Source organism: Vagococcus elongatus (assembly GCF_003987645.1).
Lineage (GTDB): Bacteria > Bacillota > Bacilli > Lactobacillales > Vagococcaceae > Vagococcus_A > Vagococcus_A elongatus.
In genome coordinates, this window is sequence record NZ_NGKA01000020.1 from 1 (window position 1) to 49,199 (window position 49,199).

Consider the following 49,199-nt stretch of genomic DNA (forward strand, 5'->3'; position numbering starts at 1 on the left):
TAGTCCTCAGCTTGAATGTATTCCGTTCGTTGGTTTTCCATTAACTGGTTGAATACTGTGGTCAAAATATTTTTAGACACATCATCTTTTACCGAATGTTCTATAATTCTTTGAACCTCTTCGCTTTCCAGTGTAAAATGTACTTGGGTCATGTAAAGTCCTCCTTGGTATGTTTTAGTGGTTTAAAACATTGTACCGTGAATGGGCTGTTACATGGCCTTTTATCTTTTACACAATTATATGGAATTTATCGATTATATTTATTTACTTGTAAGCACTTCGCCTAAATCAAGGGTCTCAAACTTTATTAGTTATCTTAAAGGAAACTATTCAGTAGGCTTTCAGGTTTAGTATGGTAAAAAAAGGCCTAATCTATAAGTCCTGATTCAATACAAAAAAGTGTGAAATCTTTTTATGGTTTTATTACTTTTTTAGCGATAAAAATAGCGCTTCTTTGTATGATTAAAGTACTAAATATAATCAAACAGGAGTGCTATCTATATACAAAATTATAACATGAATCAAATCACCTTATCGTTGGCTTTAGAAATTTATTTATTAAAAGACGATATCGCTTTTGCAATCAATGAGCCTGTGGAAAATATTCCAGAAACAGTCTTCTTGATTTTCGAACATTTGAATGGGTGCTACTTCTTACTCCCAAAAATGATGTTGAAATTGCTATTGTGTGGTTACAGGCAGTCTGTCTTTTCTGACAGAAAGATTGAAGCTTTTTGGAAAGGCAGGATTTGCTCTAGATAGCTGACACAAGCATATTAACCCATTTTCAGGCTGGTTAATCATTTTCGTGTTTATCCACACATACAAGTTTTATTAGAAGAATGTTTTATTCAGTTTCGAAACCAATTTTTTTGCAAAACCTCATAGAAACGGGAACCATTTTTATTGATGGACCTAAGTTAGAAGCCAATGTCAATAAATGTACGTTTTTCTGGAAAAAACTCCAAAATTATGAAGCAAAACTGGCTAAAAAAATCAAAAGACATTTATCAGCAACTCGTGAAGTAAAAAAACATACCTTCTATTTGTTACGAAAAATTTTCTTCCAGGTACTCAGAGAATTTCGTGAGTTAGAATTTGAAAGTATCGAACTTTTCTTTGAATGCTTGATTTCTACATGATAACAATATAATTGAAGGTCATAGCTTTGAGCATAGAAGTAAATAACTCCTCTAAAAAAATTTAGAAAAAGTCATTCTTTGCACCAACATTCGACTTTTTAACAAATTAGATTAGATAGAGTTGTAGGAATACTAAAAATTAATGAAACATTGGTGAATAAAATTTATTTGAAAGACATCTAACATTCAGTTTGGTAAGAAAATTCAAAGTTAATTTGTCCAAAGAACGTGATTGCAAACAATATAAGCTGCGCGGTAACAATATTCTGTATGATAAAAATTTTATTTTTTTATTCCTTTTACGTGATTTTAACTCTGTGAAGTGATATACTAAGTGTTAAAAAGAAATGAGGAGGAGCAAGATGTTCGAGTTTAGTAATGTAAAGAAGATGACGTATTCTGCTGTATTAGTAGCCTTAGGGGTTATTATCCCAATGGTTATGCCAATTAAAATCATGGTTCCGCCTGTATCCTTCACCCTTGCCAGTCATGTGCCTATCTTTTTGTCAATGTTTATTTCCCCGGGAGCAGCGGTGGCTGTTGCCATAGGTACAGGGGTTGGATTTATGATGACCGCTCCTTTTACGATTGCTTTACGTGCTTTTTCTCACATCATCTTCGCTATTGTTGGTGCTTATTTATTACAACAACGTCCAGAAATTTTATCAAGTAAGAAGAAAAATACAATGTTTAATTTGGGTATCGGTGCGTTGCACTCCATCGTAGAGATGGCGGTAGTTTTTGCTTTATTTATGACAAAAAGCATTCCAGATGCTGAGTATTCAAGCGCTTATCTGATCAACATGATGTTGATCCTAGGTGTCGGCGGACTGATTCACAGTATGGTAGATTATTATATTGCCTTTTATGTGGCGCAGCGAACAGTCAATATTTTTTCTTTCCCTGCTTTTTTAAGAGTGACAAAAGCAAAATAGTTGCCAAGACTCCTGAAATGATTTCAGGAGTCTTTTTCAATTTTGAAAGAGGGAATTTTTTCAGGATACGACTTATGATTGAAGTTTTAATTAAACCCCTTAACTTAAATTGCTGGAATACTCTATGTCCCCATCTTTAATGGCTTGGTAATATTTTTGTTTATTTTCAATATATTCCATAGATGCTTGTATCTTTTTCAAATTCTCTTTTAAGTTATTTTCAGTTTTTTCCAGCATCTTTTGACGCTGAGGAATTGTATCCATCCCTTCAATGCATAGTTGCATATATTTTTTCATGTCTTTAATGGTCATCCCACATTCTTTCAAACATATGAGTCCATGTATCCAATTTATATCTTTATCATCAAATTTTCTATGATTGTTATGATCTCTTTTATGATTCGGGACTAGCCCTTCCTTACAATAATATTTAAGAGTATCATATGTCAGACCAGTCTGCTCGCAAACTTGCTTCATTGTTTTCAAACTATTCATGTTTTTTCCTCTCTGAAGTGATATTTTTTCTTTTTCTCCTTGACCGGTAGTTACCCCCGTGTTGTATAGTTTTCATTATAGATGAAATTTCAAAATCATCAAGGAGGGGATATGATATGAAAAAAATAGGAATAGCGGTATTGAGATGCCTTCTGTAGGATTTGGTGAAGTGCTTCCTGCGGTGAATCAAATTGAAATCAACCCTTTTTATCAGCAGGACAATGCGCTTGCCATTAATGAAAACCATGGTGTTCAAGTACAAGGGTGGACACCGTTTGCAGAAGGACAACACGGTATTTTCAACAGCGAAGCCCTACATGAAATAGGTCATAAATATAATAAGACCGCAGCTCAAGTCATTCTTCGGTGGTTAGTACAAAGAAACATTGTACCGCTTGCAAAAACCATTAATAAAGAACGAATGATTGAAAATATTAATATATTTGATTTCTCATTATCCAGTGATAATATGGCAAAAATCAAATTGCTGGATACAAATAGAAGTTAATTTTTCAATCATCAACCCCGGAAGCTGTAGAGATGATAGCTTCACTGGTAAGAAATGTTTAGGAGGTATTTTATGAAAACAATCTATTTAATTCGGCATGGTCAGACGCTTTTCAACCAGCAAAAAAAAATACAAGGATTTTGTGATTCACCTCTGACTGAATTGGGAAGAGAACAAGCAATAATAGCCAAAAAACATATAGAAGAATTAGGTATGGTTTTTGATGATGCGTATTGCTCAACTTCGGAAAGAGCTGTCGACACTTTGGAGTTGATAACTGACACTCCTTACACTCGTGTGAAGGACCTTCGAGAATGGAATTTTGGCAGACTTGAGGCAGAGGGTGAACATTTGAATCCGCCTTTGCCTTACCGGGATTTTTTTGTACAATTTGGAGGGGAGGATGAATTTGACTTTCGTGGCCGAATCAGCAAAGCAATCATGAACATAGTCACAAACTCTAATGGGGAAAATATTATCATTGTTTCTCATGGGGCAGCTATTGCACAGTTTTATAGAGTTTGGGAAGATTACAGTGAGGTCAAGCGTCAAAGAAAAATCCAAAATTGTTCGATTTTTAAGTATCATTTCGCAGACAATGAATTTGTTTTGCAGGAAATTATCAATCATGATTTTAGTGAAATAGAATAAGTTAAATGACTAGAAGCTCTGGTAACAAATTGGCAAATTGGAAGCTTCTAGTTATTTGTCTTGTTTAACGGTCATAAATTTATGCTCTGATTGTTTAATAAACAGATGGCAGACACAGTTTTTTTGTTTCTATTTCTTTTTAAACGGTCTGAATTCAGCACTCAAAAAGGGCAGCTGCATATTTATTATCTCCAGACTTTATTTACCAAATATTATGTACAAGAATTGATTTCTTCGCAGTAAACTGCTACACTATCTTCGAATAGTATCAAATCAAATTATAGTAAATGAGGGAATTTTGTGAGTGTTCTAAGTATCTAGTTTTTATGGCAAGTAAAATGACAGCTTAGTCTGGGTTTATTTAGCTTGCCTGCCAATAGATACTTTCTCACAGAATGTTTATTTGCAAACAAGTTCTGATGATTCAGATTGTTTACAAGACGGCAGTGGGAAACTGCCGTCTTTTTTTGATACTGTTCAATTGAGAGAAAGTATCTTGATTTGAAATGTAAAGGAGAAAAAAATGAATCAAGATACAATAGAAAAAACAGAATTTATAAAAATAATAGAAGAACTAAAAACCCTGACAATGAGTCCTTTCGGTAAAAAGAAGGTAGAAGAACTTAAACCGAGCACCAATTTAAGAGTGGTTCAGATGAGATTGGCAGAAACGGAAGAAGCTAGACGTTTGCTGGATGGAAATCTACATGTGCCGTTTATGGGGTTGACTAACATAGATTATCTTACGGAACAAGTTTCCAAAGGTTTTGTGCTTAATCCCGAGGAATTGGTTCAATATGCCGATTTTTTAAGAAGCTGCCGCCTTATAAAAGATTTTTTTAAGAAACATCAGGCTTACGTCTCTAATCTCAGTGCTTATAGCACAACATTGGGGACATTTCCTGAAGTTGAGGATGAAATCAATAAAATGATTCAGCGTTCCCAAGTATCTGCTGACTATCATCGCGAGTTAAGAAGAATCCGGAAAAAAATTCAGGAGACAGAGTCGGAGATAGAAAAGACGTTACAAAAATTTTTAAGGAATCCTAATCATAGTAAGAAAATCCAGGAATTTATAGTTGTAAAAAAACAAGAGAGGTTTACTATACCTATAAAAGCCAGTTATAAAAATCAGCTGAATGGTTCTATTGTCGAAGAATCCAAACGAGGGACCACAGCGTTTATCGAACCGTCCATGGTAGCTAAACTAAATGACAAGCTTTTTGATTTAAAGGTGGCAGAAAGTGCTGAAGTTTATCAAATTTTAGCAGGATTAACGGGGATGATTGCGGAGCACCTGTCAGCCATCAAAGAAAATATCGAAATCATTGGAGAGTTTGATGTGATTTTTGCAAGGGCAAAATATAGTCGTCAAATACAAGGTATTACACCCAAACTCAATCAAGAGAGCAAGATTGTTCTATGTGAGGCAGAACATCCTTTACTGACCGATCCGGTGCCGCTGACTCTTGCTGTGGGGAAAGATTTCCGCGGATTAACAATCACAGGGCCTAACGCAGGGGGGAAGACAATTGTACTAAAAACTGTGGCTTTACTCACGCTCCAAACGATGACAGGACTACAAATCAAAGCTAAATCGGGAACAGAAATCGCCATTTTTGATCAGATTTTTGTCGATATCGGAGATCATCAGAGTATCGAAAATGCTTTAAGTACTTTTTCTGGTCATATGAAAAAATTGGCAATGATTGCACATGAAACCAAGGGAAATAGCTTGCTTTTACTTGATGAAATCGGCAGCGGGACGGACCCGAAAGAGGGTGCTGCTTTGGCAATTGCGATGATGGAGGACTTTTATTCTAAAGGAAGCATTTTAATTGCCACGACCCACTATGGTGAAATCAAACGGTTTTCAGAACTTCATCCCGATTTTGAGACTGCTGCTATGTCTTTTGACTCAGAGACATTGGCTCCAAAATATCAGTTGCAGATGGGGGAAGTGGGGACGAGTAATGCCTTTTGGATTGCAGAGAAAATGCATCTTCCCTCGAAAGTAATTAAAAAAGCCCAAAAATACGAACAGTCAGGGGCATATGATTTAGAGAAAAAAATATTTTCCAGAAAAAATAAGTCAAATGAGACTTTACAAAATACCAAAAAAAGTTTCTTTCATAAAGGAGATAAAATTTACTCTTCCCAACATAAGACTCACGGACTGGTTTTCGAAGATGACCAAATAAGTGAGACGATTATTGTTAGTATTAATAAGGAGTTGCTGACGGTCAGTCGACAGCGGGTTACCTTAACGATGGTGCGTGAAGCTCTCTATCCGGCAGGGTACGATTATGATAGTTTGTTTGATGATTATCAGGAACGAAAACTAATGAAGGATTTGCTGCGGGGGGCTAAAAAAGCCCATAATATTTTAGACAAACAGGCTCAGGAAAGAAAAAACAAACGTTCTTAAGAATAAAGCGACATTCCCTCTAAGAGAGATTTCCTAGAGGGAATAATTATTGATTGACTAACGAATAACAAGGACATTGCAAGGGCATTGATTGATCACATGTGACGTCGTTGACCCGATGATAACACGTTTGATACCATGTTTGCTGGTAGCTCCCATAACCACTAAGTCAACTTTTTTCTTCTCTGCTAATTCAACAAGTTTGTCCTTTGGATTGCCTCTCATGACGACTATTTCAATTTTTTCTTCTGGCAATCCTTTGATTTTTTGCTGAATAATGCTGTAGGCTTCCTGTTCTTCCTCAATAATTTTAGGGTCATCCGGATAATACTCAATGAGCGGGTCTAAAACCTGAGCGATAGTTACCTTGCCATCTGCTAATTCCGCTAAAAAAAGACTGTGTTCGAGTGCTTTTTCAGACTGTACTGAACCATCAAATGCAATTAGAATATGTTGATAGGCTTCCTTCATGTGTTATCGCCTCCTATTGTAACTTAATTTTAGCATTCGTATCCTTAACTGTAAAGAAACGTAGATTTGCTATAGGATATTTTCAACAAAACCAGTATACTAAAGATAGCAAATTAATTTCAATAAAATAGATGATCCGTATGTTATTGAAAAAACAAGTGCAATTTTTGAACAAATGATAAAAATTGAGACAGGAATAAGGAGGCAAAATAAATGTTTGGTGCAATTGAGGCAGGGGGAACAAAGTTTGTTTGTGCAGTCAGCGATGAAAAACTAGAAATCATCGAAAAGGTGAGTATCCCGACGGAAACACCCGATGTGACCATGGCAGCAGTGTTTGGTTTTTTTGATCAGTACGAGCTGAAAAGTATGGGGGTAGGTTCTTTTGGTCCAATCGATGTCAATGAGAAGTCAGACACGTATGGTTATATTACTTCTACACCTAAAATCAAATGGCAAAATTATAACTTTTTAGGTGCGCTCAAGACACGCTACGGGGTGCCTATCGCTTGGACGACAGATGTCAATGCCGCCGCTTACGGTGAATTGACCTACGGGGCAGGAAAAGGAAAGCAAAGTTGTATTTATTTAACAATCGGGACTGGAGTCGGCGGAGGTGGTGTGGTCAATGGTCAACTGCTGCAAGGCTTTGGTCATCCAGAGATGGGACATATCCGAGTGACTCGTTTAGAAGGGGATACTTTTTCAGGAGTTTGTCCTTACCATGGAGATTGTGTGGAAGGCTTGGTGTCTGGTCCGGCATTGGAAAAGCGAACAGGCCAAAAGGGGCAGACATTGGCAGAAGATGATCCCGTATGGAAAATCCAAGCTAATTATATCGCTCAGGCATTGATGAACTACACTCTTGTTTTATCACCGGAAGCAATAATTTTAGGCGGCGGTGTTATGCAGCAGGCACATCTGTTTTCTTTAATTCATGAAGAATTCGAGAAAGTGATCAATGGCTATGTGAGCTATCCTGAATTGGATAAGTATATTCTGCCTACTGGTTTAGGAAGTAACAGCGGTATTATCGGCTGCCTTCAGTTAGCTAAAGAAAAATTAGAGTCTCTTTCAAATTAATAATAGGCTGCAAAGTCAAAAAAAAAACGGGTTAATCCCCGTTTTTTTCTTTGGCTTTTTTCTCTAACTGGATGAATTTTTCTGCTTCTTCTTCAGCGATTTTACTTCTGCGATCGATTTCATCTTGATCGATATCAATATCTAAGATAAATTCAGAAAGCTTCTTTTCTAATTCATCCGTTTTTGTATATTTGATTGCCATGGAATATCCTCCTAATGCTTTGCTTGACTCTACTATATCATTTTATTAGGAGACTTGTATTGTTTTAAACATTACAAATCGGTTTAAGATGACTAAATTTTTGTTTGTGGGATATCACTGGTAAAAAAAGGATTATTTTTTCTTAGAGCCTTCATTTTCAGCATTTTTTGCAAGTTTAATAAAAATAAAGGGAATAATTAAAACAACGACAGCTGCTGCAAGTGCAATTTTATTAACAAGTGGCATAGTGGGAACCTCCAGTTTTTTATTTTATTATATCATTGCTGACCGAGTGATCAAGTGACAAAATTGAAAGAGCGGCTCTACTTAAAACATTTGCAGAAAAGTTTAGAGTGAGCCCTAAGTCTCTGTCATAGTTTGTAGGCTGATAAGTAGAAAACGTGGTCATGCTAATTCAAAAAGACAGTAAAACCAAACAATATTATCTGCTGTCGTTGAAAAAAACTTCCTAACATTGGAAGTAAGATGTCTAGTGAACAATGATTGTGTCAATCAGACGTTTGACAGACTCTGGATCGCCTGTCGGGACAGGTATTATTTCCGCCCTGTCGATGACATCTTGTGACAAAGCTCTTAAAGCTTCCGGATCATTAGCGACATCTGCGTTGTAGTGCCAATGTGAAGGAGTATCGTAACGTGTGACTGTACCATTGTAATTACTGGCATAGACAACGGAACCTTGAAAGGAAGCATTTCCTGAAAGATGTATGGTATCCACCGGATAAGTCGCACTATTTTCGTCAAATCTATTGATAGGCGATCCTGCGGGCATAAAATCAACATTTAGATTAAATCGGAATTCCGGATCATCTAAATACTTGATATAATCCGCTCCCATAACGGCAAGCCAAACTCTTGCATACTCGATATATTCCTGTGAATAGCCACTCAAAATATCATTTTTTGCGGGAGGAGCCTCGGGAGAAGCTTGGGAATTATTGTTGACAGCACTGGCTTGTTTGGAAGAATTATTAACAGGAGTGCTATTTTTATCAGACTGTTCACTTTTTTTGTCAGTGTTGGAGTCCTTTGACTTTGTCTCACTGCCCTTTTTAGAAGTGGTTATCGTCTGTTCACTTTTTTTAGGAGCTGCTTTTTTCTTGGAAGAACATCCTGCAATAAAGCATAAACTAATGATGCATAGAGAAACTAAGAGAAAATTCTTTTTCAACCTAATCACAACCTTTCTTTCTGTAATGAAATTGTAACATTATTGTAACGAACGAGACACTTACAGTTTTGTAAGGAAAGAGTTGAATGATAGTATATTTACGGTTAGAAATCGTGAATACTGGCAACGAACATTTAAGGCTTCTTCTTTGATGGCAGTTAGATTTGTGACTAAAGGTCATAAGTAATGGGAAATTGCCTAACCCTGTCATAATTTATTCGGATGATGGTACCCCAAAAAGGATAACCTATCTCTCTGTTAGTGTGTATTAGTGTTAGGGCAATAAAAAAACCAGCCTACGCTGGTGAATAACTTTTATGTTCATCTTTTGGTACTAGTTTTGCTACTAAAATTTCTACGCCAGCTCCTATTGGCCCCTAACAACCGCTTTGTCATTTTACATCTCAAGTGGCTCCTTTGTGGCAAATCTAGCAAGAGACAACGACATTGATTTGAAATGGTTGTATGTCTACAAAAAAACTTAAAAAGTTCAACTCAGATGGATTGCTAAGTCTTCATAGGCGGAGATTTTTTGAACAGATACAACAAATTTACTAAAAATAGACCTGCTAAGGCAATTAACAAAATATATATCCATGGCAAAGAAGTCATAAAATAATCTGTATTACTTATGACCAATGACTTCAGTATAAATTTTGGCAAAAAGAAAAAACAGACAAATAATTTTGATTTATCCTTCTGTTGATGACAGAATTGATGAATCTAAAAATGATTTGTCTGCTTGGTATTTCAATGGTATACACGTAGACAGTTAAAACTGTTTTTCTAGGCGCTTCAAGAACTGTCCATAATGAAGGTAGAGTGCAGTAAATCTGCTGTCGCTTTTTGGGTCCCAAGGTTTGGGCTGTCCGCAAAAATGAAGAATGACTGTATTGTCCATCACCCACTGCAGATCATGTTTTCCTAAACTGCGGGCATAGTAGCTGACAGCCTTCCGGGTATCATAGTTCCAAATTTCTTCGGGGACTTCCTTGATATGCTTTCCATAGAGAAGATTCAACACATCTTGGTCAGGCAAAAGCAATTCCGCACCGTGCTTTTCAATGACAGCGATGATATCTTCTAATTTGATTTTTGTGCGAGCAATTGTTAAGTCCATTACCATCACACCTGAGTTGAAGTATTCATGGTCGGTACCGAGACGGAGCTTATTTATTTCAGAGGTTAAATTTGTTGTTCCGGTGTGTGTTGAGGCAGCAATCATGTGACCTCCCAAATCCGTATCCCATAACTTTCTTATAGAGTTGATAATCAAAATATCCGGGTCGAGATAAATCACTTTGTTTACTTCTTCCGGAAGAATTTCACCACATAATAATCTGAAATACATTTCTTTAGGGTAGCGTTTAATGGTCGGAGCTTCATCTAGCCAACGATGTTCTATTTGCTTATTGTGTAATTCCCATCCAAAGTAATGGGTAAGATTTTCCAGTTCCGCCATTTTTTCTTGTCCGATGGATTCGTGGACAACCCAGATTCTAAACTCTTCCTCAAGGTTATTATGATGCAGAGAAGTTAACATTACTTTTAAAGGGTCCATATAGTTTTCATTCAGTGTCACTAGAATATCAATAAAATGATTGCTTTTCTCCATTGTCTATGACCTCCCAAAATCTTAGTTTAAAGTTAGTAGAAAAAATTAATAACACCCAAATTCCAAAAATGTCAAAGTCGAATTCTTATTATAAACCTTCTTTTTTTATAGTATATCATGTTTGAATAACGAGTGAGTCAGTCTAGTGATACATCCCAATTATTTGTTTGTCTCTATAGATAAAAAAGAAAATCGTTTAAAAATTAAATATAAAAATTCAAACATGGGAAGTGCCGTAGACATTTGAGATACATATTACTGTCAAACATGTTTTATTAGGTTATAATAAAGGCAGGAGGGATGAAAATGACAGAAAATGTGAAGAAAATTTATCTAGTGTTTCAATCTAATGTTGTCGATTCTTCCGAAAAATTGACTGATCTGGTCAAAGATTGGTATATTTTGTCAAAAATCATGGCCTCCTCAAGTGACTCAGCAAGGACTATTTATAAAGTTTCTGAAGATGAATCCACTGAAATCAATGAAGACGACTTTAATCATTTGTTGGGAAGTTCAGTTCAAGAAAAAGAAACTCAACAGTTGTTTAAAATCACTCATGAGCAATTTTCAATGGAAATTCTAATTAGAAAAGGTCGCGTCCTTGAAACCCTGCTAGTAGATTCTCCTTTGTATCATCATTTGGAAAATATCCTGCTTGATTACCTTGAGCAGCGGATGATCAGCTGTGGGACTTATGCTTACGTTCGTGATTATGAGGAGTATTTGGCACACAATGTGGAAGATATTCAAGAAAGATTAGAACTCAAATTGCAATACCCTGAAAGTATTCGCTATATGAAAGATGATAAAGGCAACAAACTGGTGGACTGCAGTCAATATTCCGGTTATGATTTGATGTTCCGCGGACTGGCGCTAACTTCGTGTTGGAAAATGTGGTTCTCAGAAAATTATTTCTATGTGGTTCCAAAGCAAGCATTTTTGGACGTGCAGCAAGTAGATGAAGTTAAGGAACTGGCAAGAGAAGTGATTCGTGTGACATTATATAATTCTCCTCTTGATTGGCGTGAAGAAGCCAACCTCCACTTTCAAAAGTTATTTAAAAAACAGTTAGGCTTTGAACAAATCGAGTGGACGAATGGTGTGGGAGTTTTGGCAGAACCTTATGTTGATTTTCTGCAATCGGGAGATCGGATGCAGATGATCCAGTATCAAAACGAGTATTTGCAGCCGGTTGAAAAAACAAAAGCTAAACACTTTACCACAAGGATTTTTAACTATGCACAAAATTTTTATGTGGAGAGTCGCCGTTTTGGCTATCTGAATTCTCAAGCTTACTTTCCTTTTGAATTGGGAATGAACAATGATTGCTTGGCGTATTGGATATTGAATACTGACTATAGTTTGGACAAAGGTATCGAATCTTTTCTATATTATATTTCCTATTATCTCAAGGCTAAAAAGATGCTCTTTCAGCCGATGAGGCAAAAGACAATCTTGCGTTTTTACTTGCCTAAGACGTCACTTGGGACAGTGCCTATGAGAGGCTTGGAAGATGCTTTGCTGGAATCTGGATTTTCGGTTAAAGATTCTACCCCGGGCAAAGAATTGATTGTTGCCTCAAATAGAGAAACCTTGGCCGTTGAATTTCGTGATGTGGATCATTTGAAGAAAGATGTCCTTGAATGGCGGCTGCCGGGAAATACTCCTGACGAACATACGGATAATATGGAAGAAAAAATAACAAAATTCCTAGAAAAGATGGGCGCACCGAAAAAGTAAAGCATTTTAATAATAAAAAAACGGTTCAAACTCAACAGGTTTGGACCGTTTTTATGTTTTTTCAAACTCATGAGAACTTACTTTGGGATATTGGCTTGAGCCGGTTCTACATGGACATCCACATCAAATACATGGAATTTCTTAGATAACATCTGTTCAATCTGTTCGGTGATATTGTGACTTTCTTGTACTGTCATAGAAGGGGACATCAAGACGGTAATATCCAAAAATATATTTGCTCCGTAGCTTCGTGCCCGCAAGCTTTTTACACTAACCACTCCCTCGATTTTAGCCACTTCTTCTTTATATTTTGTCAGCGCCTCTGTGGAAAAACCATCGGATAAACTAAAACTGCTTTCTTTGAAAATATCTAAACCAGTTTTGATAATAATGAGGCCAATGATAATCGCAGTTATTTTATCAAGCCAGATCAAGTCGAAGGATGCGGCAAAAACAGCGATGGCTGTCCCGATACTCGTAAGAGCATCTGAAAAATTATCTTTTGCTGCAGCTTCCAGTGCATGACTATTTACTTGTTTAGCTAATTTGTGATTGTACCAATAAACAGCAAACATGATGATAGCAGATGCCAGTCCTGTGTAGGCGGCAAGTGGTCCAGGTGAGACGGTATGACTTTTAAACAAGTTTTTGATTGCTGAAATAAAAACTTGTCCTCCGACCAAGAGCATAATCATGGATGTCAGCAAGCTGGCTAAGGATTCTGCTTTCCAATGACCATAACGATGGTCATCGTCTGCGGGTTGTCGTGCAAGTCTCAGGCCTATATAAACGGCGGATGAGGCAACGATATCCGTAGTATTATTTAATCCATCTGCGAGCAATGCACTGGAATTAGCGATATACCCCACCGCTAATTTGCATACGGCAATCACAAGATAGGCACCGATACTAACCAGAGCTCCTTTTTCAGCCGTTTTCAGCTGTTCCATTCGATTCTGAGTCATAGTCAATCGTCAATCCTTTCATTTACAGATAAATAGGATTATAACAAAGACAATGGGAAGATACTAGTTTTCAAGGACACCAAAATAATAAGATTTTTAAAATTTAACAAGGTGATTAGGTTGGGATTGACATATTTTTCAAGGAATGGTATTATTTTTTCATTCATTTACATAATGGTCTAAAAGTGTTTTATGACAAATGGTATATGTGGTATTTTGAAATGCTTTCAGCCAAAATGAAAATCAGTATCTAAAGAGGGCGACGGTATGAACGATGCAAAAACAAAGATTGCAGTAATTAAGAAACTGGCAGAAGAAGAAAATGTGCATTTTTTACGCTTAATGTTCACCGATATTCTTGGGGTGATTAAGAATGTTGAAGTGCCCATTAGTCAGCTGGATAAAGTGTTAGACAATAAAATGATGTTTGACGGGTCATCCATTGAAGGGTTTGTCCGAATCGAAGAAAGTGATATGTATTTATATCCTGATTTGGATACTTGGCTGATTTTTCCTTGGGAAACTGGTCACGGAAAAGTTGCGCGTCTGATTTGTGATGTTTATATGCCAGACGGTCGTCCATTTGCTGGAGATCCCCGGGGGAATTTAAAACGGGTTCTTAAAAACATGGACTCTTTAGGTTTTACAGCCTTTAATTTAGGAGCAGAGCCAGAATTTTTCTTGTTTAAGTTGGATGAAGACAACAAGCCGACTTTGGATTTGAATGATAGCGGTGGTTATTTTGATTTATCCCCAACAGATTTAGGTGAAAATTGTCGCAGGGAAATCGTATTAGAATTAGAAAAATTGGGGTTTGAAATTGAAGCCTCTCATCATGAGACAGCAGAAGGACAGCATGAAATTGATTTTAAGTATGAAGAAGCTGTGAAGGCGTGTGATGAAATCCAAACGTTCAAACTAGTCGTTAAGACAATCGCCCGCAAACATGGACTGCATGCGACGTTTATGCCAAAGCCGATTTTTGGCATCAGCGGTTCAGGTATGCATTGCAATATGTCTTTATTTAGAGATGAGGAGAATGTCTTTTTCGATGAGACAGGGGAAAGACAGCTGAGTGAAACTGCCTATCAATTTTTAGCAGGGCTTCTTTATCATGCCAGAGGCTATACAGCGGTGTGCAATCCGTTGGTAAATTCTTACAAACGTTTAGTTCCCGGTTATGAAGCTCCTGTTTACGTTGCATGGAGCGGTCGGAACCGGTCGCCGTTGATTCGGATACCAGCCTCTCGCGGACTTTCAACAAGATTGGAATTGCGTTCAGTTGATCCCTCTGCAAATCCCTACTTAGCGATGGCGGTTTTGCTGGAAGCTGGTCTTGATGGTATTCGCCGAAAGCTGACTCCGCCCGAGGAAGTTAATCAAAATATTTATTGTATGACTGATGAAGAACGAAAAGCGGCATGTATATCTGATCTGCCCTCCACTCTGCACAATGCAGTAAAAGCACTGAAAAAAGATGATGTGATCCAGTCCGCTTTAGGGGAACATATCTATGTTAATTTTGTGGAGAGTAAGGAACAAGAATGGTCGGTATATCGGGAGAAAGTGACCCAATGGGAAATTGATACTTATATGGAAAGGTATTGATGTTGTAAAGAACTGTCAAAATGATTTTATTTCAATAAATTAAATTGAATCAATAATGAAACCTCGGAGAAAAGTTTTTCTCCGAGGTTTTTGTGTGAGGTAAGTTGAATGGGTGAAATAGAAAATGTGTGACTTATATTTTTGAAGTTAGAGAGGTGGAAAATGTTTTTTTATTACCAATGAAAAAGGACCGATACATCATGTTTTAATGTATCAGTCCTGTAAGTATAGAGTTGTTTCTCTCCAGTAGTTACATCCTTTCAGACACTATCCCATGAGAGAGGAAAATTCATTTGCAACTTTCGGGTTGGAAAATTTTCTGGTAATGAAACTTTTTGTCAAAATAGTATAATTAGAGGAAGTTTCTTGGTAGCTTTTTCGGGTTTGCTGAAGATTTTCCGAATTTTCTTGTACCTTCTCCAATAGTTGAATGATTCTTTCTGTTCTAGGATAGGTTTCCAATAATTTATCGATATCTTCATAGGATTCAATTTTTTCTACGATGACAGTATTTACCTCATCACGCATAAATCCGATAGTTTTTTCTTTTTTTTGAAAAGTTTCATTATATGCCTCTGTCAGCGTAGTGAAAAGCTGTTCCCTTTCGCTTAGATAGTAACTCCATGATTGGACGGTTTGATTCATTTTAGCTTCCAGTATACGCAATCTCTTGACTTTTTTTATGATAGATAGGGTGATACAAACGCCAAAAGCTAGTAACAAAGAGACTAAAAAGTTTAAATCACTTATTTCCACATCGCTATAATTGGGGCTGTATTTTTGTTCAAATATCTCAATTATCACGGAAATAATTGAGAATGAAAAAAGATATAACAAAAAATATTTCACGACGGTGATAATTTTTTTCATCGTAGTTTTCATGGCAGATGTCCCCCCAGTAACTAATGCCTTGATTATATCATATAAGTAATTGAACTAAAATGACTATTGAAAAAATCAAAATAAGAGAGGTAAGCAGGAAAAAAATAAACAATAAACAAGATTTTCACGTATAAATGATTTTTTCGATATACTGTTATTTTCAGCTTTCAAGAATTCAAGCAGCAAAAGAACCATCTCATTAAACACTTTTTAGTCATTGGATGATATCGGATTATCAAGGAAAATGTGATATAATAAATTGTGATATATTGAACATGATAAACAGAAAAGAGATTGACATTTTTTTTGCGAGATGGACTTACAGAGTTGGACGGAACTTAACAAGTGAAGTTTTATTTAGTTCAGAGTCCGCAAAAAAAATTATTGCTTGTTCATGAGTAGAAGTTGTTAATCTGATATAAAGGAGTTAAGATCATGAGTGAAAATTGCAATGACAACTGCAGTAGTTGTGCAGAAGAATGTGGTGAAAGAAGAGAGCCGAGAATCGATTTTTCGGAAAGTCCCCATGAAATGAGCAGTATTAAAAAGGTGATCGGTATCGTAAGCGGTAAGGGTGGCGTTGGGAAATCCCTTGTGACTTCTATGCTTGCGGTAACGATGAGGCGGATGGGGTATGACATAGGTATTCTAGATGCAGATATCACCGGTCCTTCTATTCCTAAAGCTTTTGGAATCACTGAGAGAGCTAAAGGCAGTGAATTTGGCTTATTTCCTGTCAGAACGAAAACAGGAATTGATACGATGTCAGTGAATTTGCTTTTAGAGGATCCTTCTGATCCAGTCGTGTGGCGAGGGCCAATTATCGCTGGAAGGGTGAAACAATTCTGGACCGATGTTATATGGAGCGGCGTGGATTTTTTGTTTATTGATATGCCACCGGGGACAGGTGATGTGCCTTTGACGGTATTTCAATCCATACCTGTTGACGGGATTATTGTTGTAACTTCCCCACAGGAGTTAGTCTCTATGATTGTGTCTAAAGCGGTTAAAATGGCTGAGATGATGGACGTTCCTATTCTCGGGTTAGTTGAAAACATGTCTTATTTCACATGTCCGGATAACGGCAAAGATTACCAAATTTTTGGTGAAAGCCATATCGAAGAAATTGCTGAGAAGCATCAATTGGACGTTCTTGCGAAATTACCCATTGACCCGAAAATTTCAGCCGCATGCGACCAAGGGATGATAGAACTTTTTGAAGGGGACTGGCTCGAATCGGTCGGGGAAATTTTAAAAGAAATGATTGAAGAAATGGAAGAGTGAAATTCGTATAATCAAGTGCAGTTCAAATCAATGGAATACGAGCGTTTAAAGGATTATTTTCACCATGAACTTAATCTGAATTGATTATATTTCAATCTATTCGTACTTGAAAACTATGAGCGTGCTTTAGCAATATGTCAGACCAGTTGATAAAAAATAATATAATAAATTCATGACCATGAAAGAGCTACACCTTTCATGGTCTTTTTGTTTTGGATCTTCGTCAAATGATGTGGATAGCTAGAATTTAGTTGATTTTAAATAACAAACTAGACAACTTTGCTTAGACAAGCGGGGGTGTCTTTTTGGTTTATCAGTTTAAAACTGACAAGAATGCGATGCTTGAAGTGCCAAAAACTACGATAACCATGAGCAGTTCGTTTAATGACTTTGATTTTATTATTAAGCCCTTCCAGAGTGCCATTAGAAAAAGGATAGTTGAAGGCATTTTCAATTCTGTTCAAATGTTTCTTAAGCGTTTTGATCGAGGTTTTCATATAGAGTGTCACCTCTAATTTCATTGTCTCTAGACTATGTTTGAATCCGTTAAAATCATTTTTTGAGCGTAATAAGAGGCTGACCCATAAGTCCTCATTTATCATGGGATACTTTTATTTCAGAATCTAAAGGAAACATAGCTTTGTTTTTATATTGCTTGCTGATAGGGGAAAAGAGCAAGTTACTGTTTCACCATAGAGTAATCATAAACATCATTCAATCTTCGAAATAAGTTTCGGCTAATTTTTGATAGGCGATACTTTGTTTTACATTTGGCCGGGTAATTTTTTCCGTATTGTGCTGCGGCTTTGGAGTGGCTGCAACCAATGCATACAAACCATAGATTGGTTCGTTTTTATCTGTTAAAAGACATTCTACATCCAAAATGTCTGCGGTTAACTGCTTTAAAAAGATATTTTGGAAAAAGCCGCCGTTGATGGTTACTATTTGGACCGGATTGAGCATGCATTTTAACAATCGAAGATTCATTATTATTCCCTCGGCAATGCCACGTATGATATCTTCTTTGCGATGTGTTGCCGTCAAGTTTTTAAATGATGCCTGCATAGTCATATCCCAGAATGGGGCACGCTCCCCGAAGACGTATGGGAAGAAACGAATACCATTTGCTCCAAGCGGTGATCGTTTACCGATAGTTTCAAGCTGTTCAAAGAAGTCCTCTGGTTTATCTGAGAATAGTTGAGCAGCCCATTCGAGCACATTACCGCCATTGTTTGATGGGGCACCAACTACGTACATATCTTCCTGTAAATAATAGCAAAAATTTTGTTGCTTAAAATCAAGGACAGGCTTATGACTAATTTTTCTCAAGGCCGCACTTGTGCCGACTGTCAAACTATGAGGAATCCCCGTTGTTTTATATCCGGCATACGTGGCCAAACACCCGTCGCTGGCTCCAGCTAGTATTTTGACATCTTCAGATAAGCCAAGCTCCACAGCTGTTTTTCTTTGGATATTGAAAGTGGCAGTTGTATCTACAAGCTTCCCTAGTTGTGTTTCATTTATGCCGAGATAGTTTAAAATTTCTTGATCCCAGCACCTCTCTAGTAAATTAAACAAGCCAGTGGCAGAAGCGGTAGAAAAATCAATCAAGTGGCGTCCTGTAAACATATGCAGAAGAAGTTCTTTTAGACCATACCATTTTGTTTCGGGAGAGAATTCTTGTGTCTTCTGAAAATGCATGATTTTAGCAAAAGGTGTCATTGGATGAATAGGAGTGCCTGTTTTCAGATAAAATGCAGTTGCTTTTTCTGTTTGCTTGAATGCTTCAATAGCTTCACTTGCCTGAGCGTCGGACCAAAGGAAGACACGTTCTTGATGATCCTTATCAAATGGGAAGCAACTATGCATTGCAACGCTGAAACCAATCATTTTGATCTTTTTCCGCAGTGCTGATGGGATTTCACGAATACCGCGAAAAACCACCTCAAGAATTTCACTTCTCAATTGAAAGCGTGCAGCGTTTTCCTCTGTATAAGTTGCCAGTTGAATAGCTTTTTCCCAAATGATTTCATGAGTCTGTATCACCCCAAATTTTACTGAAGTTGTGCCCACATCAATGCTTAAAAAAACATCATGATTATCCATATTACTCATCCTTAACCCAACTGTGTCCGCCGAACTGATTTCTTAGCAGCGAAATCACTTTTTCATTGTATTTTTCCTCATCCTCGGAAGCATAACGTGTCATCAATGATTGGGCAATGACAGGGATGGCTACTTTTTTACGCAAGGCTTCTTCCACTGTCCATTGTCCTTCTCCGGATGATGGCACAATGCCGGCTACTTCACTGAAATCCAAAGTTTCTCGAAACAGGTTCTCTGTGAGTTCCATTAGCCATGAGCGAATGACTGAACCGTGATTAAAGACACGTGCGACTTCCGGCATATTAAAATCAAAATCACTATGATGAAGCAGATTAAAGCCTTCGCCGATGGATTGCATCATCCCGTATTCAATGCCATTATGTACCATTTTTAAATAGTGTCCACTTCCCGGTTCTCCAGCAAATAGATAGCCGTCGGGCACACATAAGTCCAAGAATAGTTGTTCTACTTCGTTGAAAATTGAGCGGTCACCGCCAATCATCATACAGGCCCCATGACGAGCCCCAGACATCCCACCTGAAGTTCCCACATCTAAGAAATGAATATTCTTTTCTAGAGAAAGCTCATGCTGTTTGATACTATCTGTAAATTTAGAATTTCCAGCATCAATCAATATATCACCCGGGTTTAAGTGCTGACGACAATCAGCTAATACTTTTTCAGTGATATCACCCGCTGGTACCATTACCCAAACAATACGTCGCTGAGTAGAAGGTCGGAACAATTCTGTCAAAGATGTATAGCTGGTGAATCCTTTTTTTCGTGCTTGCTGAGTGATTGCTTTCTCTTTATCATAGGTATAGATGGCATAGCCTTCATGTGTGCGCAAGTTTTCAGCTATCCCCATACCCATTTTCCCTAAGCCAATAAAATACACATCCATATCCATATCTTGTTATCTCCTTATAAAAAGGCTGAAACAATAACCATATGGAAATTGTTCAGCCTCCGAATAGTTATTCGTTTTCTGTTTTTTATTTGTACTCTGAAACATCATCAATGGTTAGTACACGATCATCAATCAGTGACTGATACCAGTGTGCTGATTTTTTTAAAGAACGGGTACGTTCCTCATCTAACTCGATGCGGACTAATCCATAGCGATTTTTAAAGGCATTCATTGGTGATACGCAGTCTGTAAATGCCCACAACATATATCCTTCACATGGTGCGCCTTGTTCTACAGCCTTTAACAACCAGCGCAGGTGCTGTCCGATGAAGTCTATACGATAGGTATCGTTCACTATACCGTTCTCATCCATAAATTGTTCCTCATTTTCACGGCCCATCCCATTTTCGGTAATTAGCCAGTGAATATCACCATAGTTATTTTTCAAGTACATCGCCATATCGTACATGACTTTCGGATAGATTTCCCAGCCTCGTGAGTTGTTCATTTGCTTACCTGGTAAATCAAATGATTCAAAAAATATTTCTGGATGAAACGGTGTGTTTTTGTTCCATTCATATCGAGGCGCACGAACACGCTTTGGATAATATTGGTTTACTCCCAAAAAATCAAGTGTATTTTCCTTAATAGTGGTTAAGTCTTCCTCTGAAGGGTCAAAATACACATCATATTTTTGACAAAGTGCTGTCAACTCTTTTGGATAGGCTCCTTTTAACATCGGATCGAAGAACACACGATTGTAAAATAAATCATACATTGCGGCGGCTTTTTGATCTGCATCAGAACTGGAGCGAGCATAGACCATTTCTGGATTCAGTACACAGCCGATGCGTCCATCCAAGTTCAGTGAATGATAAATTTCAACAGCTTTTGCACTTGCTAGTACTTTATGATAGTTCCACAGCATCCATTTTTTGGTATTTTGCTCATGAGGCCACCGTACGGCATCCAAATAAATACGTGTCTGAGGGACAATTGGTTCATTGAAAGTAAACCATTGCTTCACTCTGTCACCATAACGTTCAAAGGCAATTCGTGCATATTCTGCATATAAGTCAACCACTTTTCTGGAAGACCATCCATCATATTTTTCAGAAAGATATTGCGGCAGCTCGTAATGTTCCAGACAAAGCATTGGCTCCACATCGGCAGCAATTAAAGAATCAATGACGTCATCGATGTGTTGTGCATAGTCTTCATCGACAATCATTTGTTCATAATCTAAAAAGAAACGTGACCAGTTAATTGATGTGCGGTAATGAGTCAGGTGAATCTGCTGCATTAAGTCTATATCATCTTGGTACTGTTCCATAAAATTTGTAGCGACTGCAGGTCCGTAGCCATTGTGCCAGACAAACTGTTCATTTTTGTACCAGCTGTCAAGATAGGAGTCCTGAGTTTCTTTTTTTCCTTTCCATCCTTCTGTTTGCCAAGCAGACGATGCGGCACCGAGGATGAAATTTTTAGGGATACTGATTTTCATAAAAAGCTCCTTTCTATGCGACGTTGTCTTGCGTTCTGTTTGATACTTGTACGAATGGCAGATAAATCAAAATCGACACAATGATACAGATGACTTGCGTGATGACGGCACCGATGTCTCCTGCAGTTGCGAGATAAGCATTCACAATAGGAGGCATTGGCCACGGTACCATCACGACGGCTTTGGCAGCAAAGCCCATTGCAGTTGCAAAGTAGCCAATAGTTCCGGTAATAAGTGGCGTCAAAATAAAAGGGATTGCTAAAATAGGATTCAACATAATTGGCATCCCGAAAATAACAGGCTCATTGATGTTAAAAATTCCAGGTGCAAGAGAAAGTTTTGTGATTTCACGCATATCGTCACGTTTACCCACAAGTAAAATTGCAATTAACAAACCAATCGTCACACCTGATCCGCCCATACTCATGTACATATCCCAAAAAGGCATCGTAATAATATTAGGGACTTCTTTTCCTGCTTCAAAAGCTTCAGTATTCACAGCGATTGCAGCAAGCAATAGTGGTTCGCGAATCGGTTTTATCATTTGATTGCCGTGGATTCCAATGACCCAGAATATTTGAGCAAGCAGCATTAGAAGTAAAATACCAGGAAGTCCTTGAACAATACCCTCTAATGGTCGTTGGACAACATTATAAATAATATCATAGGCATACATACCTGTAGCAGATTTTACGACAAAACCTGCTGTGGCAACTGTTGCAACAGTAATGATCGTTGGAAATAATGCAGAGAAACTTGCTGAAACTGTCGGTGGTACTGTATCCGGCATTTTCAGTTTTAGCCGGTCTTGGCGACCAAGCCAACTATATAATTCGATAGAGACAATAGCAACGAACATCCCTAGGAACAATCCTTTTGTGTCCGTATATTGTTTCGCAAGAACATTTTCTGCGATGACATTGTTTTCTTCAAATATAAATTCAAACGTTGTCGGATTCACAGACAGATAGGACATCACTGCAACAATTCCTGGAAAAATTCCGGGGATATTATTTAACTTTGCCAGTTCAATCCCAATCAAAAAGACTGCATAGATGGTTAAAAAACTCAAAGTGACGTAGCTGATGGCAGATGAAATCGGCTTTAAATTGTCTAAGAAGCGCAATGCATTAATTCTTGCTAGTCCATTTTCTGAATCGAAGACCATTGCAGAGAATAGTGTACCAAATGCCCCCGTGATAATAACCGGAATCAGTGCTGCGAAGGCATTTTTGATTACCATGATGTAGCGGAGATTGTTAATTTTGTTAGCCACATTCCCTAGAACATCGGCTAATTTGTCCATAAAACTTTTTTCCATGATTTTCCCTCCTATTTATTCAATGTTTCCCATATTCCATATATATAACTCGCACCTAATGCGCGATCATATAACCCATACCCGGGCCGTCCTGTTTCGCCAAAAATCATACGGCCATGATCTGGTCGGATGCAGCCTGTAAATTGATGCTTTTTTAATAATTCTATGACACGCACCATATCGATTGAGCCATAATTGGATGCGTGCGCTGTTTCTTCAAAATCACCATTCTCGTGGAGCTGGATATTTCGTGCATGCATGAAATGAACTTTTCCCAACTTTAAATAGGAATCTAGCATTTTATATATGTCATTTTTACTATTAGCGGCAAGTGAACCAGTACAAAAAGTAATGCCGTTTTCAACACTTGAATCGATGTCAAACAGTCGCTTATATGCTTTATCATCTGTAATGATTCGTGGCAGACCGAAGATGCTAAATGGTGGATCGTCTGGATGAATCGCCATTTTGATACCTGCCTCTTTAGCCGCTGGAATAATTTTTTTTAGAAAATAGGAAAGATTTTCCCACAATTTTTCCTCATCTACTTCTTGATACCTTCTGAATAATTCATGCAGCTCTTCCTGTTGATAAGATAAATCCCAGCCGGGTAATGAAGGTAAAGAATCAAGTGAATTGACCTCCGGCAGCTGTTCCCAAGAAAAAGATAATGAGTTAGAACCGTCTTGATGTTGAAAAGATAAATTTGTTCTTGTCCAATCAAAAACAGGCATAAAATTATAGCATACGGTTTTGATTCCACATTTACCTAAATTTTTGAGAGTCTCTTGAAAATTACTAATCCAATAATCTTTTTTTTGACCGCCAAGTTTAATTTCTTCATGCACGGGTACGCTTTCAATTACTTCAAATGCTAAGCTCTTTTTTTTGACTGCTGTTTCTAACCGTTGTATTTCTTCCAATGGCCAAATTTCGCCAACAGGTACATTGTAGATTGCGCTGACTATTTGTTTCAAATTTGGAATTTGCCGAATATGATTTAAAGTAATCGAATCCTCTGTTCCATACCAACGAAAACCAAGCTCCAAATTAATTCCCTCCAATCGAAAATCATCTGATGTATTTAATATAAAATACATCAGATGATTTGTCAATTAGATTTTATGTGATTTTTTACTTTTCTTCCATGATTCTCTTAAATTCTTTGCGATTATTCGCCATATGGATAGTCATTGCATCTAAAGCACCTGTTTCGTCATGGTTTTCAATAGCTTTAGTGATATCTTTATGCAACTCTATTGTCTCGATTTTTAAATGTAGGATATTGTAATTTTTGTTAAACAAGGCAATTGACTCGTTGATAATGGGGATAATATGCAACAACGCTACGTTACCGCTGGCTTCAGCAATGACCGTATGAAATTTAATATCCAGTTCAACGTGTTCCTCAGTGTTATTCTTAAAGGAATTTTCAATTTCGTCACGCAGTATATTTAATTTTTTGATTTGTTCCCCTGTGGCGTGTTTGGCGGCTAGGGCAGCCATGGTGGGTTCTAAAATATAGCGTAGTTCAAATAGGTCGTAAATCATTTTATCCTGGTCCTTGATTAATGAAAAACCCAAAGGATCGGTTGCAATTCCGCGTTTATCACTCACAAAAGTTCCGGCCCCTTGTCTGACTTCTAAAATATTACGGGACGCTAAATCACGGACAGCTTCCCTTAAAGTGCTTCGTCCAACAGACAACTTGTCTGACAACTCGTACTCATTTGGCAGTCTATCTCCAATCTCTAAATCATTCTCTGTAATAAAATGGATAATCTGGTCTGATGTTTGTTCGACCAGCGACTTTGTTTCTTCCAATATAATACACCTTCCTCTAAATCATCTGATGTGTTCAGTATACACTTTTTTTAAGATCAATGTTTTATTTTTGTGAATACTAGAAATAGTGCAAATATCTAAATTTACGTGTTGGGTGCTGTCAGGATTATCAATGATATGGGAAAAGGCATCACTGATATTCAATCTGAGATTTGCTTAGCAGCGAGCTTATCTTAAAAAAATTGTTTTTTTACAATTCTCCAAAAGTTTGAAAGGTTAACTATTTTTGAGAAATGTTAAAAACAGCAATACGATTTTTTATAAAAAATCTATTCAAAATAAATTCAGGGTGAATTTGTAGTTTTAACTGACCATCTGAATTTTCAGAAAAATAAAAATTTAAATTAATATTTGACGAGTGGTTTTGTGTTCATATTACGACTGCTCGAAAGTATATAATAAACCAGATACAACTTATTATGGGTTTAGAAAGACGTAATGTAAGAAAATAACGAAGGGGGGAAATGAACCTACAATTGTAGAAACATAGGATAAACAGGACAAAATTAATTTTTGGACTGATTATTTAATAAAAACATTATAAAAATTGTTAGGAGTGGTTTTTTGGAAAAAAGGATTGATTTTTCGTTGTCATTGTTATTTTTTTGGGTTAAAGGTTTTATTTCTGTAGACTCGCGTTTTGTAAAGGTCTCAAAAGGTAATACAATTATGGGGTTTATTCCTGCGGGTAAAGACAATCAGAATATTCCTTTGAAGAATATTAGTTCCACTATGATTTCTTCTCAATACAAAATTAAGGCAATTATTTTAGGTGTTATTATTACCTTTATATCTATTAGTATGCTGTCTAATAGTTTTTTTGGGGCTTTAATTATGCTCCTGATAGGTGTTGGGATATTAGGAAGTGGCTTACAAAATGTTTTAATTATCCAAAGAGCTGGAGCAGATTATTCTGTAGCTGTTCCTTTTTTTGAGAAAGCGAAATTATTAGCAATACAAGATGGTATTACGGAGGCTTTAGCACAGGATACAGATAAAACTGATTTGAATATGTTTTTTGATAAAAAAGAGCAAGCATAGAAGTATCAAATGAATAAAAAAAGGGCTGGAATACAGTCCTTTTTTTATTTTATTCTGATGGATTAAACTAAAATTTTCATATTTTTTGAAAGTCTGCTATTTATTTAGGGGAAAAGAACTTATTTAGAGCTCATCGTAGTGCCTGGGTACCTGAGTACGTAGTTTTAACTTAATATGATGTAATTTTATTTTGTGTGAAGAGACTCGGTGCTGTTATTCCTTGTAAGATTGAAAGTTTTTATATTCTAAAAAGTGGATGAAGGGGTGATGAAAACAATATGGAAATAACCCTCATATTTTTAGATCAAGATAAAATAGCGCTTTGTCTAAAAGTTGTTGAAAACGTGCATTAGAAATTTCTAAAAAATTAATGCTCGTGTATTCATAATAAGACTGCTCTAAAGTATATAATAATGCAGATATAAATATTATGATTTTAGGAGGCTATGATGAATGAAACTAAACAAATTTGATTCAATCATTATATCTGGGGAAAAAAATTTCGAGCTAAAATGGTAAAAAGTGGGAAATCATGGGTTATTAAAGGGCTAGTATTTATGAGCCTATTAGTTGGAGGGTTATTAGCAGTTGGTGAGACTGTTCAAGCCTCAGCTTGGATAGCTAATTCGCCAACATCTATTGCTCAGCGAATCGAGGCAGAGGACAATCAAATTATTATGATTGAAGGGGACACGGTCTATAATATTGGTGTAGCCATCAATATCAAGAATCCTATGTCGCTATTATTTGATAATGGTTATAAGCTTGGTGAACAATACACACTACCTATAGGAACTATAATTTCTTGGAACGGTGATGATGCAACTATCAAAGATGGCTCAGGTAAAATTATCGGACAAGGAACTGTGGGTCTAGGAGAAAAACATGATGATTCTAAACCGTTGGGTGTGCAAACGCAAGCGTCTGGGACTAATCAGTCTCACATGGAAGAGGCTATCAAAGATAATAGCGTTTCAGCAAATGGGCAAGTATCAATTCATAATCAGGAAAAGTCTAAGGATAAAGAGAGTCCAATCCCTTCTAGTACAGGTGAAAAAAATGGAGAAAATGGTGGAGATGTTAAACCAGAAACAGAAACACCTATTACACCTGAACAACCAGTTGAACCTGAACAACCAGTTGAACCTGAACAGCCAGTTGAACCTGAACAACCAGTTGAATCTGAGACACCTGTAATTCCAGAAAATATCACTGCTTTAAAACAAAGGTTAACAGAATTAGAAATAGATTTAGAGATTGAAAGGATAAACCTGGTAGAAACACAAAAAAAATTAAAAAAATCACAAGATGCTAATAAGTCAATTGAACAAAAAATAATCGATGCTCAGACTGCTTTTAATGATACTTTAGCAGATGAACAGGCTGTTCAAAGCCAGTTTGACGTTGCAAAATTAGCATTAAATCGAGCAATCATGGATGAAGCAGTTGCAAACCAAGCATTAATAATTGCACAAACAAATCTCGAGGACGCAGCTGCTATACCTGGAAGTGTTACCTTAGAATTTGAAGCTGCTTTATCAAAAGCTCAAAATGATGTAGCTGATGCTGGACTAAACATTATTGCGAAAGAAGAAGCTCTTCTCCAATTGGAACAGGCTGCTGCAAGTGCATCTCAAAAAATAGCTGAAGCTATTATCCATCTGGAAGAGCTTAAGGCTGTGGAAAAAGTTGATACCACTGAATTAGAAAAGGAAGTCTCAGCATATCAAAGAAAAGTGAGTAAATTACAAGATGAAATTGAGGCTATTAAACAGAAAGTGCTAGAATTTGAACAAGTTGAGCAGGGCAAGCTCCTTCAGCAAGCCAAAACGGAAGCTTTAAAGGTGTTGAGAACCTTGGATGGTTTAACAAACGAAGAAGCAGATTGGTATAAAAATTTAATCAATGAGGCAACATTTGTTGAAGGTGCTGAGTCAGCGTTAGAGCGAGCAATAATTTTGGATGCTGCTAATAAAGCGGAAAATGAGGAGGCCAAGTTAGTTCAAGAAGCCAGGGAGAAGGCAATAAATGAATTAGCAAAATTGAAAGATTTGATTGGTACTGAATTAGCGGATTATACAGTGGCAATTAACGGAGCACTAACGATACAAAATATCGAGGAAATCTTAATTGAGGCAAAAAATCAAAATGAGGCCAATAAGAATACAAGGGAGCAAGAAAGAGTCTTAGAAGAAATAAAAGAAAAAGCCCTAGCAGAATTAGCTGGCCTAAAAAATCTGACTAAAGCTGAAGTTTCTGATTTTAAAGCAACAATCATTGGGTCAGGGAATGTTAATACTGTTCAAAGTACACTTATTGCAGCTAAGATTTTAAATGAAGATAATAAAAAAGCTAAAGAATTATACGAGGAAAAACAAATAGCATCGAAAGAAATTCAGTCTATGAATTTAACTGAAGGGCAATTAGCAGACTTCTTGAATCAAATTAGTGGAGTGAATAACGGGATTGCTCTAGCTGATATTCTTAAAATGGCACAAGAACAATCAAACATCAATGATGCCAATGCTACGGCTCAAGCTCTTAAAATTGCTAAAGAAAAAGCGATTGAAAAAGTGAATGTAATGTCACTATCCGATGCCCAAAAAGAATCATATGTGAGTAAAATCAATCAATCAGCAACAGCTAGTGATATTAATAAATTGGTGGCTGAGGCAAAACTTCAAGCTGATAAGAATGATAAAGAACAAAAAGTATTAGATGAAGCTAAGGAAAAAGCACGAGCTCAACTAAGAACATTGAATTTAACTCAATCTCAAAAGGAAAATTTAATTAAACAAGTGAGTGCTGCTAGTTCAGTTAATGAAATTAATTTAATCGTTGAAAAAGCGACTGTAGCTTCTAAGGAAAATAATGCTAAGGAGCAATTACAAAAAGTTAAGGATGAAGCGATTAAAAAAATAGAAACTATGAAATTAAGCAATCAGAAACAATCATTTGTTGAGCAGATTGTCGAGGCTAAAACCATTGAACAGGTTAATCGAATTGTTGCTGAAGCACAAAAAAAATCTGATTCCCAGGATGTCGATTTTGCTTTAGATGAGGCAAAAGAAAAAGCAATAGCAAGTATTAATAAGATGGAAAATATTACTTCAACTCAGAAAATGATTTTTATAAGCCAGGTAAGTCGAACTGAGTCAGGGGCTGAAATCAGCGACATTATAGCTGAAGCAACTAGAGCAAATGAAGTGACGGAATATATTGAAGATTACAAAACAATCGATATTAATAAAGTAAAAGAAATTTCGAAAGAATTGTATGACAATAAGATTTCTAATTTAATGGATAAAAGTTATAAAAAATTTGAGTCTGTTGATAGTATTATGTCTGGTAAAACATCAACCACTGATGCTACTTTTGAAAAAGTCTACAATGCTATCAAAGCGAACGAAAATTATAAAATTTCTGAATCTGATTATGCCGATTTACAAATATATTTTAATATAAATGAACGATATACTAAACGTATGATTGAAAATGTTAATATTCTTCGAGCTCAGTTGGGGCTAGCCCCCTTAGATTATGTAGAGCTATCTGATAATGCGAAAGCCGCTATGCTGTCTCATACCATTGCAGGCCAAATTGCTGGTGGACACGTATCAACTAAAAACAAAAGTGATATTTTGGTAGAACTTAGTAACACTTACAGAGTTAGGGGACTGGCAGAGAACTTTCAGCCATTAGGTACGGGAGAAATTATTCTTGCACGCGAAGTGCCTATGACTGTCGAAGCATTAGCTGATCGAATCTTTAAAAAGATTTTAAATGAGTACAAAGTCTATTCAATGGATTACACTGCTGATAATGGCCATTTGCATAACGTTCTTGGTGGTAAAAAAGGCAGTATTGCATATGGAGGGTTAGTTATCACAGAAATAAAAAGTGGTAACTTGGGGATATATGGGCCAGCAATTCAATATGTGTATTCAATCACTGAACTATTTGCTAAAAGAGCTTAACAGAGTGGTTACAGAGAGAGAATAAGATAAATAAGGTAAAATCTCTTGAAACTTCTATATTTGATTAAACTGTAATCACCATATCAAATAATATTGAAAAGAGGGGTGTTTTACAATATGAAAAAATTTTTCCCACTATTATTATTAATAATGCTAATTACAGCTTGTGGTAATAAAAGTCAAAAAAAAGTAGAGGTTGAAGGCACGTCGACAATTCAAATGACTGGGGAACTAGAGAAATCGAGCTCTTCAGAAAGACAAAGCGAAACTATCTACTCAGAGAAAAATGAAGAAGAAATAACCATTGACCTAGGTCTGTACGACCAAATTATTGATAAATATGCACTTTTTGAACAGGAGCTCCATAATCAAGACAGTCAGCTTAATGGCATGGCATTTTTAGTTATACAGGATTTTTATACAGGGTTATACGCTACAACTCACGATATAGACAGCGATCAAACGCCAGAGTTACTTATCTCACTTGGGACTAAACAAGGTTCGTTTACACTACTTGACATTTATACTATTTCGACAGAAAATAGCCTGATCCACCTAACTTCTGCCGATAATGAACTTAGTAGTATCGGTGAAAGAATGACCCTGGATCCTCTTGAAGATGGGAAGTTATTGTATACAGGAAGTAGCTCTGCTACTGAAATATTGTACAGACTGTTTGAGTTTAACAAAGAGAAAACGGATCTTTCCCTGATCATAGAAAGCCCAAATAGAGATGGGTTAGGCAGTATTTCAGAACCGATTGATTTGACGCAATTGAATTGGCAGCTTATCGTAGAGGGCTAGCATTTAGGAAGGTAATGATAATCACAAAATAAAAACTTGCATCAATACTTTTTCAAATTAAGATACAGATATATCCTATATATGACTTGGGGGACATCTACCAAGTGTATGTATAACTCTACATATGGAGAAGTTGTTTTCTCTTACAGCATAGATACTTTATAATTATTTGGATCGGTTTTTGCCTATCTAGTTTTTGTAGATTAGGCTAAAGGACAAAATAATAAACAAGAAACTCTATTTAGGGTTTCTTGTTTATTATCTAAGGCGTTACTATAAACAAAGAATTTGTATGAGAATTTACTTAACAGTAAATTAAATATTAGGAAATGATTAGTGAGTGACACGACTTATTTAAAGGAAAGTTTTAATGTTTTTTTATGAATTATAGGCAAAAACATCAAGCTATCAGTGGTGCTCTCAAATGCTTAATCCTTGAGTCTGGTTTCATAGCCATAGTAGTTTAGAGTACCGATCATATCTTGAATAATATACTCTTTTAAGTGTCGAGGAGAAATGACTTTGACCATATCACCTTGACTGAGCAGCCACATTTTCACCCCATAACCATCGTTAGCTTGGACCTCAATACGAAAACTGCCGTCTTCATTTTCTTTGATTATTTTAGAGTCGGGAAAACGATCTAAGACGTACACTGGATCCCAATAAAAATCTAGAATCATCGTCAACTCATGCCCCAAAAATGGTAAATGGGCACTTCGATTGGTTAAAATGCCGCTTTCAAAACGTTCTTTATAAGGAGTCTTATTTTTTGATGAAATTACTCTAGGATTAACGATGTTATTAATTCTAAATTTATTTAATAGTGACAAATCACCGTTATCTTGGGCATTATGGGATGCGGACAACATGAAGAAATATAAATCAGAAAAGTGAATAGCAGTAGGAACTCGTTGTAGGGTTTTTGTCACCCCGCATTTAGTATATTCAAATTCGATTTTTTGGTTATCCAGAATAGCATCGGAAATAAAATTGATTTGTGCGAGTAAATCTATTCTAGAGACCCCTTGATAATTTAGTTGTTCATTGGAAATGAAGTGTTTTACTCTTTTTTTATCTTCAGCCAACAAAAGAATCTTATGAGTGAGTGAGTAAATCTCCTTTTTATTAAAGGCTCTGCTAGCATAAATTACCTTTATGATAGCTAGTAATTCATTATCGCTTAGTGTGTTGCTCTCTAGAAATTGCGTTAGTTGATACATTCCCTTATCTTTACGGTCAAGTTTGCCAAGATCGAGTTTATTTGCACTTCTGACTTGTTCTTCAAGGACTTCCTCGATTAAAGCTATATCTCTTTGAATAGTACTACTTTGCTTTTTATAGTCATTCATCAGGTCTTGTTTAGTTAAACTAACTCCACTTAATAATTGAATGAAAATGGTTAATACTCTTTTTTGACTGTTCATAAAAATTCTCCCTATTCGTGAAATGTTTTCAGCCTTTTTTGTAGCTGAGGTAAACGAATCAACCAAACAACAAGTGAACATGAAATGATTTTATCAATAATGCCATCTGTCACAGCTCCCCAATAAGCTGCGATAAGTATTTTTAAGCCTGAAGCTTTGAGGGAAAAGACGACGATATCTGTTATAGAGTTGGACAAGCCTTTGAACCCGCCGTATAGAATGACACGTATTGGTGCGCTCGCCAGTGATCCAATGAAGGCTAACAAGATGCCTGTAAAAAAAGCTTTTCGATAATTAAGCCCATTTTTTGAACATAAATTAGTAATAATGGCAATTATGATACTAACAAGAATAAAAGGCAAGGCCAACGGACCATGAATAGCAGCTAATAATAAATGTGTACAAATAGCAGTAAAAATACCATATCTCATTTTAAAATTTGTTGAAATAAAAATAGTACCCAATGAATCTAGATATAGGAAAGGTAAATTTGCAAAGGTAATGATCGAACCAAGGACAACGTTGATGCAAGCAGACATGGCACATGAAATAAAAATTTTTAAAGAAGTTTGTTTTTCACTCATCTTAGATATCTCCTCCTAAATCTTAATTATAACAGACTACATAGTCATATTGTGAACGGCGGAGTTATAGACAAATAAAAAAGCTGAATTTAATGTACCAACACCAAGAGCTAGATTTTTTTCTAACTTTCGGAGTATACTAAAAAATTGTTCAGCTTTTTTAAGATTATTCTTTTGTGGCTTCAATACTTTTCAAATCTTGAAATATTTTTATATCAGAGCTTTCTAATCTTCTGTTTCTGTAGGATATTGAGAAATCAACTTTCTTATTGAGTGAGAAGTTTTCATTACTTGGTGTCAGAGAGGTTGGATTTAAAAATTTACCATTAGTAGAAATCTCTGCAGTCATCGGGATTGCTCCCCTTTGACTTACTGCAAGATAATTATCGTAATTTTTTATCTGAGATAAATCTTCAAATTCAGCTAGATCGAGTAAGTCCGAGATTAATGCATTTTCATCGAATTTATAGGTCCCATCTGTTACTAAATTAACATCTACTGAAATAGACTCTAAAAATTCTATCTCCGATGCGTGAAGTATCCCATTTTCTTCAAAAGAAAGAGTAACCGTATGGTCTGTAACGGAATAGAACACAGTGTGTTTCCAAGTACCAATAATTTTTTCTGAAAAATCGTCAATGATTATTTTTGCAGTATCAGTAGCTAATTTTTCTTTACTATCAGCAGTAGAGTATGGAGCCTCAGAATCGGAAATTTCTTCATCGTCATCACGAACATCAACATATTGATGTTTATCCTGTTGGCCAGAATCAGCTTCTAAATTATCAAATTTATTAAGATTTTTCTTGAATTCGTCACTTTCTTCAGAGTAAAATTTTAGTTGCTCATCAGAGTCTTCAGTTGTTAAAATCAAGGTATCTTTATCAACTTTATAAGATAAAGATAAATCCTCCTCGTTATCTGGAAAGGTAAAAGTGATTGTTTTCTTTGAGTGATCAACTTTTCCGTAAAAATCTTGGGTTTCAGCGATAGTCTCAACTGTTAGACCGAAAAAGCCGCTGCTTTCAAAAGTATAGTAGTTTACTGTTAAGGTTGCATCTTTTTCTTTAATTGAAAGTTCTAATAAAGTTTCTCCTTCCCCCATATAGAATTGATTTGAACCATAACTGTTATAAACTCCATCAATTTTTTCCCCGCATCCTGAAATGAAAAATAAGGCAATTAAAATCAAACCACTTAAAGCAATATGTTTTTTTCTCATTTTCTTCTCTCCTTTTTATTAAATAAATATAACCAAGTATATAAAAACAAGTAGTCATAGAGTGACCATTTATGACTATATTTATAAGTAATTGTTAACTACAAAAATAGAATTCGTAAAATATACACCTAAAGAGTCAATCTTAACTTTAAATAAATAAGATTTTTTCGCTTTCCCCTAGGTGTAAAATAAATTCTCATGTACTGTGTGTAATTTGGTTTTTTTACAGCGAGGTGCTAATAAGGTTAAAAATGTCCGGTTATTCAGGACTAGATTTGATGAAGTTGATAGGCATTCAAATGAACAAAGAAACACCTTTAAAAATCGGTAAATAGATTTTCTAGAAGTAAAAAAATATTGATTATTATCAAATATTTAAGAACGGTTCTTTTCATTCTATAAAAAAACCAAAAGACGAACTGTTTTCGGAAAATTCAGAAAATTCTATTTACTTTTCATGAAAATAAAGTATGATATATAAACATAGTATGAAAAAAGATTTTAGTGAGGTGTGAAAATGAATGGGGTTGTGTTACTTTTAATTGCAATTGCATGTTTTGTGGTTGCTTACTTTGGTTATTCAAAATGGTTAGAGAAAAAATGGGGGATTGATCCTCAAGCGGTGACTCCGGCTTATCGCTTTAAAGACGGACAGGATTATATGCCGGAACCGGCGTTCATGGTATTTAGTCATCAGTTTTCATCGATTACCGGTGCAGGGCCAGTAACAGGTCCAATTATTGCAGCGATGTTTGGGTGGCTGCCTGCATTTCTTTGGATTGTATTTGGTGGGATTTTCTTCGGTGCAGTTCATGATTTCGGTGCCATGTATGCTTCAGTTAAAAATGAAGGAAAATCCATTGGACTGATTATTGAAAAATATATCGGAAAAACTGGAAAAAAACTATTTCTTTTATTTTCATGGTTGTTTTCTTTATTGGTTATTGCTGCTTTTGGTGACATAGTCGCTAATACTTTTAACGGTAAGACCATTGGAGTTGCAGACACGGTCAATACTGCCAATGCTTCTGCGGCATCTATTTCCATGATATTTATTTTGACAGCAATTATTTTCGGTTTTTTGATTAAACGAATGAATTTATCAGGTAAAGCTGCTCATGTAGTCGGTGTGGTGCTATTGTTTGGAACCTTGGCTTTAGGAATGGCTTTTCCGCTATTTGCTTCCAAACAAGTATGGTTACTGGTCGTATTCGGTTATCTATTTCTTGCTTCAGTCATGCCGATGTGGCTGTTGATGGCACCACGAGATTTTCTGAGCACATATATGCTACTAGGTATGATTATTGCCGCTGTACTCGGTCTGATTGTGGAACGTCCTGACATGAATTTGAATATGTTTAACGGATTTGTGATTGAAGATGCAGCAGGAAATTTGACTTATCTGTTCCCTATATTGTTTATCACCGTTGCCTGTGGAGCTGTATCAGGTTTTCACAGTCTAGTATCTTCCGGAACATCCTCTAAACAGATAAAAAATGAAAAACATATTCGCCCAGTTAGTTTCGGTGCTATGATGTGTGAATGTGTGCTGGCTGTCGCAGCATTAGTTGTTGCAGGAGCTGCAGCTAAGAATGGTCAATTGCCGGAAGGGACGCCATTTCAGATTTTTTCTAGTTCTGTCGCTGGATTCCTAACTTCATTTGGATTGCCTGTCATGGTTGCACAAAGTTTTATGACGATGTGTGTTTCAGCCTTGGCTCTCACGTCACTGGATTCAGTTGCGAGAATCGGTCGCATGTCATTGCAAGAGCTTGTTAGTGATGGTGAGGCAAAACCATCAGGAATTGCTGGCTGGTTGTCTAACAAATATGTGGCAACGATTTTAACTCTTGGCGTTGGGTTTGCACTCGCACAAGGAGGGTATAATAGCGTGTGGCCGCTCTTTGGTTCGGCTAATCAGCTATTGGCGGCGATGGTAATGATTGCCATAGCTGTTTACTTAAAAACATCCAAGAAATCTGGTGTCATGTTTTATATTCCGATGGTAGTGATGTTGACAGTGACATTTACAGCATTAAGTATGTCAATTTATAAGCTGTTTATAAAATTGATTTCAGCAAATGAATTTCTGTTGTTTGTGCCAAAAGAAATTTCTGCTGGACAGTTTGTCTTGCTTTCTGATGGTTTGCAGCTCATCTTTGCGTTCTGTTTGTTGGGGCTTGGTTTTATGGTGGCTGTTCGTTGTTTAAGAACACTGATTCAGCCGCTATCTGAAAAGGTTGAACAAAAAATGCCAGTTTATGATGAAAAGTAAATGAAGTCATGTGCTAAGGCTAAGCTTAAGTAGTAATGGTTAGAGTAGATGATTAAAGACATTAGTTAATGTGCTCATTCAAAATGAAACTCTCAGTAAATTCTATTTTTAGATTTTGCTGAGAGTTTTGAATTTTCAAGTCTTGACAGCAACGACTCATAGACACAGTTCTTTGGGGGAGAGACAAAACAGGGTCTGAATCTCATAATTACTTAAACACTCTTTTTCTTGATGAAAAATAAAATTACTGTCCGTCTATTTTTTAAAAATTTAGTCAAGAAACAACTCCTATTCCTCAAAAATGATAATGTCGAGGTTCTGCGCTCTATAGAACTTTTCCCAAGAAAAATGTCTAACAAATAACTTTTAACCAGAAAACTATGATAAGATTTTAATAGTCTTTCAGAAAAAGAAGCTTTACTGAATGAGTATTTACTAAAGTGAGGGTTATTTGAATGGAATTTATTGATTTGCACTGTGATACTTTGTTGAGAGCATTTACTGGCGGGCAAGAGACGATCTATGACCTGCCTGATTGTATGCTAGATGTGAAACGAATGAAGTCTGCAAACGCATTGGCGCAGTTTTTTGCAATCTTCATGTTACCCCTTGGTCACGATACGGTATTTACTAGTGAAACGTTTGAAGATGATTTTTATATAGAATCTTTATTAAAAATCTTTCAAAATACCATGACACAATACGGGGATATTATAGCGCCAGCTTATGACTATAAAAGTTATCAAGCCAATAAAGCAGCTGGGAAAATGAGCGGATTTTTAACTTTTGAAGACGGACGGGCGATTAATGGGGATTTGGATAAATTAAAAAAGTATTATGATTTTGGTATTCGTCTAATTTCTTTGACTTGGAATTATAAAAATTGTTTTGGCTATCCAAATTCCGAAAACCCTGTAGTGATGAATCAAGGATTGACCGACTTTGGAAAAGAAGCAATTCCCAATATGAATGATCTTGGGATTATTATTGATGTTTCTCATCTTTCTGACGGCGGTTTTTACGATGTTGCAAAATTGAGTAAAAAACCCTTTATTGCTTCTCATTCAAACTATCGAGGACTTTCGCCACATCCAAGAAATTTAACAGAAGACATGATTCGTGTCTTAGCAAACAAGGGCGGCGTTACGGGAATCAATTTTTGTCCGAAATTTTTGTCATCAGACATTACCAGTAAAGAGTCAAAAGTGAGCGATATGATTCTACATATAAAGAAAATAATTAAATTCGGTGGAGAAGAATGCGTGGCAATAGGCAGTGATTTTGATGGGGTGACAGGAAATTTAGAAATTTCCAGTGTAGATAAAATGCCTTTGTTGTTCGAATCTTTAGCCAAAACAGGAATCTCCTCAGCAACAATTGATAAAATTGCTTATAAAAACGCTGAACGAGTCATTAAAGACATACTCTAAGGGAGTAGAAAAACGGGAGATAAGATTTTATTATTACGAGTTAGTGTAAGAGAGTTGAAGGTCATTTGTTTGCACCCTTATTAGATTTTCGTAGGAACTGTTTTGAGTGTCGCACAAATGGCTTTTTCTTATAATATTTGCTGTTTTAATTGGTGGGAACCAGTATTTGTACTCCCTATGGCAATTGTTTTAACCAATAACAGATGCAGGTAGATTATATATCTATTGATATAGTCGGAATTTAATCATAAGTAAAAAGATAGGCTTTTTCCATATAAGTCTATCTTTTTTAATTAATGATTTATTTTAAAATAACAAAAAGTTAACATGTAAGGCGCCAGTTGATTTTAGTGAAAAACTTATCAAATAAATCGAGTCTAAAAACATCAAAAAAGTGAAAATGCCATTTACTTTAAACAAAACCAAACAAAGGCTTATAAACAGATAAATCAGCTAGTTAATAGACTAGAAATAAAACTTAGAATTTTCCTTAAAAAATGAAGATATTAAAAATCTTGAAATTTTTTAATTTTTTTAAAATTAAGTTACTCAATAGTAGTTTTATATCTAATTACTTTCGTAAAAAATGAAACCAAACAAAACCAATAATAATACATAGAACATGAAAAAGTTCAGAAAAATTAAAAATAACCTTGATATTCTATAAATTACGCTGTTTTAAAAGTTAAACAATGAGGTTTTATCTATTAAAATACTTAATTAAATAAAACGGATTATATATATATTGTTGATAAAAAAATGAAAATAAAAACAATGGAAACAGAGCGTTTTAATATAAAAACAAAGCTCTGTTTTTTGTTTGTCTATTTAAGCTTATTTTAGATTGGAAATTGATTAAAACCAGAGAAATCATACTAAAATATCAGTTATAAAAAATTTAAAATACCATCAGTTTATAGATATTTGTTATTTTATATTCCTAAGTCTTTAAAGGTGAAAAGTGCCATTGACAAAAAAACAATAGTATATATAATAACTAACTAAGTTTAAGGCTTAGCATAGCTTTTCAAGTTTATTTTTAACATAAAAACATTTTTTAAAAATAACGGATAACGGTTATGTTTATGAATGGAATAGTTGATAAATGATTTTTAATTTTTGAAACTAGATTGTTTAATATGCTCTTAATATTTGATGTTATGTTCTTTTTATCAGTAGAGCTAAAATTTTTAATGTATTTTCCATTAAAAAAGTACGATGAATTAAATCTAGTGTTAAAAATAATAAAATTGTTACTCCTTATTAACAATTAACCATTGAATTAAAGACTGTGATCATTCTTTTTTACATATTTTACTGTTGATTTGAATAAGATTTTTTGGAGAAAGCATACATTCAACCTTTGGAGTAAGGCAGCTAATCTAAAATACTACCGATTTTTGTGTCATCGTGTCAATTGATACCCGACTAAAGTCTTGTTTAGAGTATTAATTTTCAAAGCTAAGAAGGAGTTTTGTCTACTCATGACTTAAAAAATATGCCAAGTGAAAATTTTTTAAGGAGGAATTTATCATGAAACAAAGGATTTTTTTTGGTTTGGTATTAACTTTAAGTGTCATTGTTGGAATGTTCAGTTTTTCCGGCAATGTAGATGCAGCAGAGGTTCTAACCGAAGAAAAAACGCTGGCAAGCGGTACATGGACGGTGACAACTGAAGATGGCAGACAAATGATTAAAAAAAGTAAGCAAGTTTACGAATTAACTAACGAAAGTGCCATTATATGTACTAGCAGTTGTTCGATTACTTTGAAATTAGAGACAAGTCAACCGCTTCAAATAAAGAAAATTGCGGTTCAAGGTAATCTTTATATCGATGGTAAGGGAAGCTCGTTGCAAGTTCACAATGATAGTGGTGTTGCTATTGATGTTAGGAAAATACTAACGGTTAAGTCAAATATCAACGTAGAAGCAATCGGCCCACAGTTTGGGGTCAAAGCTCACAAGGTTGATGTAAAAGATAATAGCAGTGTGACAGCAATAGCGACTGCTGATGATGGTATCGGAGTTTATGGCGATTATCTCTATGCGATTTGCAGGAATAGCAAGCTTTATGGAGAAGGCAGTGTTTCAGGAGTATATGGAACTAAGAAAGTCAAAGCCTGTTCTGAAGGAGCGATTATCCATGGGGTGACATTATCACCAGAGGGAGTACACTCAGCGGTACATTCTGAAAGCTATATAAAAGCTTTATGTAAAGGGAAAATTATTGAAGAGTATCAAGTGATTCCTTTCACAATAACAGCAAATGAACCAGTAATCATGGCCCATTATCAAGCTGTTGCAAACAATATGGTGGATGCTAAGAATTACATCTGGGCCTCCAATCCTCAAGGTGTATATTATGAACCCAGTGTAGGGGGATTGCTAGGTGATCCTTCTCTAGGTTCACAGGAAAGCATTTTTATTGAAGGGGTACGAAGTGGGAAGGTTTGTAATCCTAAAGAAAGAGTCTGCTTGGATTGTAAAGCTGACTCTCAGCACATCGTCCGGTTTAATAATGCTCGCAGCTCATTTACTCAAAAAGTTATCGTGAGGCACTACGAACGAGATGAAGAAGGCGATTATTTCGAAATTGAGACAAGGGAATTAGAAATGGCAATCAATGAACCTTTTATTATTTCTGATTACTATCTGTCTGATTTAGGAGAATATATTTTAGATAATGTGGAACCAGCAAATGACTTTATTGTTGAGTATTCATCCATACCAATCGAAGTTAATTATTATTACTCTCCAGTGACTCGGTGATGTTCATAAAATAATCATTAAAAAATAAGGGGGTTGATAATCCATCATTATACCCAACCTTAAACAAGTTGTTATTGTTTCAAAAGAAGAAATGGGTGCAGTCTAATTACCTTGGGGCTGAAAGGAGGTGAAAGAATGAAGAAAAAGACGTACAAAGCCTTTGTGAGTCTAATGGTTTTTCAATTCGGGATTTTTTCTCCGGTTATTTGTTACGCGGTTACTACTGATTCAGCAGCTGAGAGTCATGAACAACAGGAGGACATTCCGTTAATTGGGACACCTCCGTTAGATTCTGAATGGATTGATGAGTTACCTGAAGAAAATGTGTCAGATTCATCAACGGTTGACGAGGCTAACTCTTCAAGTGAAAATCCGCAGACGGAAGATTTAGAGATATCTGAGGAGCTAAAGTCAAGAAAAAAACGTGCTGACGACGGAGAGTCGGTTATTGTAAGTGATTGGTCAGAGTTTGTTTCAGAGCTGGCAAAAAATAGTGCAGAAGCCATCCTTGTGGCAGCTGATTTGACAGCCGAGACCTCTAAAGCGGCAAAAGTTGCTGAGAATGTAACGAGAGAAATTGACTTTGCTGGTCATCAGCTGTTGATGGGGAACAATTCAATAAATATACCTATTACGAGTTCCATCAAGGTTAGTGATGTTAACTATGCAGGCTCTGCAGAATCAGCTATTTTTACAGGGGAGGGGCACCTAACCATTATAAATAATATGACTGCATTAGCAATGAACGGTGCTGCAATCGTAAAAATGGCTGGCGGTTCACTAACTATCGACGGTGCACATGTCATTCACCACAGTACCAGCGATACGGCAGCTGTTTCTGTAAAGTTTTTTACGGTGACAAATGGAGCAGTTGTAACGTCGGATAGTGAAAACTTTTATCGAGTGATGGAAGATGCAAGCAGCGGAGGCAGTGTTAGGATAGATGGCGGCTCAGTTGTAAAAACAGAAAGCAACTACGGTCCTAAAACTAAAAAAGATAGCGGTGGTGTCTGGCTGGCTACGAAAAAAATAACTTTTGATGTAGAAGGCCCAGATACGCAACTATTAATCAGCGGAACCACTTATGGAACTAGCCAAGATTCTACGATTTCCCCAAAACCTTCTCCAGATAGAGCAGGAGCTGATAATGGACTATTTACCTTGGGAGGCCCTGATGGAGAGCCTAGGGGAATGATCCTCAATGTCAAAAATGGTGCAAAAATGAATGTCGATTCTCCTAATGCTACTGCTATTTTCATCAGCTCTGTGGATAGCAGCTTTAATGTGGAAAACAATGCCCAGCTAACGATCAGTTCTGGTGAAGGCCAAGGCGGTGGGAGCGGCCGCTCTTCTATTCGTTTCTATAATGTTGGGAATATGGCATTTAATATACGCGGAAAAAGTAAGGTCCATATCATGAAAGATAATGGAATTGCAGCTGCTGTGAGGATGTTTGGCGGAGGAAATAAAATAAATATTACTGATGGTTCTGACTTCATTGTTCGAAATATTGGTACTGGGACTCCGACGGATAGTGATGTAAGAGGTAATAGCAGTAACTATGGTGTTCATTACGCCCACTCTAATCTTTATGAAGTCGAAGAGGACAGCTTTACATTGACCGGTGAAGATAGCAACGTACAAATCGATGCGGACAATGGGGCGGCCATCAGTGCCGCAACGACTGGTCACCCGTCAACGGGTGAATTGTACGGGAAAATCAATATTAATGCTGGTCCAGGTACTTACTTTATTGCTCGCGGCAAGACGGCTACCGCAGATTCAGGTATCTTTAATGGTCCAGATTTGCAGTTTAATATGGAGAGTGTAAAATATTTTGACTTTGCGAATACCCGAGATGGCGGCGGGAAAATATTTACTTCAGGGGTGGACACGACAACATTTACCAGCAAATTGTCGGATACGGCTTTTTGGAAGATCGGTACTGATCAAATTCATGGTCAGCCGACTGCTTTTTATCCAAAACTAGATTACAAGTTTTCAGGTAAAGATGTGGCAAATCTAGAATATTCTACAAATGAAGAGATGACACAAAATTTTGGCAGTATGACGGAGTACTCTCGAATGAGTGCCAATAACCAACCGGCATTTATAGATAACTTGCGACTCCCAACAGATGCGGACAAATCTGTTTCTGGTCATGCTAAAGTGCCGGAAGCTAAGTACGAGGAAGCTAGAAATGCTTTTGCTGGTGAAGTGAAGGTGAAATTAGCTGTAAAAAATGTTGACGGACAAATAGTATATGACGAGATTGAAGCCACAACGGATGATATCGGCGTGTATGGAGATGCTCCAGTATTAGGGACTTTTAAAGCAATGACCCCGGACAATCATTTTTTAGTTAAAGGTAATACGGTTGAAGTGTTATCGGCTATTAGAGGAGAACACCACTCCAATGCTACTGATTTTCCAGCTGCGGTGACAACAGTTGATGTAACGCCGCCGGAACCAGCTGAGTTGGAACGTTCGCAAGTTGGTGCAGGGACTACCAGTATTAGTGGTACAGGTACGCCAGGGTCAATCGTGACGGTGACGAAAAATGGCGGTGATGCTGATTTAGGCTTGTCCACAGAAATTGGAGATGATGGCCAATTTACCATAGATTTACCGTCAGACATTGTCAATGGTGATACATTGCAGATTCATCTTCGTGACAAAGCGGGATTAGCAGCCAATGTGATAAAACCGCCAGCAACGAATAACAGCATTGGTAATATTAACCCAATGACTGAGCTTGCTTATCATGATGCTATTTTTGCACCAGCAACACAATTAACCGTTGTTGGGGCCTTGGAATTAGTAGAGGTGCCATCGCTGTTTGATTTTGGACAGCAGAAACCATCTCCTAAAAATACTATTTTCAAACCTGAAAAAATTTCCGGTGCACTAAAAGTTTCGGATACTCGCGGAACGGAGAAAGCCGAATGGACGTTAACGCTGCAGCAAACTAAGGCGTTGACCACAGGAAATAATAAAGATTTGAGCAAGACTGTCCGTTATCGACCTCAAAGCGGCAAGGATATCGAGGTCAAAACAACGAGCGCAACTCCTATTGAAAAACGGAAACTTACTGACGATGGTGTATTAATCATTTCTGATGATTGGGAAAATGGTGCCAAGGGTGGTTTGTTTTTAGATGTGCCATACACAGATCAAAGAGTTGGCAAATACACAGGTGAACTAACTTGGACACTTGGTGATGTTAGGTAAGAGATTGAAGAATGATGAAAATATTAATGGACAACATTCGCTTATGAAGGAATGGCGACAAAACAGGGTAACCAAGGCTATTTGATTGGAAGGTTGTAAGATGAAAAAGAAAGCTTGTTCAGTGTTTTTAATCGTTTGCGTTGTACTGCTATTGAATACTACCAGTGTTAGCGGATCAACGGCAGAAGCCCACTTTTCAATTGCTACGAATATTCCAGTTAATCAAATAGACAAGCAGCAAAGTTATTTTGATTTGCTCATGAAACCGGGGCAAGAACAGACGATTAGTGTTGTTGTTTTCAACCATGGTTCTGAAGAATTAGCGGTAGATATCGGGATCATGCCTGCCTTTACAAATGAAGGTGGTCACGTTCAATATACACCTGCTAATGTGTCTTTGGACGAGACATTAACTTACGATATTCGTAAATTAGTGAAAGGGCCAGCCAAAGTTGTTTTAGAGCCCGCCAGCAAACAGACTGTTTCGTTTCAAGTGAAAATGCCTGATGAACCATATGACGGATACATCGCAGGCGGACTTACTTTTACGGAAGCGTCTAAAAAAACTGATAAAAACAGTGAATCGGATGGTCTGGTAAATAAGATTGCTTATACAACGAGTCTACTGCTGCGTCAGTCACTTGATAATGGTTTGCCTGATTTAAAATTAAGGGATGTTAAGGGCAAAATAGTTAATCAAAAAGGTGAAATAATAACTAATTTACAAAATCCAAAAGGGACCTATCTAGATGATTTATTGCTAAAAGTTGAACTTTGTAGGGTTAATGAACAAACAGTCTTACTAGACTATGAACAGTCAGGATTGCAGATGGCACCTAATTCTAATTTTGATTTTCGTATTCCTATTGATACCGTTGACCAGTTGACAACAGGAGATTATACGATACGAATACATGCATACGGCAATCTTGATGACGGCGGTTCGCATCTTGTAGAGGATCTCTCGACGGGAAATGTTCAAAATTATTTGTATCATTGGGAATTGACTACGAATTTTTTCTTGGACGTTGAGCAGAGACAGAAACAAGGGGCTGATGAAAAGCTTGCTCATTCAAAGTCAAATAAATTTATTTGGCTGTTGGGTATTGGAGCAATTTTATTGGCTGGCGGCTTTGTAATTACTTGGCGAGTTGTTAAAAAAAACCGAAGAGAATGAAAATTATTTTTCAGTTTTCTGCCGTAAGTCTAAGTGCTTTAGGAGCGGATCAGTTAATCTGCTGGTGCATATCTTTAAGTTTTGTAGTTAATGATTTCCATATATAAGTGGAAGAATGTCCTAGTGTCTAAAACAAGTCATGTTGATTCAATCGTTTTTTGAAAGAATAGGAGAAGAGAGATGAAAAAAAGCGTAAAATGGATGGTTTTACTCATGTTAGTAATTAGCGCCAGCTCTCTTTTTCCGATAAATGCTTCGGCAAAAGGAAGCGAAGGTCAGACTCATGCGGGGATAACCTACTATGATGATAGTAAAGTCCCCGGAGATTCAGAAAAACCAACTCAAGGCGGCGGTGGTTTTCTGCCGCAAGCAGGTGAGACTAGCAAAAATTGGTTAATAGCTATCGGTTTTCTTGTCAGCGGTCTGGCTTTGTTAAGTATTCGTTTGTTAAGTAATAAAGCATTACTTGATAAAAATAAATCAAAACAGAAAAGGAAAGAGGAATTATCATGAAAAAATTTGTATTGGTAACAATATCAACTTTAGTATTAAGTTCACTGGTTTTAGCTCAACCAGCAAAAGCAGCTACATCCAGTAAAACAACAGACGGAAAGATCGAGTATGTTGATGGGGGATTAATTATTGACCCAGATCCAGACCCAGAGATTCCACCTGTGGTTGATCCAGATCCAGACCCAGAAGATAATTTTGAGGCAAGATTGCCAGAAATGTTGGACTTTGGGAAAACGAAGGTTCATTCTGGAGATAAAACATTTTTAGCTTTGATAAATAATGGGGATGCTATCGAACTTAAAGATAGAGAAGCCAACAAGGACAAACTTAAAAAAGGTGCCGTTGCAGTTTTAGATAATACTGGAGAACAAAAAGGATGGGAAGTCAAAGTTAAACAAAATACTCAATTTGCAGCTGGGGCAGATGTATTAGAGGGTGCTGTGTTATCCTTTACAGCAGGAAGAACAGCGACTCAGGCAACTGGAACTTTGCCAAGTACGATAACTCCAGAAGGCACTAACGTTGCGTTCCCATTGGGTACTGATGGCACAGGAACAGAGTTGTCATTAATGAAAGCCGAAGAGGGCGAAGGTGTAGGCTTAACATCATTTGCTATTCGCGATTTCCAACTAACAGTACCAGGAAGTGTGATGAAGGTAAATACTTATACAACAACACTAGATTGGACTGTATCAAATACTCCTTAGTAAGAGTGAAGTAGTATTTCACCAATTGTGTTAGAAAATTAAAGATAAGTAGAAACCATAGGCTTTTTCAGCCTATGGTTTTACTAATGCAAGCGAAGATCGGAGATATAACGTATGAAACATAGACTCATACTCTTTTTTACCCTATTGACCATGTGCAGTCCTTTTGTACTTAGCGCAACTGCCTCAGCAGCAGGCAGTCAGACAAATGACGAACAGACAGGGGGCATAAAAATTAGGGCCAAAGCACGACTGCCCGAAAATCAGTATAATCAGGAAGTAACTTATTTTGATTTGCTGGTGGCGCCTGAAGATAAACAAGAAGTTTTTATTGATATTACTAACATTACTTCAGAACCAGTAACGATAGCGGCTTCATTAAACAATGCGGTCACGAATAATAATGGGGTCATTGAGTATTCCCCCACATCGTCTCAAACTAATCAATCCAAAGGTCTGAAATTAACTGACTTTGCACAGCTGTCGGACACGGATTTTGTCATACCGGGTGAAGAGAGCTTTGAATTGAAAGTCACTCTTGATATGAAAAACAAAAAATTTGATGGCATTGTATTAGGAGGTGTATATCTGAGACAGACCGATGATGAAAAAGAAAGTCAAGGAAATATTAAACATGTGTTTAACACGGAGTTAGCGATATCCTTACGGCAGAATGAAATGATAGTTCCTGAGGAGATTTCCATGGGAACCATTGGGGTAGGGTTAGTTAATTCACGAACTTTTTTTAAAGCCGATTTTATCAATAAAAATGCATTGATTGTTGCGGATGCTGAATTGAAGGTCAAAGTTTATCGTAGATCAGGCAACGAACTATTATTTGAGAAGACGATAGACAAAATGAAGATGGCCCCATCCACTCAAATGACCCTATTGATTCCAACTGAAGGTCAGCGGCTTTCAGCCGGGGATTATGTCATTAAAGCAACAATGAAAACATCAAATAATACCTATGAATTTTCAGAAGACATGACTATTAGCCAAGAGGAAGCTAAAGAGTTAAATGAGGGTGATGTTTCTATTGAAGAGGATAATATGCTGCTTTATATTGTGATAGGTATTGCTGCAGCAGTGGTTTTAATTGTCATCATCATTGCGGTCATTGTTGTAAAAAGAAAAAGCCGGAAATAAATTATTGAGTAAAAGATTGGCCGGCGTTCACAGACTGGTATAGTGTAGGATGGCATATAAAGAAACGGACAAAGGCCAAGGAATCTTTGGTTCTGTTGTAAAGCTTTAAAATGAAAGGGATATACCCCTAAGCATCTTGATTTGTGGGGGGCTGTCTAGAGCGAAAATCCGAAAAGAATTATGGACGTTCGCATAATATTTCCCACTATCCGTAGCAAGTAATTTAGTTTTTAGGTTATCTGATAGAAGCCCAAAAGCGTTGTTCAGAAATCTTTCGTGTGCACATGGAAATATTAAGATATGTAATTAATGGCATTTAGATAATATTGGATAAAAAACATCATTAGGTTGCATGAGTAAATTAATTGACATCGAACTTTCAGGGGTGTAATACTATAACTATAGGATATCTTTTTTGTTTTAACCAAGTGTTTTGATATGTAAACAGGTTAATAAATAACGTAAAGAAAGAAGGGGAGCTCCATGTCAACGTTGGTCTTTGCTAATTTCCCTGTTAGTAACTTAGAGCGTTCGATCGCATTTTATTCCAGTCTTGGCTTTAAAGCAAATGAAGAGATGTCATCACCCGAAGGTTGTGCAATGGTTTGGGATGATCATTTTTGGGTTATGCTGCTGACTCATGAGTCGTACCGTGAGTTTATCGGAGACAAAGATATTCCAGATTCTAAAACAATGAGTGGTTCACTGGTTTCATTTAGCCTTGAAAGCCCTGAAGCAGTGAAAAAGTTTGCTGAAACTGCAAAACAAAATGGCGGTGACTATTATGAGGTTGATATAGAAGTGCCAGAAAATCAAATGTATTTTTTTGAAGTGGTAGACCCTGACGGAAATATTCTAGAACCATTATGGATGAAAATGTAGTTGACTGGGAGGGCAAGAATTATTTGGTGAAGGATAAATATTAAATAAAGATCTTTGTGGCAAAGCGAGAAGAGACGCGTTTTTAAACATGATTAAACAAAACCCAGAAAAATTTATGAATTCTGGGTTTTTTGTCTGCTTTGGAAAGCCTCTGCTATTCGGACGGCTCTAGAGAATTTTAGCATGGTATCAAAAAAACCTCTTGGAATGATGAACTGATGTGAGCCTGTCAGTAAAAGAAGATAGCAGAACGGCTATCATTTTTCTTGCTGCCAATGATTTAGAGGAAGATATCATTAAGGGGTATGAAACAGGAGTTGATGATTATATCATGAAACCATTCTCTAACCGGATTTTACGGTATAAGGTGAAAGCCATTTTAAAATGCAGGAAAATTTATCAAGGAATAGAAAATATCTTGTCTATATTCCAACCAATCTTCTGAAAAAAATACTTTTATTTGTTTATCCGAGTAATTTTCTAGTATGTTTATCTATGTGAGACATCTTTTCTGATGATGTCTGTGTTGGTCGACTTCATTTTATCAGTTGAGAGGTCTTTTTTGTTCTATCTTTCTATTTGTTTTTTGATTTAGATAGCAAGCGGTATTGGTTGGGAGTAACACCAAACTTTTTCTTAAAATGGGTATAAAAAACAGTCCGGTTTTCAAATCCGAGTTTCTTAATAATCGCAGTGCTCCTCAAAAGGGTGTTAAGCAAGCAATCTCTTGTTTGTTTTAAGTAAATGTTTTGAATGTAGTTTGCTGGAGTCTGACCGGTATAATCTAAGAATACTTATCTAATATAATTTCCATTGCAATGCAAAGCTTCAGATAATTCTTCTCGGGTAACTTTCCGTTTGTTTATGATTCTTTCATAGAAATTATTTTGATTGTCCCACTAATGACTTTTTTAGCTGCCTGGCTTGATTTTTCATTTTTAAAATTAAAAAATATTAATTAATATCGTTTAATAAGCAAATGTTCATATTATGAACACATGATGTTGTAAAATGGATTAGATATAGATTATAAAGGAGTGGATGATCATTGAAATTGAATAAATTTGACCCTGTTCTTGCTGTTGGAGAAAAGAAGTATCGAGCAAGAATGAGGAAGAGTGGAA

At 36.5% G+C, this 49,199-nt stretch carries 39 protein-coding genes and 1 pseudogene; 21 read left to right on the forward strand and 19 right to left on the reverse strand.

The window, feature by feature from the left end; genetic code table 11:
* Positions 1-152 (reverse strand): transposase (locus tag CBF29_RS11135; RefSeq protein ID WP_211334289.1); only part of this gene is annotated, 152 nt, incomplete at its 3' end.
* 1,352 nt (positions 153-1,504) lie between these two features.
* On the opposite strand from CBF29_RS11135, the gene CBF29_RS11140 reads away from it, so the two are divergent.
* Positions 1,505-2,077: a hypothetical protein gene (locus tag CBF29_RS11140; RefSeq protein ID WP_126809803.1), complete on the forward strand. Its 573-nt coding sequence runs from the start codon at positions 1,505-1,507 to the stop codon at positions 2,075-2,077.
* 99 nt (positions 2,078-2,176) lie between these two features.
* Here the strand turns inward: CBF29_RS11140 and CBF29_RS11145 are convergent, their stop codons facing one another.
* Entirely contained in the window at positions 2,177-2,572 is a 396-nt protein-coding gene (locus tag CBF29_RS11145) for a MerR family transcriptional regulator (protein WP_126809804.1), read from the reverse strand.
* A gap of 145 nt (positions 2,573-2,717) precedes the next feature.
* On the opposite strand from CBF29_RS11145, the gene CBF29_RS11150 reads away from it, so the two are divergent.
* The 3 genes from CBF29_RS11150 (at position 2,718) to CBF29_RS11160 (ending at position 6,159) form a co-directional block, all read left to right on the forward strand.
* Positions 2,718-3,080 (forward strand): aldo/keto reductase, encoded by a 363-nt coding sequence (locus CBF29_RS11150; protein WP_126809805.1) that lies wholly within the window; start codon positions 2,718-2,720, stop codon positions 3,078-3,080.
* A 72-nt stretch (positions 3,081-3,152) separates the two neighbouring features.
* Positions 3,153-3,731 carry a histidine phosphatase family protein gene (locus tag CBF29_RS11155; protein WP_126809806.1) on the forward strand — a complete coding sequence of 193 codons (579 nt, stop codon included), beginning with the start codon at positions 3,153-3,155 and terminating at the stop codon, positions 3,729-3,731.
* Positions 3,732-4,254: 523 nt separating this feature from the next.
* Complete coding sequence (locus tag CBF29_RS11160; RefSeq protein ID WP_126809807.1) at positions 4,255-6,159, forward strand: endonuclease MutS2; 1,905 nt, start codon at positions 4,255-4,257, stop codon at positions 6,157-6,159.
* A 57-nt stretch (positions 6,160-6,216) separates the two neighbouring features.
* On the opposite strand, the gene CBF29_RS11165 is transcribed toward CBF29_RS11160, so the two are convergent.
* Positions 6,217-6,630: a universal stress protein gene (locus CBF29_RS11165; protein WP_126809808.1), complete on the reverse strand. Its 414-nt coding sequence runs from the start codon at positions 6,628-6,630 to the stop codon at positions 6,217-6,219.
* Positions 6,631-6,843: 213 nt separating this feature from the next.
* On the opposite strand from CBF29_RS11165, the gene CBF29_RS11170 reads away from it, so the two are divergent.
* The gene (locus tag CBF29_RS11170) at positions 6,844-7,713 is read left to right on the forward strand and encodes an ROK family protein (protein ID WP_126809809.1); all 870 of its coding nucleotides are present in this window, start codon (positions 6,844-6,846) and stop codon (positions 7,711-7,713) included.
* 31 nt (positions 7,714-7,744) lie between these two features.
* On the opposite strand, the gene CBF29_RS13800 is transcribed toward CBF29_RS11170, so the two are convergent.
* The 3 genes from CBF29_RS13800 to CBF29_RS11180 all read right to left on the reverse strand — a co-directional run bounded on the left by CBF29_RS13800 (position 7,745) and on the right by CBF29_RS11180 (position 10,722).
* On the reverse strand, positions 7,745-7,915 hold the full coding sequence (locus tag CBF29_RS13800) for an SPJ_0845 family protein (protein ID WP_170170059.1): 171 nt from the start codon (positions 7,913-7,915) through the stop codon (positions 7,745-7,747).
* Positions 7,916-8,405: 490 nt separating this feature from the next.
* Positions 8,406-9,107 carry a hypothetical protein gene (locus CBF29_RS11175; protein WP_126809810.1) on the reverse strand — a complete coding sequence of 234 codons (702 nt, stop codon included), beginning with the start codon at positions 9,105-9,107 and terminating at the stop codon, positions 8,406-8,408.
* A 772-nt stretch (positions 9,108-9,879) separates the two neighbouring features.
* Positions 9,880-10,722: a glycosyltransferase family 8 protein gene (locus tag CBF29_RS11180; RefSeq protein ID WP_126809811.1), complete on the reverse strand. Its 843-nt coding sequence runs from the start codon at positions 10,720-10,722 to the stop codon at positions 9,880-9,882.
* Positions 10,723-11,028: 306 nt separating this feature from the next.
* On the opposite strand from CBF29_RS11180, the gene CBF29_RS11185 reads away from it, so the two are divergent.
* Complete coding sequence (locus CBF29_RS11185; protein ID WP_126809812.1) at positions 11,029-12,462, forward strand: hypothetical protein; 1,434 nt, start codon at positions 11,029-11,031, stop codon at positions 12,460-12,462.
* A gap of 77 nt (positions 12,463-12,539) precedes the next feature.
* Here CBF29_RS11185 and CBF29_RS11190 read toward each other — a convergent pair whose 3' ends face one another.
* The gene (locus CBF29_RS11190; protein WP_126809813.1) at positions 12,540-13,427 is read right to left on the reverse strand and encodes a cation diffusion facilitator family transporter; all 888 of its coding nucleotides are present in this window, start codon (positions 13,425-13,427) and stop codon (positions 12,540-12,542) included.
* Between the two features lie 267 nt (positions 13,428-13,694).
* Here CBF29_RS11190 and glnA point away from each other — a divergent pair, with 267 nt between their 5' ends.
* The gene (gene glnA, locus CBF29_RS11195) at positions 13,695-15,035 is read left to right on the forward strand and encodes a type I glutamate--ammonia ligase (protein WP_126809814.1); all 1,341 of its coding nucleotides are present in this window, start codon (positions 13,695-13,697) and stop codon (positions 15,033-15,035) included.
* A gap of 267 nt (positions 15,036-15,302) precedes the next feature.
* Here glnA and CBF29_RS11200 read toward each other — a convergent pair whose 3' ends face one another.
* Entirely contained in the window at positions 15,303-15,917 is a 615-nt protein-coding gene (locus CBF29_RS11200; RefSeq protein ID WP_126809815.1) for a hypothetical protein, read from the reverse strand.
* Between the two features lie 435 nt (positions 15,918-16,352).
* On the opposite strand from CBF29_RS11200, the gene CBF29_RS11205 reads away from it, so the two are divergent.
* The gene (locus tag CBF29_RS11205; RefSeq protein ID WP_126809816.1) at positions 16,353-17,201 is read left to right on the forward strand and encodes an Mrp/NBP35 family ATP-binding protein; all 849 of its coding nucleotides are present in this window, start codon (positions 16,353-16,355) and stop codon (positions 17,199-17,201) included.
* 269 nt (positions 17,202-17,470) lie between these two features.
* Here CBF29_RS11205 and CBF29_RS11210 read toward each other — a convergent pair whose 3' ends face one another.
* The 7 genes from CBF29_RS11210 to CBF29_RS11240 form a co-directional block, all read right to left on the reverse strand.
* The gene (locus CBF29_RS11210; protein WP_126809817.1) at positions 17,471-17,803 is read right to left on the reverse strand and encodes a transposase; all 333 of its coding nucleotides are present in this window, start codon (positions 17,801-17,803) and stop codon (positions 17,471-17,473) included.
* A 112-nt stretch (positions 17,804-17,915) separates the two neighbouring features.
* Positions 17,916-19,307, reverse strand: coding sequence for a gluconokinase (locus CBF29_RS11215; RefSeq protein ID WP_170170061.1), 1,392 nt, complete (start codon positions 19,305-19,307; stop codon positions 17,916-17,918).
* Between the two features lies 1 nt (position 19,308).
* Positions 19,309-20,217 (reverse strand): phosphogluconate dehydrogenase (NAD(+)-dependent, decarboxylating), encoded by a 909-nt coding sequence (gene gnd / locus CBF29_RS11220; RefSeq protein ID WP_342775208.1) that lies wholly within the window; start codon positions 20,215-20,217, stop codon positions 19,309-19,311.
* Between the two features lie 85 nt (positions 20,218-20,302).
* Positions 20,303-21,721, reverse strand: coding sequence for a glycoside hydrolase family 1 protein (locus tag CBF29_RS11225; protein WP_126809819.1), 1,419 nt, complete (start codon positions 21,719-21,721; stop codon positions 20,303-20,305).
* Positions 21,722-21,734: 13 nt separating this feature from the next.
* The gene (locus tag CBF29_RS11230) at positions 21,735-23,042 is read right to left on the reverse strand and encodes a PTS sugar transporter subunit IIC (RefSeq protein ID WP_126809820.1); all 1,308 of its coding nucleotides are present in this window, start codon (positions 23,040-23,042) and stop codon (positions 21,735-21,737) included.
* 11 nt (positions 23,043-23,053) lie between these two features.
* A complete protein-coding gene (uxuA, locus tag CBF29_RS11235; RefSeq protein ID WP_126809821.1) occupies positions 23,054-24,091 on the reverse strand; it encodes a mannonate dehydratase in 1,038 nt (345 codons plus the stop codon).
* A gap of 85 nt (positions 24,092-24,176) precedes the next feature.
* A complete protein-coding gene (locus CBF29_RS11240) occupies positions 24,177-24,866 on the reverse strand; it encodes a FadR/GntR family transcriptional regulator (protein ID WP_126809822.1) in 690 nt (229 codons plus the stop codon).
* A 585-nt stretch (positions 24,867-25,451) separates the two neighbouring features.
* On the opposite strand from CBF29_RS11240, the gene CBF29_RS11245 reads away from it, so the two are divergent.
* The 3 genes from CBF29_RS11245 to CBF29_RS11255 all read left to right on the forward strand — a co-directional run bounded on the left by CBF29_RS11245 (position 25,452) and on the right by CBF29_RS11255 (position 30,709).
* Complete coding sequence (locus CBF29_RS11245) at positions 25,452-25,928, forward strand: hypothetical protein (RefSeq protein ID WP_126809823.1); 477 nt, start codon at positions 25,452-25,454, stop codon at positions 25,926-25,928.
* Between the two features lie 512 nt (positions 25,929-26,440).
* Entirely contained in the window at positions 26,441-29,905 is a 3,465-nt protein-coding gene (locus CBF29_RS11250) for a GA module-containing protein (protein WP_126809824.1), read from the forward strand.
* A 117-nt stretch (positions 29,906-30,022) separates the two neighbouring features.
* Entirely contained in the window at positions 30,023-30,709 is a 687-nt protein-coding gene (locus CBF29_RS11255) for a putative periplasmic lipoprotein (RefSeq protein WP_126809825.1), read from the forward strand.
* 428 nt (positions 30,710-31,137) lie between these two features.
* Here the strand turns inward: CBF29_RS11255 and CBF29_RS11260 are convergent, their stop codons facing one another.
* From CBF29_RS11260 to CBF29_RS11270, 3 genes are all read right to left on the reverse strand, one after another.
* Complete coding sequence (locus tag CBF29_RS11260) at positions 31,138-32,136, reverse strand: helix-turn-helix transcriptional regulator (protein WP_170170063.1); 999 nt, start codon at positions 32,134-32,136, stop codon at positions 31,138-31,140.
* A gap of 11 nt (positions 32,137-32,147) precedes the next feature.
* Complete coding sequence (locus tag CBF29_RS11265) at positions 32,148-32,720, reverse strand: hypothetical protein (RefSeq protein ID WP_126809827.1); 573 nt, start codon at positions 32,718-32,720, stop codon at positions 32,148-32,150.
* 166 nt (positions 32,721-32,886) lie between these two features.
* Positions 32,887-33,942 carry a hypothetical protein gene (locus CBF29_RS11270; RefSeq protein WP_126809828.1) on the reverse strand — a complete coding sequence of 352 codons (1,056 nt, stop codon included), beginning with the start codon at positions 33,940-33,942 and terminating at the stop codon, positions 32,887-32,889.
* 517 nt (positions 33,943-34,459) lie between these two features.
* Between CBF29_RS11270 and CBF29_RS11275 the strand changes: the two genes are divergently transcribed.
* The 10 genes from CBF29_RS11275 (at position 34,460) to CBF29_RS11320 (ending at position 48,520) form a co-directional block, all read left to right on the forward strand.
* Positions 34,460-36,217 carry a carbon starvation CstA family protein gene (locus CBF29_RS11275; protein ID WP_126809829.1) on the forward strand — a complete coding sequence of 586 codons (1,758 nt, stop codon included), beginning with the start codon at positions 34,460-34,462 and terminating at the stop codon, positions 36,215-36,217.
* A gap of 455 nt (positions 36,218-36,672) precedes the next feature.
* On the forward strand, positions 36,673-37,647 hold the full coding sequence (locus tag CBF29_RS11280; protein WP_126809830.1) for a dipeptidase: 975 nt from the start codon (positions 36,673-36,675) through the stop codon (positions 37,645-37,647).
* A gap of 1,533 nt (positions 37,648-39,180) precedes the next feature.
* Positions 39,181-40,416, forward strand: a complete 1,236-nt coding sequence (locus tag CBF29_RS11285; protein WP_126809831.1) for a DUF4097 family beta strand repeat-containing protein — start codon at positions 39,181-39,183, stop codon at positions 40,414-40,416.
* A gap of 135 nt (positions 40,417-40,551) precedes the next feature.
* On the forward strand, positions 40,552-43,647 hold the full coding sequence (locus CBF29_RS11290) for an Ig-like domain-containing protein (RefSeq protein ID WP_126809832.1): 3,096 nt from the start codon (positions 40,552-40,554) through the stop codon (positions 43,645-43,647).
* Between the two features lie 100 nt (positions 43,648-43,747).
* On the forward strand, positions 43,748-44,824 hold the full coding sequence (locus tag CBF29_RS11295; protein WP_126809833.1) for a DUF916 domain-containing protein: 1,077 nt from the start codon (positions 43,748-43,750) through the stop codon (positions 44,822-44,824).
* Positions 44,825-45,004: 180 nt separating this feature from the next.
* Positions 45,005-45,337: an LPXTG cell wall anchor domain-containing protein gene (locus CBF29_RS11300; RefSeq protein ID WP_126809834.1), complete on the forward strand. Its 333-nt coding sequence runs from the start codon at positions 45,005-45,007 to the stop codon at positions 45,335-45,337.
* Entirely contained in the window at positions 45,334-46,044 is a 711-nt protein-coding gene (locus tag CBF29_RS11305; RefSeq protein ID WP_126809835.1) for a WxL domain-containing protein, read from the forward strand. The genes CBF29_RS11300 and CBF29_RS11305 overlap by 4 nt, the downstream gene beginning before the upstream one ends.
* Positions 46,045-46,158: 114 nt before the next feature.
* Positions 46,159-47,193 carry a WxLIP family cell surface protein gene (locus tag CBF29_RS11310; RefSeq protein WP_126809836.1) on the forward strand — a complete coding sequence of 345 codons (1,035 nt, stop codon included), beginning with the start codon at positions 46,159-46,161 and terminating at the stop codon, positions 47,191-47,193.
* 483 nt (positions 47,194-47,676) lie between these two features.
* A complete protein-coding gene (locus CBF29_RS11315; RefSeq protein WP_126809837.1) occupies positions 47,677-48,075 on the forward strand; it encodes a VOC family protein in 399 nt (132 codons plus the stop codon).
* A gap of 220 nt (positions 48,076-48,295) precedes the next feature.
* Positions 48,296-48,520 carry a response regulator gene (locus CBF29_RS11320; protein ID WP_126809838.1) on the forward strand — a complete coding sequence of 75 codons (225 nt, stop codon included), beginning with the start codon at positions 48,296-48,298 and terminating at the stop codon, positions 48,518-48,520.
* A 130-nt stretch (positions 48,521-48,650) separates the two neighbouring features.
* Here the strand turns inward: CBF29_RS11320 and CBF29_RS14310 are convergent.
* Positions 48,651-48,854 (reverse strand): annotated as a pseudogene (locus CBF29_RS14310) (helix-turn-helix domain-containing protein); the annotation flags it as partial.
* Positions 48,855-49,199: the final 345 nt, after the last annotated feature.

What these genes read in the sequence shown, in the direction of transcription:
- CBF29_RS11140 (WP_126809803.1), top strand. Translation starts at nt 1,505, where the DNA reads ATGTTCGAGTTTAGTAATGTAAAGAAGATGACGTATTCTGCTGTATTA.
- CBF29_RS11145 (WP_126809804.1), bottom strand. Translation starts at nt 2,572, where the DNA reads ATGAATAGTTTGAAAACAATGAAGCAAGTTTGCGAGCAGACTGGTCTG.
- CBF29_RS11150 (WP_126809805.1), top strand. Translation starts at nt 2,718, where the DNA reads ATGCCTTCTGTAGGATTTGGTGAAGTGCTTCCTGCGGTGAATCAAATT.
- CBF29_RS11155 (WP_126809806.1), top strand. Translation starts at nt 3,153, where the DNA reads ATGAAAACAATCTATTTAATTCGGCATGGTCAGACGCTTTTCAACCAG.
- CBF29_RS11160 (WP_126809807.1), top strand. Translation starts at nt 4,255, where the DNA reads ATGAATCAAGATACAATAGAAAAAACAGAATTTATAAAAATAATAGAA.
- CBF29_RS11165 (WP_126809808.1), bottom strand. Translation starts at nt 6,630, where the DNA reads ATGAAGGAAGCCTATCAACATATTCTAATTGCATTTGATGGTTCAGTA.
- CBF29_RS11170 (WP_126809809.1), top strand. Translation starts at nt 6,844, where the DNA reads ATGTTTGGTGCAATTGAGGCAGGGGGAACAAAGTTTGTTTGTGCAGTC.
- CBF29_RS13800 (WP_170170059.1), bottom strand. Translation starts at nt 7,915, where the DNA reads ATGGCAATCAAATATACAAAAACGGATGAATTAGAAAAGAAGCTTTCT.
- CBF29_RS11180 (WP_126809811.1), bottom strand. Translation starts at nt 10,722, where the DNA reads ATGGAGAAAAGCAATCATTTTATTGATATTCTAGTGACACTGAATGAA.
- CBF29_RS11185 (WP_126809812.1), top strand. Translation starts at nt 11,029, where the DNA reads ATGACAGAAAATGTGAAGAAAATTTATCTAGTGTTTCAATCTAATGTT.
- CBF29_RS11190 (WP_126809813.1), bottom strand. Translation starts at nt 13,427, where the DNA reads ATGACTCAGAATCGAATGGAACAGCTGAAAACGGCTGAAAAAGGAGCT.
- glnA (WP_126809814.1), top strand. Translation starts at nt 13,695, where the DNA reads ATGAACGATGCAAAAACAAAGATTGCAGTAATTAAGAAACTGGCAGAA.
- CBF29_RS11200 (WP_126809815.1), bottom strand. Translation starts at nt 15,917, where the DNA reads ATGAAAACTACGATGAAAAAAATTATCACCGTCGTGAAATATTTTTTG.
- CBF29_RS11205 (WP_126809816.1), top strand. Translation starts at nt 16,353, where the DNA reads ATGAGTGAAAATTGCAATGACAACTGCAGTAGTTGTGCAGAAGAATGT.
- CBF29_RS11210 (WP_126809817.1), bottom strand. Translation starts at nt 17,803, where the DNA reads ATGATAAATGAGGACTTATGGGTCAGCCTCTTATTACGCTCAAAAAAT.
- CBF29_RS11215 (WP_170170061.1), bottom strand. Translation starts at nt 19,307, where the DNA reads ATGGATAATCATGATGTTTTTTTAAGCATTGATGTGGGCACAACTTCA.
- gnd (WP_342775208.1), bottom strand. Translation starts at nt 20,217, where the DNA reads ATGGATATGGATGTGTATTTTATTGGCTTAGGGAAAATGGGTATGGGG.
- CBF29_RS11225 (WP_126809819.1), bottom strand. Translation starts at nt 21,721, where the DNA reads ATGAAAATCAGTATCCCTAAAAATTTCATCCTCGGTGCCGCATCGTCT.
- CBF29_RS11230 (WP_126809820.1), bottom strand. Translation starts at nt 23,042, where the DNA reads ATGGAAAAAAGTTTTATGGACAAATTAGCCGATGTTCTAGGGAATGTG.
- CBF29_RS11250 (WP_126809824.1), top strand. Translation starts at nt 26,441, where the DNA reads ATGGTAAAAAGTGGGAAATCATGGGTTATTAAAGGGCTAGTATTTATG.
- CBF29_RS11255 (WP_126809825.1), top strand. Translation starts at nt 30,023, where the DNA reads ATGAAAAAATTTTTCCCACTATTATTATTAATAATGCTAATTACAGCT.
- CBF29_RS11260 (WP_170170063.1), bottom strand. Translation starts at nt 32,136, where the DNA reads ATGAACAGTCAAAAAAGAGTATTAACCATTTTCATTCAATTATTAAGT.
- CBF29_RS11265 (WP_126809827.1), bottom strand. Translation starts at nt 32,720, where the DNA reads ATGAGTGAAAAACAAACTTCTTTAAAAATTTTTATTTCATGTGCCATG.
- CBF29_RS11270 (WP_126809828.1), bottom strand. Translation starts at nt 33,942, where the DNA reads ATGAGAAAAAAACATATTGCTTTAAGTGGTTTGATTTTAATTGCCTTA.
- CBF29_RS11275 (WP_126809829.1), top strand. Translation starts at nt 34,460, where the DNA reads ATGAATGGGGTTGTGTTACTTTTAATTGCAATTGCATGTTTTGTGGTT.
- CBF29_RS11280 (WP_126809830.1), top strand. Translation starts at nt 36,673, where the DNA reads ATGGAATTTATTGATTTGCACTGTGATACTTTGTTGAGAGCATTTACT.
- CBF29_RS11285 (WP_126809831.1), top strand. Translation starts at nt 39,181, where the DNA reads ATGAAACAAAGGATTTTTTTTGGTTTGGTATTAACTTTAAGTGTCATT.
- CBF29_RS11290 (WP_126809832.1), top strand. Translation starts at nt 40,552, where the DNA reads ATGAAGAAAAAGACGTACAAAGCCTTTGTGAGTCTAATGGTTTTTCAA.
- CBF29_RS11295 (WP_126809833.1), top strand. Translation starts at nt 43,748, where the DNA reads ATGAAAAAGAAAGCTTGTTCAGTGTTTTTAATCGTTTGCGTTGTACTG.
- CBF29_RS11300 (WP_126809834.1), top strand. Translation starts at nt 45,005, where the DNA reads ATGAAAAAAAGCGTAAAATGGATGGTTTTACTCATGTTAGTAATTAGC.
- CBF29_RS11305 (WP_126809835.1), top strand. Translation starts at nt 45,334, where the DNA reads ATGAAAAAATTTGTATTGGTAACAATATCAACTTTAGTATTAAGTTCA.
- CBF29_RS11310 (WP_126809836.1), top strand. Translation starts at nt 46,159, where the DNA reads ATGAAACATAGACTCATACTCTTTTTTACCCTATTGACCATGTGCAGT.
- CBF29_RS11315 (WP_126809837.1), top strand. Translation starts at nt 47,677, where the DNA reads ATGTCAACGTTGGTCTTTGCTAATTTCCCTGTTAGTAACTTAGAGCGT.